This is a genomic window from Fundidesulfovibrio butyratiphilus (assembly GCF_054657235.1).
In genome coordinates this window covers 1-57,144 of record NZ_BAAHXA010000001.1, presented here as the reverse complement: position 1 = coordinate 57,144, position 57,144 = coordinate 1, and the positions used below count along the sequence as shown (strand labels likewise).

General features: G+C 62.5%; 49 protein-coding genes, 4 tRNA genes and 1 other RNA gene (1 of these 54 only partly in view). 24 read left to right on the top strand and 30 right to left on the bottom strand.

Annotated elements, in window-relative coordinates; all coding sequences use genetic code 11:
* The 3 genes in view from ACYQ01_RS00270 to ACYQ01_RS00260 are tightly spaced (at most 21 nt apart) and all read right to left on the bottom strand, a layout consistent with a single transcriptional unit that may run on beyond the window.
* On the bottom strand, window positions 1-63 hold the 5' portion of the coding sequence (locus ACYQ01_RS00270) for a transcriptional regulator (protein ID WP_459931838.1). The gene continues 225 nt to the left of window position 1, outside the view; only the first 63 of its 288 coding nucleotides appear in the window; the start codon lies at window positions 61-63; the stop codon falls past the left edge of the window.
* A 21-nt stretch (window positions 64-84) separates the two neighbouring features.
* Window positions 85-573 carry a 2-amino-4-hydroxy-6-hydroxymethyldihydropteridine diphosphokinase gene (folK, locus tag ACYQ01_RS00265; protein WP_459931837.1) on the bottom strand — a complete coding sequence of 163 codons (489 nt, stop codon included), beginning with the start codon at window positions 571-573 and terminating at the stop codon, window positions 85-87.
* 11 nt (window positions 574-584) lie between these two features.
* A complete protein-coding gene (locus ACYQ01_RS00260; protein WP_459931836.1) occupies window positions 585-1,760 on the bottom strand; it encodes an LL-diaminopimelate aminotransferase in 1,176 nt (391 codons plus the stop codon).
* Between the two features lie 77 nt (window positions 1,761-1,837).
* Between ACYQ01_RS00260 and xerD the strand changes: the two genes are divergently transcribed.
* A complete protein-coding gene (xerD, locus tag ACYQ01_RS00255) occupies window positions 1,838-2,770 on the top strand; it encodes a site-specific tyrosine recombinase XerD (RefSeq protein ID WP_459931835.1) in 933 nt (310 codons plus the stop codon).
* Complete coding sequence (locus tag ACYQ01_RS00250) at window positions 2,767-5,457, top strand: CBS domain-containing protein (protein ID WP_459931834.1); 2,691 nt, start codon at window positions 2,767-2,769, stop codon at window positions 5,455-5,457. Before xerD ends, ACYQ01_RS00250 begins: the two co-directional genes overlap by 4 nt.
* Before the next feature lie 149 nt (window positions 5,458-5,606).
* On the opposite strand, the gene ACYQ01_RS00245 is transcribed toward ACYQ01_RS00250, so the two are convergent.
* Complete coding sequence (locus ACYQ01_RS00245; protein WP_459931833.1) at window positions 5,607-6,908, bottom strand: MFS transporter; 1,302 nt, start codon at window positions 6,906-6,908, stop codon at window positions 5,607-5,609.
* A 162-nt stretch (window positions 6,909-7,070) separates the two neighbouring features.
* Between ACYQ01_RS00245 and hisD the strand changes: the two genes are divergently transcribed.
* The 8 genes from hisD to ACYQ01_RS00205 all read left to right on the top strand — a co-directional run bounded on the left by hisD (window position 7,071) and on the right by ACYQ01_RS00205 (window position 19,535).
* Complete coding sequence (hisD, locus tag ACYQ01_RS00240) at window positions 7,071-8,375, top strand: histidinol dehydrogenase (protein ID WP_459931832.1); 1,305 nt, start codon at window positions 7,071-7,073, stop codon at window positions 8,373-8,375.
* A gap of 25 nt (window positions 8,376-8,400) precedes the next feature.
* Window positions 8,401-9,297 (top strand): phosphoribosylaminoimidazolesuccinocarboxamide synthase, encoded by an 897-nt coding sequence (locus tag ACYQ01_RS00235; RefSeq protein WP_459931831.1) that lies wholly within the window; start codon window positions 8,401-8,403, stop codon window positions 9,295-9,297.
* A gap of 121 nt (window positions 9,298-9,418) precedes the next feature.
* Window positions 9,419-11,479: an acyl-CoA dehydrogenase family protein gene (locus ACYQ01_RS00230; RefSeq protein WP_459931830.1), complete on the top strand. Its 2,061-nt coding sequence runs from the start codon at window positions 9,419-9,421 to the stop codon at window positions 11,477-11,479.
* 78 nt (window positions 11,480-11,557) lie between these two features.
* The gene (locus ACYQ01_RS00225) at window positions 11,558-13,414 is read left to right on the top strand and encodes a 4Fe-4S ferredoxin (protein WP_459931829.1); all 1,857 of its coding nucleotides are present in this window, start codon (window positions 11,558-11,560) and stop codon (window positions 13,412-13,414) included.
* Between the two features lie 249 nt (window positions 13,415-13,663).
* Window positions 13,664-14,470: an electron transfer flavoprotein subunit beta/FixA family protein gene (locus ACYQ01_RS00220; RefSeq protein WP_459931828.1), complete on the top strand. Its 807-nt coding sequence runs from the start codon at window positions 13,664-13,666 to the stop codon at window positions 14,468-14,470.
* A gap of 220 nt (window positions 14,471-14,690) precedes the next feature.
* Window positions 14,691-15,716: an electron transfer flavoprotein subunit alpha/FixB family protein gene (locus ACYQ01_RS00215; protein ID WP_459931827.1), complete on the top strand. Its 1,026-nt coding sequence runs from the start codon at window positions 14,691-14,693 to the stop codon at window positions 15,714-15,716.
* Window positions 15,717-15,922: 206 nt separating this feature from the next.
* Window positions 15,923-17,749, top strand: a complete 1,827-nt coding sequence (locus tag ACYQ01_RS00210; protein WP_459931826.1) for a cation:proton antiporter — start codon at window positions 15,923-15,925, stop codon at window positions 17,747-17,749.
* 178 nt (window positions 17,750-17,927) lie between these two features.
* Window positions 17,928-19,535: an MBL fold metallo-hydrolase RNA specificity domain-containing protein gene (locus ACYQ01_RS00205; RefSeq protein WP_459931825.1), complete on the top strand. Its 1,608-nt coding sequence runs from the start codon at window positions 17,928-17,930 to the stop codon at window positions 19,533-19,535.
* Between the two features lie 251 nt (window positions 19,536-19,786).
* On the opposite strand, the gene infA is transcribed toward ACYQ01_RS00205, so the two are convergent.
* Entirely contained in the window at window positions 19,787-20,005 is a 219-nt protein-coding gene (gene infA, locus ACYQ01_RS00200; RefSeq protein WP_459931824.1) for a translation initiation factor IF-1, read from the bottom strand.
* 221 nt (window positions 20,006-20,226) lie between these two features.
* Between infA and ACYQ01_RS00195 the strand changes: the two genes are divergently transcribed.
* Window positions 20,227-21,426, top strand: a complete 1,200-nt coding sequence (locus ACYQ01_RS00195; protein ID WP_459931823.1) for an aminopeptidase — start codon at window positions 20,227-20,229, stop codon at window positions 21,424-21,426.
* A 137-nt stretch (window positions 21,427-21,563) separates the two neighbouring features.
* On the opposite strand, the gene ffs is transcribed toward ACYQ01_RS00195, so the two are convergent.
* The 3 genes from ffs to ACYQ01_RS00180 form a co-directional block, all read right to left on the bottom strand.
* Window positions 21,564-21,659: signal recognition particle sRNA small type (gene ffs, locus ACYQ01_RS00190), an RNA gene on the bottom strand.
* Window positions 21,660-21,685: 26 nt separating this feature from the next.
* Window positions 21,686-21,779 (bottom strand) — tRNA-Ser (locus tag ACYQ01_RS00185).
* Between the two features lie 223 nt (window positions 21,780-22,002).
* A complete protein-coding gene (locus ACYQ01_RS00180; RefSeq protein ID WP_459931822.1) occupies window positions 22,003-23,847 on the bottom strand; it encodes a methyl-accepting chemotaxis protein in 1,845 nt (614 codons plus the stop codon).
* A gap of 484 nt (window positions 23,848-24,331) precedes the next feature.
* On the opposite strand from ACYQ01_RS00180, the gene ACYQ01_RS00175 reads away from it, so the two are divergent.
* Window positions 24,332-24,574, top strand: coding sequence for a hypothetical protein (locus ACYQ01_RS00175; RefSeq protein ID WP_459931821.1), 243 nt, complete (start codon window positions 24,332-24,334; stop codon window positions 24,572-24,574).
* 108 nt (window positions 24,575-24,682) lie between these two features.
* Here ACYQ01_RS00175 and ACYQ01_RS00170 read toward each other — a convergent pair.
* Window positions 24,683-24,759 (bottom strand) — tRNA-Arg (locus ACYQ01_RS00170).
* A 177-nt stretch (window positions 24,760-24,936) separates the two neighbouring features.
* A complete protein-coding gene (locus tag ACYQ01_RS00165) occupies window positions 24,937-25,827 on the bottom strand; it encodes a LysR substrate-binding domain-containing protein (RefSeq protein WP_459931820.1) in 891 nt (296 codons plus the stop codon).
* 133 nt (window positions 25,828-25,960) lie between these two features.
* Here ACYQ01_RS00165 and ACYQ01_RS00160 point away from each other — a divergent pair, with 133 nt between their 5' ends.
* The 7 genes from ACYQ01_RS00160 to pth all read left to right on the top strand — a co-directional run bounded on the left by ACYQ01_RS00160 (window position 25,961) and on the right by pth (window position 31,726).
* A complete protein-coding gene (locus tag ACYQ01_RS00160) occupies window positions 25,961-26,743 on the top strand; it encodes a carboxymuconolactone decarboxylase family protein (RefSeq protein ID WP_459931819.1) in 783 nt (260 codons plus the stop codon).
* Window positions 26,744-27,007: 264 nt separating this feature from the next.
* Window positions 27,008-28,432, top strand: a complete 1,425-nt coding sequence (locus tag ACYQ01_RS00155) for a Do family serine endopeptidase (protein ID WP_459931818.1) — start codon at window positions 27,008-27,010, stop codon at window positions 28,430-28,432.
* Complete coding sequence (gene ispE, locus ACYQ01_RS00150) at window positions 28,429-29,310, top strand: 4-(cytidine 5'-diphospho)-2-C-methyl-D-erythritol kinase (RefSeq protein WP_459931817.1); 882 nt, start codon at window positions 28,429-28,431, stop codon at window positions 29,308-29,310. The genes ACYQ01_RS00155 and ispE overlap by 4 nt, the downstream gene beginning before the upstream one ends.
* 26 nt (window positions 29,311-29,336) lie before the next feature.
* Window positions 29,337-29,411 (top strand) — tRNA-Gln (locus ACYQ01_RS00145).
* A 27-nt stretch (window positions 29,412-29,438) separates the two neighbouring features.
* The gene (locus ACYQ01_RS00140; protein ID WP_459933869.1) at window positions 29,439-30,392 is read left to right on the top strand and encodes a ribose-phosphate diphosphokinase; all 954 of its coding nucleotides are present in this window, start codon (window positions 29,439-29,441) and stop codon (window positions 30,390-30,392) included.
* A gap of 34 nt (window positions 30,393-30,426) precedes the next feature.
* A complete protein-coding gene (locus tag ACYQ01_RS00135) occupies window positions 30,427-31,026 on the top strand; it encodes a 50S ribosomal protein L25/general stress protein Ctc (RefSeq protein WP_459931816.1) in 600 nt (199 codons plus the stop codon).
* Between the two features lie 70 nt (window positions 31,027-31,096).
* On the top strand, window positions 31,097-31,726 hold the full coding sequence (gene pth / locus ACYQ01_RS00130) for an aminoacyl-tRNA hydrolase (protein ID WP_459931815.1): 630 nt from the start codon (window positions 31,097-31,099) through the stop codon (window positions 31,724-31,726).
* A gap of 163 nt (window positions 31,727-31,889) precedes the next feature.
* On the opposite strand, the gene ACYQ01_RS00125 is transcribed toward pth, so the two are convergent.
* Window positions 31,890-32,249, bottom strand: coding sequence for a hypothetical protein (locus tag ACYQ01_RS00125; RefSeq protein WP_459931814.1), 360 nt, complete (start codon window positions 32,247-32,249; stop codon window positions 31,890-31,892).
* Window positions 32,250-32,266: 17 nt separating this feature from the next.
* Between ACYQ01_RS00125 and ACYQ01_RS00120 the strand changes: the two genes are divergently transcribed.
* Together ACYQ01_RS00120 and rho are read left to right on the top strand one after the other, a co-directional pair.
* Window positions 32,267-32,779: a CarD family transcriptional regulator gene (locus tag ACYQ01_RS00120; RefSeq protein WP_459931813.1), complete on the top strand. Its 513-nt coding sequence runs from the start codon at window positions 32,267-32,269 to the stop codon at window positions 32,777-32,779.
* Between the two features lie 437 nt (window positions 32,780-33,216).
* Window positions 33,217-34,464 carry a transcription termination factor Rho gene (gene rho, locus ACYQ01_RS00115; protein ID WP_459931812.1) on the top strand — a complete coding sequence of 416 codons (1,248 nt, stop codon included), beginning with the start codon at window positions 33,217-33,219 and terminating at the stop codon, window positions 34,462-34,464.
* Window positions 34,465-34,665: 201 nt separating this feature from the next.
* On the opposite strand, the gene ACYQ01_RS00110 is transcribed toward rho, so the two are convergent.
* The 7 genes from ACYQ01_RS00110 to ACYQ01_RS00080 form a co-directional block, all read right to left on the bottom strand.
* Window positions 34,666-36,681: a tetratricopeptide repeat protein gene (locus ACYQ01_RS00110; protein ID WP_459931811.1), complete on the bottom strand. Its 2,016-nt coding sequence runs from the start codon at window positions 36,679-36,681 to the stop codon at window positions 34,666-34,668.
* Between the two features lie 83 nt (window positions 36,682-36,764).
* On the bottom strand, window positions 36,765-37,487 hold the full coding sequence (thyX, locus tag ACYQ01_RS00105) for an FAD-dependent thymidylate synthase (RefSeq protein WP_459931810.1): 723 nt from the start codon (window positions 37,485-37,487) through the stop codon (window positions 36,765-36,767).
* 3 nt (window positions 37,488-37,490) lie between these two features.
* Window positions 37,491-38,453, bottom strand: coding sequence for a Holliday junction branch migration DNA helicase RuvB (ruvB, locus tag ACYQ01_RS00100; protein ID WP_459931809.1), 963 nt, complete (start codon window positions 38,451-38,453; stop codon window positions 37,491-37,493).
* A complete protein-coding gene (gene ruvA / locus ACYQ01_RS00095; protein ID WP_459931808.1) occupies window positions 38,450-39,061 on the bottom strand; it encodes a Holliday junction branch migration protein RuvA in 612 nt (203 codons plus the stop codon). Before ruvA ends, ruvB begins: the two co-directional genes overlap by 4 nt.
* A complete protein-coding gene (ruvC, locus tag ACYQ01_RS00090; protein ID WP_459931807.1) occupies window positions 39,058-39,567 on the bottom strand; it encodes a crossover junction endodeoxyribonuclease RuvC in 510 nt (169 codons plus the stop codon). The genes ruvA and ruvC overlap by 4 nt, the downstream gene beginning before the upstream one ends.
* A 12-nt stretch (window positions 39,568-39,579) precedes the next feature.
* Window positions 39,580-40,326 carry a YebC/PmpR family DNA-binding transcriptional regulator gene (locus ACYQ01_RS00085; RefSeq protein ID WP_459931806.1) on the bottom strand — a complete coding sequence of 249 codons (747 nt, stop codon included), beginning with the start codon at window positions 40,324-40,326 and terminating at the stop codon, window positions 39,580-39,582.
* A complete protein-coding gene (locus ACYQ01_RS00080; RefSeq protein ID WP_459931805.1) occupies window positions 40,327-40,941 on the bottom strand; it encodes an RlmE family RNA methyltransferase in 615 nt (204 codons plus the stop codon).
* Window positions 40,942-41,146: 205 nt separating this feature from the next.
* Between ACYQ01_RS00080 and ACYQ01_RS00075 the strand changes: the two genes are divergently transcribed.
* The 3 genes from ACYQ01_RS00075 to ACYQ01_RS00065 all read left to right on the top strand — a co-directional run bounded on the left by ACYQ01_RS00075 (window position 41,147) and on the right by ACYQ01_RS00065 (window position 42,934).
* Window positions 41,147-41,222: transfer RNA gene (locus ACYQ01_RS00075), tRNA-Ala, on the top strand.
* A gap of 332 nt (window positions 41,223-41,554) precedes the next feature.
* On the top strand, window positions 41,555-42,484 hold the full coding sequence (locus ACYQ01_RS00070) for an amidoligase family protein (protein ID WP_459931804.1): 930 nt from the start codon (window positions 41,555-41,557) through the stop codon (window positions 42,482-42,484).
* A gap of 9 nt (window positions 42,485-42,493) precedes the next feature.
* Window positions 42,494-42,934: a hypothetical protein gene (locus ACYQ01_RS00065; RefSeq protein WP_459931803.1), complete on the top strand. Its 441-nt coding sequence runs from the start codon at window positions 42,494-42,496 to the stop codon at window positions 42,932-42,934.
* Here ACYQ01_RS00065 and ACYQ01_RS00060 read toward each other — a convergent pair.
* From ACYQ01_RS00060 to ACYQ01_RS00005, 12 genes are all read right to left on the bottom strand, one after another.
* A complete protein-coding gene (locus ACYQ01_RS00060) occupies window positions 42,931-43,695 on the bottom strand; it encodes a DNA adenine methylase (RefSeq protein WP_459931802.1) in 765 nt (254 codons plus the stop codon). The genes ACYQ01_RS00065 and ACYQ01_RS00060 overlap by 4 nt on opposite strands.
* Before the next feature lie 213 nt (window positions 43,696-43,908).
* Window positions 43,909-44,832 (bottom strand): patatin-like phospholipase family protein, encoded by a 924-nt coding sequence (locus tag ACYQ01_RS00055; protein WP_459931801.1) that lies wholly within the window; start codon window positions 44,830-44,832, stop codon window positions 43,909-43,911.
* Window positions 44,833-44,834: 2 nt separating this feature from the next.
* Complete coding sequence (locus tag ACYQ01_RS00050; protein WP_459931800.1) at window positions 44,835-45,374, bottom strand: DUF4376 domain-containing protein; 540 nt, start codon at window positions 45,372-45,374, stop codon at window positions 44,835-44,837.
* An 11-nt stretch (window positions 45,375-45,385) separates the two neighbouring features.
* Complete coding sequence (locus ACYQ01_RS00045; RefSeq protein WP_459931799.1) at window positions 45,386-46,072, bottom strand: LamG domain-containing protein; 687 nt, start codon at window positions 46,070-46,072, stop codon at window positions 45,386-45,388.
* A 3-nt stretch (window positions 46,073-46,075) separates the two neighbouring features.
* Window positions 46,076-47,260, bottom strand: coding sequence for a hypothetical protein (locus ACYQ01_RS00040; RefSeq protein ID WP_459931798.1), 1,185 nt, complete (start codon window positions 47,258-47,260; stop codon window positions 46,076-46,078).
* A gap of 80 nt (window positions 47,261-47,340) precedes the next feature.
* Window positions 47,341-48,234, bottom strand: a complete 894-nt coding sequence (locus ACYQ01_RS00035) for a hypothetical protein (RefSeq protein ID WP_459931797.1) — start codon at window positions 48,232-48,234, stop codon at window positions 47,341-47,343.
* The gene (locus ACYQ01_RS00030; RefSeq protein WP_459931796.1) at window positions 48,231-53,849 is read right to left on the bottom strand and encodes a coiled-coil domain-containing protein; all 5,619 of its coding nucleotides are present in this window, start codon (window positions 53,847-53,849) and stop codon (window positions 48,231-48,233) included. The genes ACYQ01_RS00035 and ACYQ01_RS00030 overlap by 4 nt, the downstream gene beginning before the upstream one ends.
* A 234-nt stretch (window positions 53,850-54,083) precedes the next feature.
* Window positions 54,084-54,608 (bottom strand): hypothetical protein, encoded by a 525-nt coding sequence (locus ACYQ01_RS00025; protein WP_459931795.1) that lies wholly within the window; start codon window positions 54,606-54,608, stop codon window positions 54,084-54,086.
* 26 nt (window positions 54,609-54,634) lie between these two features.
* Window positions 54,635-55,783, bottom strand: a complete 1,149-nt coding sequence (locus tag ACYQ01_RS00020) for a phage tail tube protein (RefSeq protein ID WP_459931794.1) — start codon at window positions 55,781-55,783, stop codon at window positions 54,635-54,637.
* 12 nt (window positions 55,784-55,795) lie between these two features.
* Window positions 55,796-56,248: a phage protein Gp37 gene (locus tag ACYQ01_RS00015; protein WP_459931793.1), complete on the bottom strand. Its 453-nt coding sequence runs from the start codon at window positions 56,246-56,248 to the stop codon at window positions 55,796-55,798.
* Window positions 56,248-56,772 (bottom strand): phage virion morphogenesis protein, encoded by a 525-nt coding sequence (locus ACYQ01_RS00010; protein ID WP_459931792.1) that lies wholly within the window; start codon window positions 56,770-56,772, stop codon window positions 56,248-56,250. The genes ACYQ01_RS00015 and ACYQ01_RS00010 overlap by 1 nt, the downstream gene beginning before the upstream one ends.
* 11 nt (window positions 56,773-56,783) lie before the next feature.
* On the bottom strand, window positions 56,784-57,144 hold a 361-nt coding region (locus ACYQ01_RS00005), incomplete at its 5' end, for a phage protein Gp36 family protein (protein ID WP_459931791.1).

Here is a 57,144-nt window from a genome sequence, read left to right as displayed (position 1 = left end):
ATCGCCCGCGACCATTTTCCAAAGGACATACGCCGTCAGGGCGAACAGGATATATCTTCCCATGACAAGCCTCCCCTTGAGAGTTCAGCTTTGTATGATGATAGCCCCCTGGCGCACAAATGACAATCGAGCAAGCGCCCGGGACACGCCGAGACCGCCGGGCAGGGTCAGGTCCGGGGCGATTTCGGCCAGGGGAACGAGCACGAAGGCCCGTTCGGCCAGGCGGGGATGGGGCAGGGTCAGGCGCGCGCTGTCGAGGCGCGCCCGACCGAAGAGCAGCAGGTCAATGTCCGCCAAACGGGGGCCGAAGCGGCGCTCGAAGACTCGGTTGCGTCCCAGGTCGGCCTCCAGGACGCACAGGGCGTCGAAGAGCGCCCGGGGTGTCACCTGCGGGGGCACGTCCAGGGCGGCCACGGCGTTGGCGTACCAGGGTTGATCGGGCGGCCCCAGGGGGGCGGTGTGGTAGACCGACGAACAGGCCGCCAGACGCACGCCGGGCAAAAGCCCGTCCATGCCCCTGGCGGCCGCGCAAATCGTGTGGACGGGACGTCCCAGGTTGGACCCCAGCCCCACAAAGGCCTTGGTTAGAACTTGGCCAGCCGTGACAGGGCCTCCTCGATGCGCTCCTTGCCCACGGTCATGGCGATGCGGAAGTACCCTTCTCCCGCCTCGGGCAGGCCGAAGCCGTTGCCCGGAGTGACCACCACGCCCGTTTCCTGGAGAACCTTGGTCACGAAGGCCTGGGACGAGGCGTACCCTTGGGGAATCTTGCACCAGCAGTAGAAGGTGGCCTTGGGCTCCCGGCAGGAGATGCCGATCTTCTTGAGACCCGCCATGAGGAGGTCGCGGCGCTCCTTGTAGATCTGGCGATTTTTCTCGGCATGGGCGTCGCCATGCTCCAGGGCGGCCAGTCCGGCTTCCTGTACGGCCTGGAAAATGCCCGAATCGCAGTTTTCCTTGATCTTGCCCAGGCCCTTGACCAACGTTTCGTTGCCCACGGCCATGCCGATCCGCCATCCGGTCATATTATAGGTCTTGGACAGGGAGTGGAACTCGATGGCCACGTCCTTGGCGCCCTTGATCTCGAAGATGGAGGGGGGCTTGTCCGCCGGGTCGTAGTACATCTCGGTGTAGGCCGCGTCCGAAACCACGATGGTGTTCGTGTCGCGGGCCTTGGCCACCAGCTTCTCGTAGAAGCTCAAGGGGGCGCAGGCCGAGGTGGGGTTGTTGGGATAGTTGACGAAGATCATCTTGGCCTTTTCCCACTCGGCGTCGCTCACCGCGTCCAGATCGGGCAGAAAGTCGCGCTCGTCGGTGAGGGGAAGGAACTTGGTCACGCCCCCGGCGAAGCCCGTGGCCACGTTGTAGACCGGGTAGTTGGGCGTGCACACCAGGGCCAGGTCGCCCGGGTTGATGAAGGCCAAGGGGAAGTGGGCGATGCCCTCCTTGGAGCCTATGAGGCTCACGACCTCGTTGTCCGGGTCCAGATCCACGCCGAAACGGCGCTTGTACCAGGACGACACGGCGGCCCGGAAGGTGCGCAGGCCCACGTATGACGGATACTGGTGATTCTCGGGCTTCTGGGCGGCCTTGTACAGGGCTTCGATGATGAAGTCCGGAGTGGGCAGGTCCGGATCGCCGATGCCGAGGCTTATGATGTCCACGCCTCTGGCCTTGACTTCGTTTTTCACGCGGTCGATCTCCGCGAAGAGGTAGGGAGGCAGGGAGGCCAGGCGGTCGGCCATCTTGAAATCGGTCATGACGTGCTCCTTAAGCGATTGCGCCAGGGCGCGAGAAATGTAAAAACGAGCCCAGGTCATAAGAAGAGGCCCAAACGGTGTCAATCAAAACCAGAAAATCACCCGCTTACGCCCATCCCTGGATCGACGGCTACCTTGAACACCTGCTTGTGGTCAAAGGGCTTTCCGAAAACAGCCTGTCCGCCTATTCGCAGGATTTGGGGCATTTTCTGGTCTTTTTGTCGGAAAAAAAGGCCACTCTGGAAAAGGCTTCCGGACAGACCATTTTTCTCTACCTTATGCATCAGCGGCAAAAGGGTCTGACCAGCCGGTCGCTGGCCCGGCATCTTTCCTCGCTCCGGGGTTTTTTCGCCTACGCCGCCGCCGAGGGGCTCATCGAGTCCAGCCCGGCCGAACTCATCGAAACCCCCAAGCTGCCGAAACGCCTGCCCGGCGTGCTCACCCGCCAGGATATGGAGAACCTGCTTTCCGGGCCGAACATGCAAACCCCCCTGGGGTTTCGCGACAAGGCCATGCTCGAACTGCTCTACGCCGCCGGCCTGCGCGTGACCGAACTGGTCAGCCTCACCGCGCTCGACTTCGACGCCCAGACCGGAGTCCTCAAGGTGTTCGGCAAGGGGGCCAAGGAACGCCTCGTGCCCATCCACGACACGGCCCAGAACCTGCTCAGCCACTATTTGCGGCACGTGCGGCCCGGATTCAAGCCCAAGACCGACGTGCTCTTTCTCAACCGATCGGGCAAGGGACTCACCAGGCAAGGGGTGTGGAAGCTCATCAAGCGCTACGCTCTGGAGGCCGGCATCCGCAAGGAAATATCGCCCCACAGCCTGCGCCATTCCTTCGCCACCCACCTGCTCGAAGGCGGGGCCGACCTGCGCACCGTGCAGATTCTGCTCGGTCACGCAGACATCTCGGCCACGGAGATCTACACCCATGTGCAGGCCGAGCGCCTGACCCGCATTCACCGCAGTCACCATCCCCGCTCAGAGTCTTCCAGGAAGGAGTCATGAACCAACCCAAGGCGCCGGGCATCATCGCCCGGACCGTGATTACCGCCCACACCAACGCCGACTTCGACGCCCTGGCCGCCATGATCGCGGCCAGCAAGCTCTATCCCGCCGCGGTGCTCATTTTTCCCGGCAGCCAGGAAAAGAACCTGCGCAACTTTTTTATCCAAAGCGCCACGTATCTCTTCAACTTCAAGAACTTCAAGGACATCGACCAATCGTCCGTGGAGACCCTGGTGGTGGTGGACACCAGGCAACGCCTGCGTCTGCCCCACGTGGCCCCCCTGCTCGAACGCCAGGACCTCGTCATCCACCTCTACGACCACCACCCCGACTCCGACGACGACCTCAACGGCCAGGTGCGCGTGGTCAAGGACTACGGCTCCACCACGGCCATCCTGACCGAGTTCATCCGGGAACGCGGCCTCTCCCTGACCCCGGACGAGGCCACCTTCATGGGGCTGGGCATCTACGAGGACACGGGCTCCTTCACCTTCAACTCCACCACCGAGCACGACCTGGGAGCCGCGGCCTGGCTGCGCGCCCAGGGCATGGACGTCAACATCATCGCCGAACTTCTGGCCCGTGAGCTCTCCGCCGAACAGATCACCATCATGAGCGAGCTCATCGGCAGCGCCGAACGCTTCGACATCAACGGCGTGGAGGTGGTGGTGGCCCAGTGCGTCACCGACTCCTACGTCGGCGACTTCGCCCTGCTGGCCCACAAGCTCATGGACATGGAAAACATCAAGGTGCTCTTCTGTCTGGCCCTCATGAAGGACCGCGTGCACCTGGTGGCCCGCTCCCGCACCCCGGACGTGGACGTGGGACGCATCTGCTCCTCGCTCGGCGGCGGAGGCCACCCCTACGCGGCCTCGGCCTCCATGCGGGACAAGACCCTGGCCCAGGCCAAGGAGGACCTCTTCGCCCTGCTCTACTCCCAGGTGAACCCGCAAATTCTGGCGGCCACCATCATGAGCCGGCCGGCCGTGACCATAAACGCGGGCCACGCCCTCAAGGAAGCCTCCGAAATCATGACCCGCTTCGGCCTGAAGGCCCTGCCCGTGGTGGACCCGGCCGACAGGCGCTGCCTGGGCCTCCTGGAGCACGACATCGCGGAAAAGGCCGTCAAGCACGGCCTGGGCGAGGTGGACGTGACCGAATACATGATCCGCGACGCCCAAACCGTGAGCGAAGACACCGAACTCTACCACCTGATGGAAATCATCCTGGGGCAACGCCAGCGCATGGCGCCCGTGGTCCGGGACGGGCACGTGGAAGGCGTGGTCACCCGCACCGACCTCATCAACGTGCTGGTGCGGGAGCCCGCCCGCCTGGCGGACACCATGGCCGCCGAACGCAAAGGCGACCGCAACGTGAAGGGCCTTTTGCGCGAACGGATGCCGTCCAACCTTTTCGCGGTGGTGAAGGGAGCCGGAAGCCTGGCCAAATCCCTGGGGTACGAGCCCTACGTGGTGGGCGGCTTCGTGCGCGACCTGCTGCTTGGACGCCCGAACCTGGACATCGACCTGGTGGTGGAAGGCGACGGCATCGCCTTTGCCGAGGCCCTGGCCAAGGAGTACGGCGGCCGGGTGAAATCGCACCAGAAGTTCAAGACCGCCGTGGTCATCCTGCCCGACGGACAACGCATCGACGTGGCCACGGCCCGGCTCGAATACTACGAGTACCCGGCGGCCCTGCCCACGGTGGAACTCTCCTCCATCAAGATGGACCTCTACCGCCGCGATTTCACCATCAACTCCCTGGCCATCCACATCTCGCCCGACGACTTCGGCCGCCTGGTGGACTTCTTCGGCGCGCAAAAGGACATCAAGGCCAAGGCCATACGGGTGCTGCACTCGCTTTCGTTCGTGGAGGACCCCACGCGCATCCTGCGGGCCATCCGCTTCGAGCAACGCTTCAACTTTCGCATCGGGGTCCAGACCGAGCGGCTCATCAAGAGCGCCATCAATAGCCGGTTCGTGCACAAGCTCTCTGGATCGCGGATCTTTCACGAGATGCGCCACATCCTTGAAGACGACAATCCCGTGGCCTGCATCCAACGCATGCAGCAACTCAAGCTTCTGGCGGCCATCCATCCCAAACTGGCCCTGGATCCCCAAAAGGAAGCCGCGCTGGCGGAATCGGAACGGGTCATCGCCTGGTACGGCCTGCTCTACGTGGACCCAAAACCCATGGTCTGGCGCATCTACTTTCTGAGCCTGTGCGCGGGAATGGACGAGAAGGACGTGGCCGAAATCACCGAACGGCTGGGCTTTTCCAAACAGCACACCACGCAGTTCGCGGCGCTCCGCCACTCCATACGCGACACCGTGGGCAAAATCTTCGACTGGGAATACCGCCGGGCCAAGGTGAGCGAACTCTACTTCCTGTTGCGCGAACTGCCCTTGGACGGCCTGCTCTTTCTCATGGCCAGAAACCCCAGGGAGACCGTACGCAAGGCCATATCGATCTTCTTTACCACCCTGCGCGACCAGAAGCTCGACATCACCGGCGCGGACCTGCTGGCCATGGACATCCCTCCGGGACCCAACTACAGCCGCATTCTGCGCCAAGTCATGGCCGCCAAACTCGACGGCGAGGCCGTGAGCAAGACCGAACAACTCGACCTGGCCCGCTCCCTGGCCGGCCTGCCCCCCCTGCCGGCCGCCGGCTGCGCCGAGGCGTGAGGGAACAAGGCGCGCAGGGCCCCGGCCTATGGTAAGCCCGTCCTCGCGTGGCGTCCCTGAAAAACACACAGGTGTTTTTCAGGGACGAAAATAATAAATTCAACGTATTACCCACGAAATACGCATATACGTATTTCGTGGATGCGCCCCTAGTTTCCGTCCGTGCCTTCGGCGGAAACTCCGATGCGATACACCGGAATGGCGGCCAGGACCATGAGCCCGGCGATGAACACGAACGCCTGGGCGTAGCCGCCGGTGTGGGCCTTGACGAAGCCCATGACGTAGGGGCCGGCGAAGCCGCCCAGGTTGCCCAGGGAGTTGACGAGCGCAATGCCTGCCGCGGCGGCCGGTCCGGCGAGAACGGCGGTGGTCAGGCTCCAGAAGGGGCCGATGGCCCCCCAAATGCCCATGGCCGCGAGCGACGCGCCCAGAAGCACCCCGACCAACTCGTGCGAAACGGCCAGCACCACCATGCCCGCCAGGCACAGTCCCAACGATCCCAGCACATGCCAGCGCCGTTCGCCCAAGCGGTCGGAGCTGGCCCCGATCACCACCATGCCCACCATGGCGAAGAAATAGGCCACCATGACGTAGAGGCTGACGTGGAGGGCGGCGTTGACGCCCACGCCTTCGCCCAACACGCCGGCGATGATCTGGGGCAGCCACATGACCAGGCCGTACATGCCCACCACCACGCAGAAATAGATCCAGCCCGACATCCAGACCCCGGGGCTCAGCAGTCCGTCGCGCACGCGGCAGACGTGATGCTGGGCGACCAGACGGTTCTCGTCTTCCAGGGCCTGGACCAGGGCGGCCTTCTCCTCGGGCGTGAGCCACTCGGCCTCGCGCGGACCGGCCGGCAGGCGCAGAAACACCACCACGCCCAGCACCACGGCGGGCAGGCCTTCGAGCAGGAACAACCACTGCCAGCCCGACAGTCCAAACGCCTGGTGCAACTCCAGAATCCAACCCGAAAGCGGACTGCCGATCAGCCCCGCCGCCGGGGTGGCGGTCATGAAAAGCGCCACGGCCTTGGCCCGATGCGATTGCGGGAACCAGTAGGTCAGGTACAAGATGATGCCGGGAAAGAATCCGGCCTCGGCCACGCCCAGCACAAAGCGCAAGACCGTGAAACTGAGCGGCCCGGACGCCAACGCCAGGGCCATGGTGGCCAGCCCCCAACTGAACATGATGCGGGCGATCCAAATCCGGGGCCCCACCCGGTCCAAAATCAGGTTGCTTGGCACCTCGAAAAGCACGTAACCGAGAAAAAACACTCCGGCCCCGAAACCGTAAGCCGTCTGGGTCAGGCCCAGTTCCTGGTTCATGCCCAGCGCGGCGAAACTGACGTTGATACGGTCGAGATACGCAACAATGTAAAGCAGGACGAGAAAAGGCAGCAGACGAAGCTCCGCCTTTCGAACGGCCTTGGCGAGATGGTTGGCGGACACGGCTGCCTCCCTAAAAAGGGTTTTCGCAAGAGCGCGGGCCGGTCCCGCATGGCTGAAGTCCGCCTTCCATACCCGTGCAAAAGCCTCGCATCAAGGGCCGGGACTCGACAAAACCGAGACCATCATCTATCAACGCGCCAACGAAAAATTCCGGGAGCGCCCATGCCCGCCGTTTTATACCCCTGCGACACCCCTCAGGACTTTTCTCCCCTTCTGGCCAAACTGGCCGGACGCGAAAATCCCGACCAGGCCGTGGAAGCCCAAGTCCGGACCATACTGGACGATGTGGCCACGCGCGGCGACGACGCCCTGGTCGACTACACCAGACGCTTCGATTGCCCGGACTTCGCCGCCGACAGGCTTGCCGTGCCCCAGACCGAAATCGACCGGGCCAAGGAGTTGGTATCGGCCGAGGACCTGGCCATCATCGCCGAGGCGGCCCACAATATCCGCACCTTTCACGAGGATCAAAAACGCCAGTCCTGGTGGACCACCCGCCCGGGCGGCGTAATCCTGGGTCAGATGGTGCGCCCGGTGGACAGCGTCGGCCTGTACGTGCCCGGCGGTCGCGGCGGCGAAACCCCCCTGCTTTCCAGCCTGCTCATGAACGCCGTTCCGGCCCAGGTGGCCGGAGTGGACCGCATCGTGGCCGTGTCGCCCCCCAGGGCCGACGGAACGCTCAGCCCCTCCATCCTGGCGGCGGCCGGGCTTCTGGGCATCCGCGAGGTCTACAGGACGGGCAGCGCCTGGGCCATCGCCGCCCTGGCCTACGGGACCTCCTCCATCGCGCCCGTGGACGTTCTGGCCGGACCGGGCAACATCCATGTGGCCACGGCCAAGCGACTCCTGGTGGGCAAAGTGGGCATCGACATGATCGCCGGACCGTCGGAAATCGTGATCCTGGCCGACGCTTCGGCCCCGCCCGCCTGGCTGGCCGCGGACATGCTCTCCCAGGCCGAACACGACCCCCTGGCCGCCTCCATCCTGGTCACGGACAGCGCTGAATTGGCCAAAGCCGTGCTCGAAGAGCTCAAGCGTCAGTTGAATGTTTTGCCCAGGGCCGAAATCGCCCGCAAGTCCCTGGCGGACTACGGCGCGATCGTGGTGGTGCCGAGCCTGTCCCTGGGGATCGAAGCCGTGAACAAGCTGGCCCCCGAACACCTGGAGCTGGCCGTGACCGACCCCTTCGGCCTGGTGGGCGAAATTCGCCACGCCGGCGCCATCTTCCTGGGATCAAGCTGCCCCGAACCTGTGGGCGACTACTTCGCCGGACCCAACCACGTACTGCCCACCCTGGGCACGGCCCGGTTCTCGTCGGCCCTCTCTGTCGAGACCTTCATTAAGAAAACCAGCATTATCGCCACGCCGTCCGCCTACGTTCGCGAGCACGGGGCCAAGATCGCCCGGCTGGCCCGCCTGGAAGGCCTGGAAGCCCACGCCCGCAGTGTGGAAGTGCGCCAAAGCTAGTCATTCCCCAAGGAGGAATACCCCCATGCAAGTGGTCTCCACCACCAACCTGACCGAGTACCCGCTCGTCTCCCGGGGCAAGGTGCGCGACATCTACCAGGTGGCCGACGACGCCCTGCTCATCGTCACCACCGACCGCATCAGTGCCTTCGACGTCATCATGGGCGACCCGATTCCGTACAAGGGGGTCATCCTCAACAAGATCACCGTGTTCTGGATGAACAAGTTCGCCTCGCTGGTGAAGAATCATCTGTTGGCCGTGGACCCCGCGGACTTTCCCGCCCCGCTCAAGGCCCATGCCGACCTTCTGGAAGGCCGGGCCGTGCTCGTGCGCAAGGCAAAACCCCTTCCCATCGAATGCATCGTGCGCGGCTACATCACGGGCTCGGGCTGGAAAGACTACAAGGCCACGGGCATGGTCAGCGGACACAAATTGCCGGCCGCGCTGCGCGAATCCGACATGCTGGAAAATCCCCTCTTCACGCCTTCGACCAAGGCCGATTTGGGCCAGCACGACGAAAACATCACCACCGACCAGGCCCGCGACATGATCGGCCAGTCCCTGTTCGCGCAAGTGGAACGCACCGCCCTGGACCTCTACACCCAGGGCCGCGACTGGGCCGGCGCGCGCGGCATCCTGGTTGCGGACACCAAATTTGAATTCGGCCTGCTCGGCGACGAAATGATCCTCATCGACGAGGTGCTCACGCCCGACTCCTCGCGCTTCTGGCCCGCGTCCGACTACGCCCCGGGACGCGGACAACAAAGCTACGACAAACAATACCTGCGCGACTGGCTGGAAAGCGTGGGCTTCAACAAGAAGCCGCCCGCGCCCGCCCTGCCGGCCGAAGTGGTGGCCAATACCAAGGCCAAATATCTGGAGGCCTACGCAGCCCTGACCGGAGAAACCCTGTCCGTTTAAATCGTTGCGGGCCTTGATGAAGCCACGTGTCATTGACGGAAAATGAGCGATAGCTTATTCTGGCAGAATATAGTTCGTGCCGGAACAGCTTTCATAACACTTTAGAACGTTTAGGATACTCATGGAAACCTTACGCACGCTGCCGGGCGACGACGTTCGCCAGATCATGTGGCGTTACGCCGACCGCTACGACCTCCAGATGGCCATTCAATCCGCCCGCTCCCTGGCCAGGACGCTGGTGGCGCGATTGGTTGCCGAAGGCGCGAGGCACACCCACGAGTGGACCGACCACAAGGCCCAACTGCTCAAAGCCTTCGACGAGACCGGCCTGACCGCCCTGTTCATGGACATCCATCAGGGCGGATTCATCGACGGCCCCAAGAACCTTGCGCTCACGCTGGTGGCCTTCGAAATCGCCTGGGTCGACGCCGGCGCGGCCACCTGTTCCCTGGCCACCAACCTGGCCCTGGCCCCCATTCACGAACGCGGCACCACCGAACAGCGCGACCACTACATGAGCCGTTGCGTTCCGCCCCACGACGGTGAGGACAGGCAGCTTTTGCGCGGGGCCTTCGCCCTGACCGAACCCCTGCCCTACGTGGGCGTGGAGACCACCACCCTGCAGGGCAAGGTCAAAATCGCCGAATGGGTCGACGGACAGGAGCCCGTGCTGCAGGTCGACAAGCGCGGCCGGTTCATCACCGGCATGGACTTCGCCAATTTCGCCACCGTGGCCGTGGACACGGCCGATCCCCGCATCAAATCCAGCTGCATGATCATCATCGAAGAATCCGACCCGGGCCTGTTCGACCGGGGCGCGCCCACCATGAAGATGGTGCATCAGCTTTCCAGCACGCGCGACCCCGTCTTCAGCCTGCAGGTTCCGGCCAGCCGCATCATCGGCGGCTACACCGTGAAAGACGGCGTGATCGTGCCCAACTACACCCACACCGAAATCATCGCCGCCGTGTTCAGCCGCACCCGGGTGCCCGTGGCGCTCATGAGCACGGCCAAGCTGCTCTCCTCCATCGAGCCGGTGATCCGCTACCACCGCCAGCGTTTCCGCGGCGGCGAAGCCACCGAGCCCGGCACGCCCAAGTACGACCTGGGCATCCAGCAGAAGCCCGACTCGGTGCTGCGCCTGGCCGACATCTGGGCCATGGCCGAAGCCGGCGCCTCGCTTGGCATGGAGGCCGCCCGCATCTTCGACGCCCTGGACCCCTGCGAAAAGACCAAGGACAAGCTCTTCGCCGAACAGGGCGTCTCCGGGCTCAAGGCCCAGATGGTGGCCCTGCGCAAGGTGGAAAAACGGGCCATTGACTATCTTGCCCTCAAGTCCAAGCCCGAGGGAGAGCGCGACCAGGCCCAACTCGACGCCCTGGAAGCCGATCCCCTGGTGCAGTATGTGCTGTTCGAATCCCAGGCGGACGTGCTCTGTCCGGCCTGCAAGCTCTGGAACACCGGCCAGGGCGCGAACATGATGCGCGAAGTGCTGGCGCTCATGGGCGGCTACGGCATCACCGAAGACTGCCCCGGCTTTCTTTTCAACAAATGGACCGACGCCCAACTCGAAGCCACCTACGAAGGCCCCGAGGTGGTGCAGCGCCGCCAGCTTTCCATCGCCATGCCCAACGCGGTTTTCAAGACCTGGATGCGCATCTGGATCACCGATCTGGAAGCCCTGGCCAAGGACCGTCCGAACATGGGCGCGGCCACCACGGCCAAGACCCTGGACCTGTGGCTCTGGACGCTCGATTTCCTCTTGCGCGCCAAGGACCCGTCCGGGGCCAAACTCTACCACAATCGCCGCCAGAGCGTGACCTTCCCCATGGCCGACGCCCTGTGCTGGGGCCTGGCCTCGCGTCTGCAGATCGCCGACGTGGTGGAACTCATCGAAAAGGGACCGGAAAACCCCATCGTGGCCGAAGGCCTGGAAGGCACCGCGAACTTCTTCTCGGACCTGTGCATGGTCCAGGCGGCCAAGGCCGCCGGCGAAGTGGGCCGGCTCTGCGCCAGCATGGTCTACGGCTTCGGCCCCCAGGCCGAGGAAGACTTGGCCGCCTTCGAGGCCAAGCGGGCCGAACTCGACCGCTCGCTTTTCGGAGCCGCCCTGGCCAAGGACCGGGCCGGGCAAGGCCTGACCCAGGTCATGATCCCCGAAGCGCTTGACTATCCCCTGTAAATTCCGGCCCTCGGCCGATCCCTTCACACACCCGCGCCCGGGGCGGCCTGGCCGCCCCGGCGTTCTGGAGCTTCTTCCATGAGCGACGACCTGCGTCAAAGCATGGAAGCCGACATCGTCTGTGTCGGCTTCGGACCGGCCATGGGCGGCTTTCTCACCACCCTGGCCAAAGGACTCGTCGGCGAGGACGGTTCGCCGATCGCTGAAAGCCGGGTCATGCCCGGCATGCCCCCCCAGGTCATTTGCTACGAGCGGGCCGACGACATCGGTTTCGGCGTCTCGGGCGTGGTCACCAAGGGCCGGGCCATCACCGCCTCCCTGCCGGACTTCGACCCCGCCCAGTTCCCCATGGCCGCCAAGGTGAGCGGCGAGAAGGTGGCCTACCTGCTCGACCCCCACGGGGCCAGCCGCCGCCAGACGGCGTTGCGCCTGGCCGACAAGGCCGTGCGCGCCCTGGGCAAGCATCTGCCCGGCCATGGCGACCACGCCGTGGAATTGCCCTTTCTGCCCGACTTTCTCAAGAAAGAGCCCGGCTACGTCTTTTCCCTGGGCCAGTTCAACCAGTTCATCGGGTCCCAGATCATGGGCTCGGGCCTGGCTCAGATCTGGCCGGGAATGCCCGTGTCCCAGGCCCTGCTCGAAGGCGACAAGGTGGTGGGCGTGCGTCTGGCCGACCAGGGAGTGGACAAGACCGGCGCACCGGACGCGGGCTTCATGCCCGGCATGGACATCCTGGCCGACCTCACCGTGGTGGGCGACGGGCCGGTCGGCGCGGTGGGACGCGGACTGGACAAGGCCCTGGGCCTGCCCGACGGCAACGCCCAAAACGATTGGGCCCTGGGCATGAAGATGGTGGTGGACCTCCCGGAACACTGCACCCTGCCCGAAGGCTTTGTGCTGCACACCTTCGGCTATCCCGAACCGGACATTTTCGGCTTTCTCTACGTCCTGCCCGAACGCGTAGCTTCGCTGGGCATTTTCGTGCCCTCCTGGCTGGATATCCCGGTGCGCAGCGCCTACCGCTACCTGCAACACTGGATGACCCATCCCTACCTCTGGAAGCACATCCAGGGCGGACAGATGCGCTCCTGGGGCGCCAAATCGCTCCAGGAATCCGGCCGCCGCGGCGAACCCCGCCTGGCCGGCAACGGCTTCGCCCGCATCGGCGAGGGGTCCGGCTCCACCAACGTGCTCACCGGATCCGGCGTGGACGAAGCCTGGACCACGGGCGTGATGCTGGCCGAAGGCGTGCTCGAACTCTTGAAAACCGGCAAGCCCTTCACCAGGGCCAACCTGGAAGCGGCCTACGTGGTCCGGCGGCGCGATTCCTCCCTGGACGAGGAATCGAAGCTGGCCGAAAAGTCGCGCGACGGATTCGGCAAGGGTTTTCTCCAGGGCCTGATCGGCATGGCCCTGACCGGTTTTTCCAAGGGCCGGATCAACATGCCCGGCGACCACCGCGCGCCCTTCAACCGCGTGCCCTCGCTGGAGACGTTCCTGGCCGGCAAGGTGGACGCCGCCAAGCTCGAAGACATTCGCCGCACATGCACGGCCAACGGCCAGTCCCTGCACGACGCGCTCATGGATCTGGCCGGCTGGCCCGCCATCGCCTACGACGGACAACTGCTCGTCTCGCACCAGGACGCCCTGCTCCTGGGCGGCAAGGTGCAGGCCCCCGGCGGCTACGCCGATCACGTCACGTTCAGCGATCCGGGCACCTGCGCCCGCTGCAAGGAAAAAATCTGCGTGGAGATGTGCTCCGGGCAGGCCATCACCGTAAACCCGGAAGGCGGCGCGCCGCTGTTCGACCGGGAAAAGTGCGTGCACTGCGGGGCCTGTATCTGGAACTGCTCCAAACCCAACCCGACCGACCCCAGGCGCTCCAACGTGGAGTTCGCCGCCGGCGCAGGCGGGTTGCATTCGGCTGAGAATTGAAGATAAAGAACGCCTCCGTTCAGGCGCGCCAGGGGCGACCTGGATGGTTGCATTCGGTTGAGCACTGAAGATAAGAAATGCCTCCGGCGGCCAAAGGGGGTCACCCCCTTTGGAATCCCCAGGGGGCCTTCGGCGGGTTGCTTCGTCAGTTCAGCCTGATCCCCCTCGGGTAGTATCCGGATTGCGGGGGTCCGGGGCGAGCTTCGCCTCCGGCGGCATCTTTTTTTTCGACCTTCCTAGGAGAATCGTATGAGCACAGGGTATCACATTGTCGTCTGCGGGGGGATCGTGCCGGATCCGCTCCAGACCTTGGAGCCGGTCAAGGGTCCGACCGGATGGGGTCTCAAGAACGAGCTGATGTTGCCGGCCATACTCGATCCCTGGGCGGGACACGCCCTGTTCGAGGCGGCCAACCTGGCCAAAAACGTCCCGGGCAGCAAGGTGTGGCTGGTGAGCATGAGCCCCAAAGCCAAATTGCAGCAGGTCATGATGACCATGGCCCAAAAAGTGCCTTTCGAGCTGGTGGCCCTGGACGGCCCGTCTAGCGGATTTGTTGAGGCCTCGCAGGCTGGCCAGGCCCTTGCGGAAGCCATCGCGGGCATCGCCGGACTGGACACGTCCCGCCTGCTGCTCTTCGGCGGTTGGCAGTCGGCCTCGCGCGGGGCCGGGGCCACGTTGCAGATCGTGGGCGAACGCCTGGGCGTTACCGAACAGTTTCAGGGCGTGGACAAACTCGAAGTCCTGGACGGCGGCCTCTTGCGGGTGCTCGAACGCGTGGAGGGCGGCAGCTACCAGGAATCCGAACTCGCCGGGCCTCCGGCCGTATTCGGCTGGGCCACGGGCGAACTCCCCGAACCGCCCAACAACCCCCAGGTGGGCATGCAGAACATGCGTTTGGTCATGCCGGCCTTGCAAAAAGCCAAGCCGGTCAAGCTGGAGAGCGCCGCCGGGCTGTCCACGGTGGAGTTGCCCAAGCAGAAGCGTGAAACCCGCGTTGTGAAGGACACTCCGGTGGACGAGATCGCCAAGGAGATTGTGGCCTGGCTCAAGGCTTAGCCGCCCGTTGAAAAAGTCGATTCTTACAGCCTGTTCAAAAAACGTGCTGGCAAGGCGCGAGAAAAAGTCAAGCTCGAAGTGGAGTTGGCATCCGTTGAGGGGTTGAGTTTTTCGCAGCAACGCAGCCAGCAAGGATTTTTCAACAGGCTGCTAGCCGCACCGGCAACCAAGAGAAAGACCGCACGCGTCCCCCGCCGGGCGGACGCCGGAGGCATAGACGATGGAAACCATACTTTTCGCGGCCCAGACCGAAGCGGACCAGTCCCTTTCCAAGGCCAGCCTGGAAGCCCTGAGCGCGGCCAAATCCCTGGCCGAGGCGTTGGGAGCCAAGTTCGTGGTGGGCCTGGTCGGACAGGACTGCCAGTCGGCGGCCAACGCCCTGGCCGGATGCGGGGCCGAAGCCTTTTACGCGGTAAGCGGCTCCGATTTCGCCCAAGGCCGCTACGCCACGGACTCCGCCGCCCTGGAAGCCCTGGCCAAGGCCGCCGGCGCAACCTTGGTTGTGGGCGCGGCCACATCCCGCATGAGCCGTGTGCTGCCTGGCGTTGCCGAACGCCTGGGCGGCCGGTCCGACACCACGGTCACGGCGCTCGAAGCCAAGGGCGGCGCGGTGAGCGTCACCCGGTGGTTCTACCGCCAGCGCATGTTCGCGGAACTGAGCCGTTCCGAGCGCCCCTGGTTCGTAAGCGTGGCCCCCGGGTGCTTCTCCCCCTGGTCCGGGTCGTCCGGCACGGCCTCGGTCACGGCCGTGACCGCCCCCCTGCCCCAGGCCGGCGTGCGCACCACGGTGCGCCAGATTCTGTCCCCTTCGGGCCAGCAGCAGACCATCCGTCCCGAGGCGGAGCTGCTCTTCGTGGCCGGCGCGGGCTGGACCAAGAAACAGTCCGACGGCGCGCCCCATGTGGACCATGCCGAAGAAATCATCCTGGGCTTCCTGGACAAGGCCAAGGCTTCGCTGGGAACGTCGAAATCCCTGGTGGACTTGAGCGGCGAAGGCCAGCAGGTCATGTCCTTTCTGTCGCACATGCACCAAGTGGGACAGACCGGCTCCACGCCTCGCCACCCCAAGGGATTGGCCACCTGTTGCCACGGCGAAGAACCCCACGTGGTGGGTTGGCGCTTCATCGGCGAACGTCGGGCCGTCAACCTGGACCCGGCCTGCGGCTGGGCCCAGGGAAAAGCCGACGTGCTCTACGTGGCCGACGCCTTCGAGGTGATGCGCAAGGTCATCGCCCTGTTGGACTGACGCTCGCCCCCTCCTCCCTCAAGAGAGCCGAGGCCTCTTCGCGTGCGCGAAGAGGCCTTTTCCGTTGGCGGACCGCTTCGCCACCGAATCGCCCCGACTCCCGGAACGCCACGCCCGCCGGCGCGCCCCGGCTCGCCGACAAGACGAACCCGGCCCGCGCGTGATAGACAAGGCGCGCAACAACGCGTGTGACAAGGTGAATCACCATGCAGGAACATATCATGCTTTCCCTGACGGGCATCCTGCTCATGGGAATGGCCTGCCAATGGCTGGCCTGGCGGGTCAAACTTCCGGCCATCCTGTTTCTGTTGCCCTGCGGCATCCTGGCCGGACCGGTTCTGGGGTGGCTGCATCCGGCCGAACTCTTCGGCGACCTGCTGTTTCCCTTTATCTCCCTGGCCGTGGCGGTCATCCTGTTCGAAGGCAGCCTGACCTTGCAATTTTCCAAAATCAAAGGACTGGGCAGGGTCATACGCAACCTGATCAGCCTCGGGGTAGGTATCACCTGGGCCATCACCACGGTGGCCACGCGGTTCTTCCTCGGTTTTCCCTGGGAATTGGCCCTGCTGTTCGGAGCCATCATGGTCGTCACCGGCCCCACGGTCATCATGCCCATGCTGCGCACCATCCGGCCCAAGGAGAATATCGCCAACGTCTTGAAGTGGGAAGGCATCCTTATCGATCCCCTGGGGGCCTGCCTGGCGGTCATGGCCTTCGAACTCATCCTGGCCAAGGGACAGGGAGGACATCTCGCTTCCGGCTTGATCGTCTTCTGCAAATTCCTCCTGGTGGGGTTCGGCCTGGGCAGCCTGGCGGGCTACGGGTTCGGCGCCCTGCTCAAACGCTACCTGTTCCCGCAGTTTCTCTTCAATATCGCCACGCTGGCCACGGTGTGCGGGGTCTTCACCCTCTCCAACATGCTGGAGCCCGAATCCGGTCTGCTCACGGTCACGGTCATGGGCATCTGGCTGGGCAACTCGGACATCGTGGAGCTCGACGACATCCTGGCCTTCAAGGAAAGCCTGAGCCTGTTGTTCATCTCCTGCCTGTTCATCGTGCTCCCGGCCCGCATGAAACCCGGCGCTTTCCTGGACCTGGGCTGGGGCGCCCTCGGGGTTTTCGCGGCCATTCAATTCCTTTCCCGACCCATCTCGGCCCAATTGTGCGCCCTTGGGTCGAAGCTGACTTCCGGCGAACGCCACTTGCTGGCCTGGATCGCCCCCCGGGGCATCGTCTCGGCCGCCATGGCCGCCCTGTTCGCCTTCAAGCTCGAAGCCTTGGGATATGCCCAGGCCTCGCAAATGGTTCCCTTGGCTTTTCTCGTCATCGTGGGCACCATCCTCCTGCAAAGCGCCACGGCCGGACCGCTGGCCAGAAAACTCGGAGCGGCCGAGCCGGAACCCACGGGCGCCCTGATCATCGGAGCCCAGCCCCTGAGCCAGGCCCTGGCCCTGGAGCTGCAAAAAAACGGCTTCCCCACTCTGCTGGCCGACCAGGATTGGACGGCCATACGAGAAGCCGTCATGAAAGGCCTGCCCACCTACTGGGGCAATCCCGTTTCGGAACACGCGGACCGCAACCTCAACCTGTCGGGATTCAAGTATCTTCTGGCTGTCTCGCCCATCCGGGAACTCAACCAGTTGGCCACGCACTACTATCGCCCCCAATTCCATCCGGAAAACGTCTTCACCATCCGCACGCGCAACCAGAGCCCGGTCGAGGAAAAAAACAGATCGAAATACGCTGGACGCTACCTGTTCGGCGGCGTTTTCACGTACGAAGACGTGCTGAGAAAACTGCGGGAGGGCGCTTCCCTGAAGACGACGCTGCTCACCGAGGGTTTTTCCTACGAGGAGTATCTGCTCCAGGCCGGGGAAAGCAGGCTGCCCGTTTTCATCATCGATCCGGGAGGACGCCTGCGGATCGCCTCGCAGGGCGCGAAAACCACGCCCAAGGCCGGATGGAAAGTGCTGGCCCTGGTGCGTGGGGACACGGGCGACGACCTTGACAAGAAGTCGGACCCGAAACGCTAGAACGCGTTTCGGACACGGGCGCAACCCGTGCCGCTTCCCGGGGAGTTCCTCCGTTTTCCAAGCCGTGCTCTCGCGAGGCGGGGTTTTCTTTTTGCCTTTTCCTTCCAGTCGGTTTGGTATATAATTGTTGATTATACCATGAAATACCGGCCAGACCGCGCCGGACAGTGAGGCAGGCATGAAGATCAAGTTCCTTGGGGCGGCCAAGACGGTCACGGGTTCGTGTTACATGTTGCAAACCGCCGGGGCGCGCTTCGCCGTGGACTGCGGCATGCATCAGGGCAACCGCGAAATTGAAGCCCGAAACCTGGATTACACCGTCTACCAGCCCGCGGACATCAACTTCGTGCTGGTCACCCACGCCCACATCGACCACTCCGGTCTCTTGCCGCGCATGTGCCGACACGGCTTCAACGGCAAAGTCTACTGCACGCCGCCCACCAAGGACCTGCTCGAAATCATGCTCCAGGACAGCGCCCACATCCAGGAGATGGAAGCCGAATGGGCCAACCGCAAGAACGCCCGGCGCGCCGGCAAGCTGGCCGCCCCGCTCTACACCCAGGCCGACGCCCAGGCGGTCAACAACCTCATGACCCCGGTGGAGTACAACAAGCCCTTCGAGCCCACTCCCGGCGTGAAGGTGACCTACCACGACGCCGGCCACATTCTGGGCTCGGCCTTCATCGAAGTGGAGCTCACCGAGAACGGCAAGCCGCTCAAGCTGGTGTTCTCAGGCGACCTGGGACGCCCCGACCAGCTCATCATCAACGATCCCACCTTTGTCGAAACGGCTGACTACCTGTTTCTCGAATCCACCTACGGCGACCGCAACCACAAGAGCCAGGACACCAGCCGCCAGGAACTGGCCGAAGCCATCAGCTACAGCTACGCCCACGGCGAAAAGGTCATCATTCCGGCCTTTGCGGTGGAACGCACCCAGGAAGTGATCTTTACCCTGCACATGCTGGCCAAGGAAGGCAAACTGCCCCGCGACATGCCCGTCTACGTGGACAGTCCCCTGGCCATTCGGGCCACGGAAATCTTCCGCCGACACCCCGAATACATGGATCTGGAAGTCCACACCGACCTCAAGAACGGCGAAGATCCCTTCAGCCTGCCCAACCTGAAGTTCACCCTCACGGCCGACGAATCGCGCACCATCAACGTCATGACCGGACCGGCCGTGGTCATTTCGGCCAGCGGCATGTGCAACGCCGGTCGCATCAAGCACCATTTGCGTCACAACCTCTGGCGCAAGGGGGCGTCGGTGGTGTTCGTGGGCTACCAGGGCCTGGGCACTCCGGGCCGCAAGATCGTGGACGGCGAAAAGACCATACGCATCCTGGGGGAAGACGTGGCCGTGGCCGCCAAGATCTTCACCATCGGCGGGTTTTCGGCCCACGCCGGCCAAAGCCAGATTCTCGACTGGCTGGGACACTTCAAGCCGGGCACCATGGAAGTGTTCCTCGTGCACGGCGAGGCCAAGGCCATCGACACCCTGGCCGGGCTCATCCGCCAGCGTTTCGGATTTTCCGTGCACGTGCCCCAATATCTGGAAGAATGCACCCTCAAGCCGGGCCTCACTCCCTCCATCGTGCAGGACGCCATCAAGGGATCGCCCCACATCGACTGGGAGTTCCTGTTGGGCGACACCGAGAGCAAGTTTAACCTGCTCAAGCAACGCCTGACCAAGGTTTCCGACCATTCCTGGGAGACCCAGACCGAGTTGCGCGACCGGGTGCTCGATATCAACAAGGATCTCATGGACCTCATTTCGCGAATGTAGCGTCGCGTCCTTGACGGCACGAGACATTTCCCCCCGGTGTCCACGCCAGGGGGGATCCTCGCGCGTTGTGGACGTCACAAGCGGAAAGTCGAGAACCACCGGGGGCGGGGACGCCCGCCCCTGGGACTGAAAAGGACCGCGCGGGCACACCGCGGACAGGGGTGTCCCCAACCGGCGCGAAGTGAAGTGGAAAGAAGCGCGTGTCTTGCGCGCGCAAGGCGGATGCGCGCGCAGGCGGGCGAAAAGCCGGATTACTTCATGCGGTAGGTGATGCGGCCGCGAGTGAGATCATAGGGGGAAAGTTCGACCTTCACCTTGTCGCCGGGAAGAATGCGGATGTAAAATTTTCTCATCTTGCCGGAAATGTGAGCCAATACTTCGTGTCCGTTCTCCAACTCCACGCGAAACATGGCGTTGGGCAGGGCTTCCTGCACGGTGCCGTCAACCTCGATGGCGTCTTCTTTGGGCATGAGCCTCGTTCCTCCTGATTTTGTCGAGCTAGAGTGGATAGCCTAGATTTTCCAGTCTTTCAAGGGGGCCTGTCGGCCCAGCCTCCCCCGCCCGGTCCTTTTTCCGGCCGATCCGCGCCATACAGGCCGCGCGGGCGGCGCGCGCCCTTTACACCTGGACGGGATTTGGGCATGTCCAGGAATCCGGCCGCGCCGGATCAACCTCAACGTGGAGACTTGCCGTGTTAACCGCCAGACAGTTGGACAAATACGCAGACGTACTGCTGTGGGGGCTGCAGACCGCCAGGCCCACCCCCTACGCTTCCGGCGACACCGTGATCGTGCAATTCGATCTGGCCGGCCTCAAGCTGGCCGAAATCCTTTTCCGCAAACTCATTGAATGCGGCGTGAACGTGGTCAATCGGCTCAACCTCACCTCGCGCATGGAGCTCGACTTCTACACCCACGCCGCCGAGAGCCAGCTTTCCTTTGTGGCCCCGGGCACCCGGGAGCTCAACAGCACGCTCAACGGCGCCATCTATATCATCGCCCCGGACTCGCTGACCCACCTGGCCGGAGTGGACCCCAAACGCATCACCCAAACCGCCCTGGCCCGAAAACCCTTCCGCGACCTGCTGGTCAAGCGCGAGGAGACCGGACAATTCGGCTGGACCCTGTGCGTGTTTCCCACCGCCGAATACGCCCGTTGCGCCGGGCTAACCAAGAAGGCCTTCACCGACCAGATCGTCAAGGCCTGCTTTCTCGGATCGACCAACCCCGTCAAACAGTGGGAGCGCATTCACGCCGAGGCGGGCGAAATAAAAAAATGGCTGAACTCCCTGAATGCCGTGGCCTACCATGTGGAATCGGCCAATGTGGATCTCCTCGTCACTCCGGGCGAACAGCGCCGTTTCGTGGGCATTTCGGGCCACAACATTCCCAGCTTTGAACTCTTCATCTCACCGGACTGGCGCGGCACCACGGGCCGCTATTTCGCCGACCAGCCCTCCTACCGCAACGGCAACCTGGTGCGCGGCGTGCGCCTGGAATTCGAGGCCGGGGAGGTCACGGGCGTCCAGGCCGAAGAAGGCGAGGAATTCGTGCGCAAGCAAGTGGCCATGGACCAGGGGGCCAAGCGCCTGGGCGAGTTCTCCCTGACCGACCGTCGCTTCTCGAAGATCGACACCTTTATGGCCAACACCCTCTTCGATGAAAACTTCGGCGGCGAGCACGGCAATTGCCACGTGGCGCTGGGCAGCTCCTACTCCGACACCTATGACGGCGATCCGGCCGCCCTGACCGAAGAACGCAAGACGGAACTGGGCTTCAACGACTCGGCCCTGCATTGGGACCTGGTGAACACCGAGTCCAAGCGGGTCACGGCCACCCTGGCGGGAGGCGGTAAAAAAGTGATCTACGAAAACGGACAGTTCGCCGTCTAGCCGACGCCTTTCCCTCTGTGATTCTTACCGGCCGAAACGACGCCCTGGCGTTGTTTCGGCCGTTTGCATTGCCTTTCATGGTGGGAGGACGGCGCAACGGCGCAAAAGACAAAAGGCGCGGTTCTTTCGAACCGCGCCTTTGAAGGAAGCCAGGCACCCGAAAACGACTGTTACCGTTGCTTCCTTTCGGACCTGGCGGGGTTGGCAGCGTTTCCGCCGCCTGGCTTCCTTGAGGCGCTGGGCAGCGCCTGGAAATTTATGGCGGAGAGGGAGGGATTCGAACCCTCGGTAACGGTTTTGCCGCTACACACGATTTCCAATCGTGCTCCTTCGGCCAGCTCGGACACCTCTCCGCAAGAGCCGTTTTTACTATTCCCACTCGTCAGGAATGGCAAGGAAAAAATTCGCCTTTTCCCCGAACAAAACACTGCGCGCAAAACCGATACCATGTGGCGCCACCGCTCCATCCATCGCGGTCACAACGGGGACCTCCCGCAAGAGGTCCCCGCCATGGTCGTATCGCAGGGGCTTGCGCCATCCCAGGCCATGTGCGCCTGCCTGGGGGGAACGTTGATGCTACGACCTCCTCCCGGGCAAGGCCCTTGGTCCCGCTCCTATGGCCTTTGCCGAGCCACCGATCTGTTGTCCTTCGGACTGCATTTCCCGAATGAGGTTGCGCAAGATCGTCGACTGGTCGGCCAACTCCACCACGGCCTGGGCGGACTGGCGCATGGCGCTGGAAGTCTCCATGCTGATGCGGTTCACCTCGTCAATGGACCGGCTGATTTCCTCGCTCGCCGCGGACTGCTCCTCGCTCGCGGTGGCTATGGAGCGCACCTGGTCGGTCACCGTCTCGACAAGGTTGACGATTTCCGTAAGCGCCTTCCCGGACTCGCTGGCCAGGGCCGTGGCTTCGTCAATGGTCTTGGCCGTGGTCTCCATGCTCACGATGTTGTCTTGCGTCCCCTGCTGGATGCCCTGGATGGCGTCGCCCACTTCCTTGGTGGCGGCCATGGTCTTTTCGGCCAGCTTGCGCACCTCGTCGGCCACCACGGCAAAGCCGCGTCCGGCCTCCCCGGCCCGGGCCGCCTCGATGGCGGCGTTCAAGGCCAGCAGGTTGGTCTGGTCCGCGATGTCGGAAATCACCGTCATCACCTGGCCAATGTCCTTGGCTCTTTCGCCCAGGGCGGACATGCCCTCCTTCATGGACAAGGCCTGGCGTTGCACCTCGCCGATCCCCTTGACTGCCTGGCCGACCACGCTCGCGCCACTTTCGGCCCGCCCCCTGGCCGTGTTCGCCGTTTCGGCCGCCTGGGAGGCGTTGCGGGCCACCTCGAGCACGGTGGCGTTCATTTCTTCCATAGCGGTGGCCGTCTCGCCGATGCGCTGGGCCTGTTCCTCCGCGCCCTTGCTGGACTGTTCGACCTGGGCGGACAACTCCTCGGAGGCGGAGGTGACGACTTCCACCACACCTTCGATCTTGTTGGCGGCAAGGATCATGCCCTCGGACTTGGCCCGTTCCGCCTCTTCCTTGGCCGCATGGGCTTCTTCGGTCGCAAGGCGCGCCTTTTCGGATTCCACCTCGGCAAGACGCGTTTTTTCGGTCGCTTCCAGGATCATGCTTTGCAAGTTCTTCACCATGGCCCGCAAGCTGTCGGACACCTGCCCCAACTCGTCTTTCTGGTTGACATCAAGGATTTCCTCGAGCCGCCCGGATGCGACTTCATCAGAAAAACGCACCACCTTGCGCAAGGGGACGACAATAGACCTGGTCAAAATCAACCCGAGGATCAAAGCCAGAACCGGGGCCAAACCGGCGACCACGGCGATGATAATGCTGTTCGTATTCACCATGGACTCTGCCGCGAGCTTCTCGCGCTCAGACTCATTCTTGTTCAGCTCGATGATCGTTCCAAGCTGCGCAAACATCTTCCGATTGACTTCCACCCCGGAAAGAACATGGGAAAGCACAGCCTTGTACTTTTCCATATTCCCCATATCGCGCTCCCACTCGCTGAGGAGATCGAAGGCTTTGCTGTTCACTTCGAGAGATTGCTGGTTAAGGTGCTTCAGCTCGTCCCACTGCTTTTTCCGTTCGGAGTCTTTTGGAATTCTATCATACTGCTCCATGGCGGCACGATACAATTTCCTTGCTTTTTCAATGTTCGCATGCTGCAACTCGCGCTCCGATTGCGGAATTCCTGGAATCAGCAAGGTGCGCTGCGCAACAATAACGTTACGAAAGTTGTAACGAAGGTTTGCGAGCGCTTCGATTCCAACAAGATAGACATTGGTGATCTTCGTCAGTGACTGATTCGTCTGGCTCAGTCCTTTATACCCGACAAGGCCGACGAGGCCAGACAATAACGCAACGACTACAAATGAAACCAGTAACTTAACACCGATCCGAACATCCTTCATGAAATACTTCCTTGATAGACAAGATGCAGTTAATTCCAACGACTTTGCGCAGTTACTAAAAATTTCCACTGGCCGCGTATTTATGGAAAGAACACTTAGTCCACATGCATATATGCGGTCGTAATACATATGGCAAGACACCGCACAATGCCTCTTTTTTCTGAAAATCACCAGAATAATTCTGACTTTGACGACTTACCCGCTTTTTTTTTCATATATTATATATCATACGACACAAAATTATTTAACCTCTGGACACGCAAGGATTGGCACTACGGATCATACAGTGGAAATAAATTATTCCCAGCGCGAATAATTTGAAAAGCTATAAAACAACATTTTCCTAACTTTTTCTTTGCTCCTGGTTTGCCCACCACCTACGCCTTCGCAAAGCTGGTTGTTATTCTTTGACAATCCGTCCACCGTGGTTATTGAGATACCAATTGCACCGCACAACACCCTTTCACTCTTGCAGGAGGCTGGGATGATCCCGCGTGAACTGCCCACGACAGCCATGATTGACGGAAGATGTTATCAACTCGATTGGACCGTGAGCGACAACAGCGACGGTTTTATTGCCATTGTCAGCCTGAACAACCCCATCGACGAAAACACGGATCTCTCCGGCGTCAGTGTCGAAAAGGCCATATCGTGCGGGCCAATAGAAGGGATCGACTCCATCAGCGCGCATGAAGACGGTGAAGTGGTCCTCTATGTCCGCGCGTAAACGGTCGAACGCTTTTTCCGAGTGGGCAGGCCCGTTTGGCTGTCCACCCGGAGAGGGTGAAGGTCCGCCCTGTTCCTGGCTGGCTTGATGAGAAGAGAAGAAAAGGAGTGGTGACCCCGGCAGGAATCGAACCTGCGACACCCAGATTAGGAATCTGGCGCTCTATCCTACTGAGCTACGGGGCCACACGAATCGCGAGAGACACTCTACAGACCTGCGGATGAAACCGCCCGCTCTCGCGCGAACGTCCTGCGCGCGCGAACCACACGCATCACTTCGCGGAAAGCTCGCCTTCGCGAGGCGAACTCATTTCGTATAATTCCTTCGAGATCCCGTCAAGGCGAAAGAGGACCGGCGACCGCTCAGGCCGGTTGAGCCACCTCCAGAAGTGTGGACACGAAATTTCCGGTCAACGGCGCGATCTGCCCGTCCGGCCAAACACATCCGATTTCCACGAAGGGCAAGCCCGCGCCCAAGGTCCTGAAAACGACCCCTTCCCTGCCGGAACGCCGTGAGGATTCGGGAACGAACGCCACTCCCAACCCGGCGGCCACCAGGGCCAACATGGTTTGTTTTGCGGCCGCCTCCTGCACGATATGCGGCGTGAAGCCCGCCCTCCGACAGTGGTCGAGCATGCTGTCGTGCAGCGCAGGCCCCAGGTCGCGAGGCATCCAGATCATGGGGAGCCCGGCCAGGGCGGCCAAGGGAACGCATGGCGTCTCGGCCAGGGGATGCCCCAAGGGCACGGCCAACACGTACGGCTCCCTGACCAGCAGTTTGCCCCGCATTCCGTCCGGCACGGGGCCGAAGAGTCGCACCACCCCCACTTGCAGACGACCGGCAGCCAAGGCTTCGAGCTGATCCCGGGTCCCCATTTCCGCCAGTTGCAGGACCACATGGGGATAGCGTTCCCGAAAGGCGCGGATGGCCAAGGGCAACGGCCCGTCCAGGGCCGGACGAACCATCCCCACGCGCAAGGTCCCTCCCGCGCCTTGCACGGCGCGACGGACGGCCTCTTCCAGACGCGCGTCGGCTTCCAGCACCCGGCGCGCTTCCGCCTCCAGGACCCGGCCGGCCTCGGTCAAGCGCACGTTGCGATTGTCGCGTTCGAAAAGCCTGCCGCCAAGATCGTCTTCCATGGACCGGATCAACTGGCTGAGCGGTGGTTGGGTCATGTTGAGCCGTTTGGCCGCGCGTCCGAAATGCAGCTCTCCGGCCACGGCCAGGAAGGCCCGGAGTTTTCGCAATTCCATGATTCAGACATACTCCGAATCAAAAACACTTGAAAGATATATTGTACATATAAAAAGCCCCGAAGTACTCCGCATCGCATAGCGCGCCGATCGGCCCACCCCGGACCACGCGACGCCAACAAGGAGAACACGCATGACCGAGAATCGCCGCCATGCCAAAGGCGCGGCCCTTCTGGCCGCACTGGACCCCAACGCCCTGGCCGATGTGGAGCGCGCCGTGGGGGGCCTGGCCCCGGACCTGGTGCGGACCATGGTGGAGTTTGCCTACGGGGACATCCTCTCCCGACCGGACCTTGACGTCCGATCGCGGCAGATCGCCACGGTGGCCGCCCTGGCCGGACTGGGCAACGCGCCGTCCCAACTGCGCTTCCACATCGGCGGGAGCCTGAACGTGGGCGTGACGCCCGAAGAGATCGTGGAGGTGATGTACCTGACGGCCGTGTTCGCGGGCTTTCCCGCCGCGCTCAACGGACTGTTCGCCGCGCGGGAGGCCTTTGCCGCCAAAGGAGTCACGCCCGGCCGGCAACAGCCCCCTTCGTCCGACACCGGGGAACGCCGCCGACGTGGCCAGGCGGCCCTGCAGGCCACTAGCGGCCAAGCCGGCGTCGACGTGCTGGAGAGCCTGCGCGCACTGGCCCCGGACATGCCGGATTTCCTGCTCGAATTTTCCTACGGCGACGTGATCGCCCGCCAGATTCTCTCCCCCCGCCACAAGGAAATCGCCATGATCGCCGTGTGCGCCGCCAGAGGCACCATGCGCCCGCAGTTGATCGTCCACCTCAAGGCCGGTCTGGCCGTGGGCCTGAGCCGATCGGAGAGTGTCGAAGTCCTCATGCAAATGGCGGTCTACGCCGGATTTCCCGCGGCCCTGAACGCCCTGGACGCGGCGCGTGAGGTTTTCGCCGAGAACGATTGAAAGACGACGCGCCATGGCGTGTAAACGCGTCGTCCCCATCCCCTCGCGAAGCCGCGGGCTCCCGGCATGGCCATGCCTCCGGGAGCCCGCGGGCCCTGCCCCGCCCCAGGGAAGCCCCGCCAACACCTGTCTCTACGTGATGGATTTTCCCCCCCCGAACGACCCGGCCCGCGCTCCAGGGCCTCCCGTGCGCCTGTTTACTTTCCGACGACCGCCTGTATACAAAGGAGATCAAACGCGCTCGCGCGCTCCCAGGAGCCCTTGATGTTTCGGTCTCTCGTCGCCTTGTGGTCCGTCTGCTTCGTCCTGGCGTCCTCCCCCGCATGGTCGCGCGTCAACCTGCCCGACTTTTCCGAACTGGCTGAAACGGCCGGATCGGCTGTGGTGAACCTTTCCACCGTGCGCACCGCCAAGACGCAAAACAGCGTACGCGAATTGCTGAAAAAGCATCCGCTCGGCGGCTCCGTGGACGACTTTCTCGACCAGTTTCAGCGTTTCTTCAAGGAGGACGACGAGTCCAAACGACAGCGCTCCATGGGGTCGGGTTTTCTCATCTCCAAGGATGGCTACATTGTCACCAACAACCACGTGGTGGAGGACGCCCAGGAGATCAAGGTCAGCCTGCGCGGAACGGAGAAGCCCCTTGAGGCGAAACTGGTGGGCCGCGACCCCGAGTTGGACTTGGCGCTGGTCAAGATAGACGACGGCTCCGACTTGCCGTTTCTGGAATTCGGCGATTCCGCCGCCCTCAAGGTAGGGGCCTGGGTGGTGGCCATCGGCAACCCCTTCGGGCTGCAAAATACGGTCACCGCCGGCATCGTGAGCGCCAAGGGCCGGGTGATCGGGGCCGGCCCCTTCGACGACTTTCTCCAGACCGACGCGTCCATCAACCCAGGCAACTCGGGAGGGCCGCTTTTGGACCTGGACGGCAAGGTGGTGGGCATCAACAGCGCCGTCGTGGCCTCGGCCCAGGGCATCGGGTTCGCCATTCCCGCGGACATGGCCAAACAGGCCGTGGCCGACCTCATGGCCCGCAAGGAAATCAAACGCGGCTGGCTTGGCGTCACCATCCAAAACGTGGACGAGGCCTCGGCCAAGGCCCTGGGCATGCCCGAGGCGCGCGGCGCGCTGGTTTCCTCGGTTATGGAGGGGGAACCCGCCGCCAAGGCCGGCGTGCGCGTGGGCGACGTGATCCTGGCCATGGGTGGGCGCCCCGTTCGGGACGCGGCCGGCCTCCTGCGCGCCGTGGCCGGGCTCAAGCCCGGAGGCGAGGCCGAATTGACGGTGTGGCGCAAGGGTGTCGAAGAAAAGCTCACCGCCACTCTGGGGCAACGCGAAATGTCCAGGAAGAGCAAGGACCCCGAAGAGCGGCCCGCCAAACCCGAGACGCACCCCAACGTTCTGGGCCTTTCCCTGCGCTCCCCGAGCGCCGACGAATCCGAGGACGCCGGCATCCCGGCCGGCAAGGGATTGCTGGTCGCGGGAATCGATCCGGACGGACCGGCCTCGGACTCCGCCGTGCGGGTCGGCGACATCGTGCTTGAAGTCAATCAGGTCCCGGTGGGATCACTCAGGGAGTTCGAAACCGAGGTGCGAAAACAAAGCAAGGAAAAGGGCGCGGTCATGCTCTACATCCGGCGCGCCAAGCGCAACCTTTTCGCCACACTGCTCGTGGAGCCGACGAAATGACACAAGCCCCCGCGCCTCCCGTGATTTTGCGCACGCGCTGCAAGATCAACCTCTTTTTGAAGATTGTCGGCGTCCGACCTGACGGCTACCATGAGTTGGTCACGCTTTTTCATCCGGTGAGTGAACCGCACGACATTCTGAAGGTGCGCCCCGAGCAATCCGGCCGCGGCCTGGTCCTCACCTGCTCCGAGCCGGACCTGGCCGGGCCGGACAATCTCGTGGCCAAGGCTTACCGGGCTTTTGCCGCGCGCACCGGATCGGCCCCGGACCTGGGCATAGAACTCATCAAGGGCGCGCCCTCCGGGGCCGGCCTGGGCGGAGGCAGCGCCGACGCGGCCGCCGTGCTCCGCTACCTGAACGACACCGCCGAAGACTTCGCGCTGTCCGAGCCCGAACTTCGCGCCCTGGCCGCCCGCCTGGGAGCGGACGTGCCGTTTTTCCTGGGCGAGGGACCGGCCTGGGCCACGGGCGTCGGCGAACGGCTTCGGCCCGTGGACAACATGCTGCGCGGTTTTTTCGTGGTGATCGCCAAGGGAGACGAAGGCGTCTCCACGGCCTGGGCCTACCGGGAATGGGACACCCTGGCGGAGTCCCGGACGGGGCGAAATCCCCTCTTGACAACGCCCCCTGGCCCGTCTACAGAGCCGTTTTGCGTTTCGGGAATGAGAGTCGCCAACAGCTTCGAGGCCGTGATTTTCCCGGCCCGACCCAAGGTACGGACCCTCAAAGAACGCCTGCTCGCCCTCGGAGCCTCGGCCGCCGCCATGAGCGGCTCGGGCGCGGCGGTCTTTGGGCTCTTCAGAAGTCGGGACCGGGCCGAACAGGCCGCGCAGGCCCTTGAGGCCCAAAGCTTTGACGTCTGGACGAGCGCACTGTGATTCCCGTCGATGCGGACTTTGCGAATTGGGGTGTCGCCAAGTGGTAAGGCACGGGGTTTTGGTCCCCGCATTCGAGGGTTCGAATCCTTCCACCCCAGCCAATATTTTCTTAAGCGAAGGGCATGCCAATGGGCGCCAACGGCGATTTGAAAATCATAAGCGGCAACGCCAACCGCGAACTGGCCGCAGCCATCTGCGATCACCTGGGTTGCATGCTGCTGCCCTCCATGGTGGACAAGTTCAGCGACGGCGAGATTCGGGTGGAAATCGGGGCGAACGTGCGCGGTTCCGACGTGTTCGTGGTGCAACCGACCTGTAACCCGGTCAACTTTCACCTCATGGAACTGTGCCTGATCCTCGACGCGCTCAAACGGGCCAGCGCTTCGCGCGTCACCGCCGTCGTGCCCTACTACGGCTACGCCCGTCAGGACCGCAAGGTCGTGCCCCGCGCTCCCATCAGCGCCAAGCTGGTGGCCGACTTTCTCCAGGTGGCGGGCATGCACCGCATGCTGACCATCGACCTGCACGCCGGGCAGATCCAGGGATTTTTCAACCTTCCCGTGGACAACCTCTACGCCATCGACATCCTGGCCGACTACGTGCGGCCCCTGGGATCGGACCTGCTGGTTGTCTCGCCCGACGCCGGCGGCGTGGAACGGGCCAGGGCTTTCGCCAAGCGCCTGAATACCGGGTTGGCCATCATCGACAAGCGTCGCGACGCGCCCAACCAGGCCCAGGCCATGCACGTCATCGGCAATGTCGAGGGCAAGAGCTGCGTGGTCTGCGACGACATGATCGACACCGCCGGCACCATGGTGCAGGCCGCCACCGTGCTCATGGAAAAGGGCGCCAAGGAAGTGCTGGCCGCGGTGACCCACCCCGTGCTTTCGGGGCCGGCCATCGACAGGCTGTGCGAGTCGCCCTTCACCCAGGTGGTGGTCACCAACACCATCCCGCTGTCGCCCGCCGCCAAGGAGTGCCCCAAGATCCACGTGCTCTCGGTGGCCGGACTGCTGGCCAAGGCCATCCACAACATCCACACCGAATCCTCGGTGAGCGTGCTTTTCAACCGGACTTCGTAGGTTCGCCGCCAGGCGCGAAAAGGAGATACGAGACATGAAAGAACAACTGAGCCTCACCGTCCAGGCCCGCGCCGAAAGGGGCAAAGGGGCCAATCGTCGCCTGCGCGAAAGCAAAATGGTTCCCGGAGTCTACTACGACGACAAAGGGACCAATATCGCCGTCATGGTGGCGGACATGCCCTTCCGCAAACTGTTCAAGAAAGTCGGGGCCTCGCGCGTTTTCGACCTGATCATCCAGAATGGACAGGAAACCACCACCCACCCCAGCCTGGTCTGGGTTCTGAAGCAGCATCCCTTCAAGAATCAGGTGGAACATGTGGATTTCTACGGCGTCGATCCCAACAAAGAGGTCCGCGTCGACGTGGCCGTGGTGATCAAGGGCAAGGCCAAGGGCGTGGCCGTGGGCGGCAAGCTCGAAATCTACCGCGAAGCCATTGAATTGACCTGCCTCCCGGCCGCCATTCCCGACGAAGTGACCGTCGACGTGAGCGGGTTGGACATCAACCAGCACGTGAGCGTCAAGGATATCGTCTTGCCCGAGGGCGTGCGCGCGATCTTCGACCAGAACTTCGCCGTGGTCGGCGTTGTGGCTCCCGAAGCCGAAGCCGAAGAGGAAACCGCCGCCGAGGCCTAGAAGCGACATCACCGCACGAACTTTTCCGTGTCCGGGGTTTTTACGGCCCCGGACACGTTTTTTTCTCGCCATGCCCCCCAAATTTCTCATCACCGGTCTGGGCAATCCCGGCCCCAAGTACGCCCGCACCCGCCACAACCTGGGGTTTATGGTGGCGGATGCCCTGCTTTCCAAGGGGCGGACCCAGGCAAAATCGTTCGGCAAGGATTGTGAGCTGGCCACCCTGCGCCTGCCAGGCCTGGCGGAGGAAGTGTTCGTGCTCAAGCCCCAGACGTACATGAACCTTTCGGGGCACGCCGTGGCCAGGGTGCTGGGCTACTTCAAGCTGGACCCGGCCAATCTGGTGGTGCTGCATGACGAGCTGGATCTGCCCTTCGGCCGCATGAAACTCAAACGCGGCGGGGGTACCGCCGGGCACAACGGTCTGAAATCGATCGTCGCCGACATCGGACGCGAAGACTTCGTGCGCCTGCGCCTGGGCATCGGCCGCCCTCCGGGACGCATGGAAGTGGTTTCCTACGTGTTGCAGGACTTCGGCCCCAGGGAGCACGAGCACCTGCCCGAAGTGGTGGACGAAGCCGTGGAGGCCGTGCGGCTGTTTTGCATGCAAGGGCTGGAGGCGGGCATGCGTCGGGCCGGCGGCTTTCGCTTGAAGCTCGACGAGGACGAAACTCCCCCGCCCCGCTCCCCCCGGGAGTAAAACTTTTCCGGCGCATGGGCGCCCGTCGTTCGGTCACGTTACGCTACGCCTGGCCTTGGCGAGCCCTGCTTCCGGCAATTTCGCCGGGACCTGCCGCCTTTTCGGGGCTTCCCCTCCCTGGGCGATCCATGCGGCTGGCGCCGCCTACGGCTAGCAGCCCGCCCTAAAAGTCGATTCTTGCAGCCTGTTCAAAAAACTTGCTGGCAAGGCGCGAGAAAAAGTCAAGCCCGAAGCGTAGTTGGCATCCGTTGCGGGTTTGAGTTTCTCGCAGTAACGCAGCCAGCAAGGATTTTTCAACAGGCTGCCACGGAGTCCGTTCGGAACCGCCAAGGGAAAAGTCACTTTCACGGCGCTCGTTTGTCCGAGAGGGATGGACTCTTTTTCTCCTTTGCTGTAAATAGTCGTGGAAGCCGAGGTGTGTCCCTTCCGTTTCGGGCGCAACCCAATCGCCACAGGTTGACCGCCGCTCTTGGGCGCGGAGTTTTTTTAAACCGCGCAGGTTCTTTCTCTGTATCGCGGCCACGTAAGGAGTGTTCTAGGGTGTTTTCACTGGACGAACTGGTGGTATATCCAGCACAGGGTGTGGGAAAAGTCGAGCGCATCGAAACCCAGACCGTGGGTGGACAGGACGTGTCTTTTTACATCGTCCGCATACTCACCAACAACGTCACGCTCATGGTCCCCGTCAAGAATGCCCATAACGTGGGCCTGCGGCAGGTCTGCGGCCGCGAAGAGGCCGAAGCCATACTCGAATCGCTCAAGGACCGCTCCACCTTCACCGGCTACACCGGCCAAAACTGGAACCGCCGCTACCGCGAGTATTCCGAAAAACTCAAGAGCGGCAACCTGGCCGACGTGGCCTACGTGCTCAAAGAGCTTCTGCTCATCGGCGGAGGGAAGGAACTCTCCTTCGGCGAACGCCGCCTGCTGGAACAAGCCACGGGACTGCTCACTCTTGAAATCGCCTACGCCCTGAACATCCCCCAGGACGACGTGAAAAATACCATAAACACCCTCTTCGAGGACGTCATCAAGCCGAAATTGCCCGAATAACGTGGCATCAGATACTTTTTTCACGAGCCAATGGAAAGCCCCTTGACACTCTCATGAAATGAGCTATGGAGCGTTTGGGCAAGCCATCTTGCATTCCCAACCACGCACCGGCTACTGTAACGACAAAGCGAATACATCCAACACGCGTAGCGGAACATTCGTAAACCTTCTGTCAGGATTTGGTGTTGCCTGTCGGAATGGTTTGCATGGATAACGATACGTTCGTCAGCTTGAAAACCGGTTATGTCTTCCGGTCCTGTTTTAACCAGTAGAGCAGGTCCCCGCTTCGTCACATCAACGATGCGTCCGGATTCCAGCACAGAGCGGACACTCTCCATCATCCGGGAACCATACCCGGCGGCTCTCTACAGCACCATCATACGACCTTGGGCTGGCGACGCTCAAGGCATGCCCTCAACACTCTAGCGGAGTCCCTGATGAATCTCTCCGACCTCAAACTCAAAAGCATGTCCGAACTCATGGAGCTGGCCGGCCAGTTCAACGTGGAAAACCCCAGCGGCATGCGCAAGCAGGAACTCATCTTCGCCATTTTGCAGAACTGCGCGTCGCAAAACGGGTCCATTTTCGGCGAAGGCGTTCTCGAGATCCTGCCCGACGGCTTCGGTTTTCTGCGCTCACCCATGTACAGCTACATGCCGGGGCCTGACGACATCTACGTTTCGCCCTCCCAAATCAGACGATTCGGACTGCGCAAGGGCGACGTGGTCTCGGGGCAGATCCGCCCGCCCAAAGAGGGGGAACGCTACTTCGCCCTGCTGCGGGTCTCGGAAATCGGATTCCAACCCCCGGACGCCTCCAAACACATCGTACTCTTCGACAACCTCACCCCGCTCTATCCCAACAAACGCATCGACATGGAAAACGGCGACAAGAATTACTCCTCGCGGGTAATCGACCTGCTCGCCCCCATCGGTTTCGGACAACGCGGTCTTCTGGTCGCCCCGCCCCGAACCGGCAAAACCATGCTGCTGCAAACCATCGCCAACTCCATAAACGCCAACAGCCCAGACGCCTATCTCATCGTCCTGCTCATCGACGAACGCCCCGAAGAAGTCACCGACATGGAACGCACCGTGCGCGCCGAAGTGGTCAGCTCCACCTTCGACGAGCCGCCCCAGCGTCACGTGCAGGTGGCCGAAATGGTCATGGAGAAGGCCAAGCGCCTGGTGGAGCGCAAGCGGGATGTGGTCATCCTGCTCGACTCCATCACCCGCCTGGGCCGCGCCTACAACGCGGTGACCCCCTCTTCGGGCCGAGTGCTTTCCGGCGGCCTGGACGCCAACGCCCTGCAACGGCCCAAGCGCTTCTTCGGCGCGGCCCGCAATCTCGAAGAAGGCGGTTCGCTCACCATCATCGCCACGGCGCTTATCGACACCGGCTCGCGCATGGATGAAGTGATCTTCGAAGAGTTCAAAGGCACCGGCAACATGGAAATCTACCTGGATCGCCATCTTTCGGAAAAACGCGTGTTCCCGGCCATCGACATCAACCGGTCCGGCACCCGCAAGGAAGAACTGCTGCTTGCGCCGGAACAGCTCAACCGCGTGTGGATTCTGCGCAAGTTTCTTGCGCCCATGAGCCCCATCGATTCCATGGAATTTCTGCTCGACAAGATGCGCGGCACCAAAAGCAACGCCGAATTCTTGAACATGATGAACCGCTGATCCGTTTCATCCGTCGACTCCGCACGGGGAGGCCGCAAGGCCTCCCTTTTTTTTGCTGGATCAGAAATTTTCAGGGGAAAGCCCGGACACGGAAAGAAAGGCCCGTCCGGTCAACCGCCCGCGGCGGCCAGGTAGCGAACTCACGCCGCGGTCACGAACGCCGTGTAGCAGTACGAATTCGTGTGTCATCTGAACACGACATCACGCGGGAGGGACGCGAAGAGCCAAAAACGAGGACCGATACTTCGCGGAAAACATGTGATCCATGGAATAGAAGCACACGGTTTCCGCTCCTGTCGCCAACGCCAGCTTCAGGATCTCAGCGTAGTCGGAAAGGTCCAGAGCCGAAGCCAAAACGATGCAGGAGTCATAAGCGGCTATTTCAATCGTTTCGCGCAAGGCCGAAAAATCGCGGGTATGGATGTATCGAGACGACGGAAAGGCGATAGGGTTGTCAACCAGGGTGTAGTCAGACGCCCTGCCGCTATCGAAATTGCTCACCAGGTCAAAGCGCTCCTGCGAAGTGGACAAGCACTTGCGGTAGAGGGAATCAAACACCATATCAGGCCCGCTTTTAATCACCAAACACTTGCCAAGACTGAGTTGGTCAAAGGACAAGGAGTCGTTTGCCCGGTATAGTTCTTCAATAAGACTATCCTTGTAATGCATGGCGCTCTTCTCACAAAGCTCCAGCGCACGCTCCTTTTGGCCCTTTTCGTAATGGTAGACAGCAATTTCCCTTGCCAGGGCCGCACCAAAGCACGACCCCTGGTAGCTCTCGACAAGTATCTCGAACTTTTCGATATCCAGAGCAAACTCTCGTGAAAGCCTCTCCGAGACAATGAGCATGGAGATGGCGGGAAGATACAAGGGCGTCTGGCTCAATATCTTTTCGAACAACAGCTTCGCCTGAGCGACGTTGTTCATTCTGAAGTAGGCAAGAGCCAGCATGTAATATATTCGCACATTATTTACATCAATATCGTCCGCATAGGACTTACAAATATCGACTACGTCCTCATGCGCTCCAACATCATTCAAGCAGCACAGAAGCATTTCAAGCAAATGCTTCTCTCCCCGATACTCCACTGCGGCCTGCCGAACAAAACCCTTCATCTTGTCTGTGTCGACCCCGGAATACGCCTTGATCAACAAGCACAAATTCTCGAAATAAAAACCGTACATTCGTGAATCCGAGGGGAGCATGGCATGGCTGGAAAAAACAGCCCAGTTTTCTTCAGCCAGCACGACGGCCTCATCGAGCCTCCCCATGCGCAAGAGAAGATCGACATACGTATGCACGTTTCGAAACGGCGCGATGGAATGTAATTTCTTCAAAAGCTCTAGAGCTTCTTCAAGCCCTCCCAACCGTTGCGCCAAACTTTGCAGCGAGTATGCTGAACCTTCAAAATCGTCAGCGGCCTTTATTGCCAGAACCTTGCTATACTTTTTATACACGTTGTTATCAATGTCACAATCCACATATGAATATAACTCATGATGCTTGACAACCTTCTTTTGCCTGTTCCCCCCACCCGTCCGTTCATTCTGATCCAGTCGAGAAAAAAACTCTTTTGTTGCGACCTCGTAGAGAAGAAAATCCTGAGCATTGGCGTCCATAAAATACTCAAGCGTTTTCTTTTTCATCTCTCCATACGTTTTATAACTCGCCTTGTTTATTTCATAGACAGGAGAAGTGTTATTTGTTTGCAAAACATTTGCGATATGGTCAAGCGATGTTTCAAAATACTCGGCGATACCAAAGCAACAGTATGTTTCAAGCAGTCTTTCTTTTGCCTTTTTGAAATCGCCATTCCCAAGCCAACGAACAAGATAGTTCGGTTGGATGTTCAATATGAATGAATCAATATCTTCATACGGCTCTACAAGACATTTCTCAACATAGTACACATAATTTGAGACAACCCTTTTCAACGGATTCCGTATCATGGTAACATATGCCGAGCGAAATTCATCAGGAAGGATGCTATGGGCTCCGTAGGCTTCATGTCCACAGACCAACCTTCCGTCAGACGTGGTATAGCTCGACAGCTTCAAAAAACCGTCGCGAGAATAGGAGCACAAGGGAGCCGATGAAAGCTCATCGCACAGCCATGTAAACAGGCTGCTTCCGGCGCATTTGATGATATGGTCAAAGATTATGATGGTTTTATCGTCAATGCTTTCCCGATGTGCTCTGGTGATGAGCCCGCTCATTTCCAGCCTCCAAAGATACAGTAACGGTCATCGCTCGACGCCATCGCGTTGCACGACGTTAAAGACATTCACCGCCCGTTTTTCTACCTCGGCTTATAGCGTCCGCAGCAGAACTTCTCGCTTTCGGGACAATAGCCCAACCGCTCGCACTTGGCCCCGGCCGTGTCGAACACTTCGGGCAGCGCCTGGCGGCAGAGCGCGAGCATGCGTTCGGCCATGGCCCGGATCTCCCACTGGGCGCGATTGCAGCAACGCAGTTCAAAAAAATTGAGAAGCGACCGGCAATTCATGGTCACCACCACCCGGGTCTGCGCGGCCTGGGGCAGCACGAACCGGGCGTCCTCCTTGGCCTGATGGCCTCGGCCGTCCGCTTCGAGCAAGGCCTTGAGGTCCCGATAGGCCGCCCCCACTTCGTCCATGAAGGCCTCGAACCGGGCTCTGGCCTCGGGATTTGCCGCAATGGCGGGGGGCATGACGTAATCGAAGTTCGAGGCGTCCACATAGCGTTGGGACTGCTGCGAATACGAGGCGATGCGGTGGCGCACCAATTGGTGACTAAGCGCCCGGGACACGCCCTCCACGGCGAAGGTGAAGCTCACATGCTCTATGGGGCTCACGTGGCCCGAGGCGATCACTTCGGCGACAAAATCCGCCTGCCGGGTCCGGTCTATTTCGCCGGCCAGCAGTCTGGGCCACATGTCCCCCACAAAGCCGGCGTGGTAACACTGGCGAAAAGCCGCATAGATCACGGCCAGAGGTTCCGGGGTGTGGGCCAGCAGACGCACGTCGAGTTCGGCTTGGGGCATGGTTCAACTCAGGGGTTGGCGTTTCAGGTGCTGATAGGCCCGGGCGGTGGCCACCCGGCCGCGCGGAGTGCGCTTGATCAGTCCGCACTGAATGAGAAACGGTTCGTAGATGTCTTCCAGGGTGCGCACTTCCTCGCTGCAAGCCACGGCCAGGGTCTTGACCCCCACCGGGCCGCCGCCAAACTGTTCGATCAGGCACGAAAGGATCTTGCGGTCCATCTGATCCAGGCCATGGGGGTCCACATCCATGCGGGAAAGGGCCTGCCGGGCCAGCTCGGCTTCGATGATCTCGGCCGCGTTGACCACGGCGAAGTCGCGCACCCGGCGCAAGAGACGACCGGCGATGCGCGGTGTGCCTCGGGACCGCTTGCCGATTTCCATCGCGGCTTCCTCGCTCAGGCGTACGCCCAGGATGGACGCGGCGCGCGTGACGATGCGTTGCAACTCTTCGGGAGAATAAAAGTCCAGGCGGAAAATGACCCCGAAACGGTCCCGAAGCGGAGAAGTCAGCAGGCCGATGCGGGTTGTCGCCCCCACCAGGGTGAAGGGTTCGAGTTCGATCTTCACGGTGCGCGCGCCCGGCCCCTGTCCAATGATCAGGTCAAGCTTGTAGTCTTCCATGGCCGGATAGAGAATCTCTTCCACGGCCGGGGGCATGCGATGGATCTCGTCGATGAACAAGATATCGTGGCGGCCCAGGTTGGTGAGAATGGCCGCCAGATCGCCGCCGCGTTCAAGCACCGGCCCGGTGGTGGTCACCAGGTTGACTCCCAGTTCCGAGGCCATGATCTGGGCCAAGGTGGTCTTGCCCAGGCCCGGCGGACCGTAAAACAGGGTGTGGTCCAAGGCCTTGCCCCGCTCGGCGGCCGAGTGCAGATAGACCTTGAGGTTGGAGCGCAAATCTTCCTGGCCGATGAAATCGTCCAGCCGACTGGGGCGGATGGTGTCCGATGCGGATTTGGTCATGACTTGGCCTGGGCCAGACGTTTCAGGCACAGCCGAAGCGCCTGGGCCACGTCGATGTCGGGTTCCTCGGTGAAAATATCCCGCAGAATCGGTCCGGCCTGGGCTTCGGCGTAGCCCAGGTTGGTGAGGCCGGCCAGGGCGTCCCGAAAGACCTGCCCGGCCGGGGTTTCTCGCTCGGGCGCGGCGCGGGCCGGCAGGCCCAGGCCGTCCAGGGCGTACTTGAGCTCAAGGATCATGCGCTGGGCGCTCTTCTTGCCGATGCCCGGAACCGTGGCCAGGGCGGCCACATCTTCTCGGGCCGCCACCTGGGCCAGTTGCTCCACGGAAAAGTTCGAAAGCATGGCCATGGCCGTCTTGGGGCCGAGCTTGGGCACGCCGATCAGGGCCCGAAAGGCCTCCCGCTCAAGCCGATCGGGAAAGCCGAAAAGCTCGGAGCCGTCCTCCCGGGTCTGCACATGGACGTAGAGCGAAACCTCCTCGCCGATCAGGGGCAGTCCGGCGGCGGCCGGGGCGGTCAGGGACAGCTCGTACCCCACGCCGCCGCCCGTGAGCACCAGGCAACTCCGGGCGGATTTTTCCCGCAAGACCCCGTGCAGGTAGGCGATCATAAGACCCCGCTCAAACGTTTGAAGCGCCGTTGATTCAAGTGGCACACGGCCACGGCCAGGGCGTCGGAAGCGTCCGCGGCCACGTGGATGCGACATCCCAGCACCTGGTTGACCATGAAGGCCACTTGGGTTTTCTCGGCTCGCCCCACGCCGCACAGGCTTTTTTTCACCAGGGAGGGCGCATAGGCGTGCACCGGAAGTCCGGCCACGGCGCAAGCCGAAATGGCCGCCCCCCTCGCCTGCCCCAGCTTCAGGGCCGAGGCCGCGTTGCGCGCCACAAAGACGTCTTCCACGGCCGCCTCAGCCGGGCCGTGCAGGGCGATCAGCCGTCCGACCTCGGAAAAGATGGCCCCGAGCCTGGCGGCCACGTCGCCCAATCGCTCCACCCGGATCACGCCGGCGCCGACCAGGCTCAGCACGCCCGAACGCTCGCTCACCACGCCCCAGCCCGTGTTGCGCGAGCCGGGGTCCAGCCCCAGGACCACCAGAGGGTCGTTGTGCTCCATGCCCGCGCGGTCCTAGCCCAGTTCGGCCAGAAGCTCCTCGGGCAACTCGAAGTTGGCGTAGACTCTCTGCACGTCGTCGTTGTCGTCCAGGGCGTCCATCAGGCGCATGAGCTTGCGGCCGGTTTCGGCGTCCACGTCCACGGTGGTCTTGGGCACCATGGACACCTCGGCCGATTCCACGGCCACGCCAGCGCTTTCGAAAGCCTGGCGCACGGCTTCAAAATCCTCGGGAGGACAACTCACTTCCCAGCTGTCGTCCTGGTCGGTAACGTCTTCCCCGCCGGCCTCCAGGGCGGCCTCCATGGCCTGGTCCTCGTCGTATTTGTCGCGGGGCAGATTGATCAGGCCCTTTTTTTCGAACATCCAGGCCACGCAGCCGGATTCGCCCAGGGATCCGCCGCCCTTGGAGAGAATGTGGCGAATTTCGGCCACGGTACGGTTGCGGTTGTCCGTGGCGGCTTCCACCAAAATGGCCACGCCGGAGGGTCCGTAGCCTTCGTAGACGATCTCTTCAAAGGCCGCTCCGCCCAGTTCGCCCGAGCCCTTCTTGATGGCCTGGTCGATCTTGTCCTTGGGAAGGTTCACGGCCTTGGCCGCCGCGATGGCCGAACGCAGCCGGGCGTTGATGTTCACGTCGGAACCGCCCGCCTTGGCCGCCAGCATGAGCTCTTTGGTGACCTTGGTGAAGACCTTGCCCTTCTTGGCGTCCTGGGCGGTTTTCCGTACCTGAATGTTCTTCCATTTGCTGTGTCCTGCCACTTACGATCCTCCGATTGGGCGAGTTTGGCCGGTGAAACCCAGGCCGACGATGAATATTTCGAAGCTTTCCGATCTGGAGCTTTTCGGTTTCGCGGTTTTTACCTTGGCGAAGTCGGGGCGCATGGCATCCAAAAAGGGTTTGACATCCGGCCCCTGAAAGACCTTGGCGACGAAGTGGCCGCCGTGTACCAGGCAAGACCGGGCCAAGGCAAGGGCCTGCTCCACAAGTTCCAGGGAGCGGGCCTGGTCCGTGATGCGCGAGCCCGTGGTTTTCGGGGCCATATCGCTTATCACCAGGTGAAAAGGTTGGGTGGCTTCGATCAGGGCCATGCGCTCGGGGTCCGGCTGCAGGGCGTCGCCAACGAGAAAGGTGACGTTGGGAGCGAAGGCCGTATCCGTGGCCTTCAGATCGAGCGCGATGACCCGGCCGGAAGGCCCGACCTTCTGGGAGGCGTACAGTGTCCAGGAACCGGGCGCGGCACCCAGGTCAAGCACCTTGAGGCCAGGAGCAAACAATTTGAAGGCCTTGTCCATCTCCTTGAGTTTGTAGACGGACCGGGCCGGATAGTTTTCCTGCTTGGCTTTTTTGAAGTAATGATCATGGAGTTTTTTCATTGTTCCTCAGGGAAATAGTCTATCAAAAGAGCGTGCCTTCGCCAAGCCGTCCCGCTGTCCGAAGACCTCGCCCGCGCACGGGCCACGCTTTTTTCCGCAATCGACGGGGCCGGCGCATGTCCGCAACGTTTTTCCACGGATTGCCCAGAGACGGCGTTTGGCGCTTGACCCGGACCGGTAAAACGCCTACAAATCCTCTTCCTTCGGGGGCGTAGCTCAGCTGGGAGAGCACAGCGTTCGCAACGCTGGGGTCGAGGGTTCAAATCCCTTCGCCTCCACCAAAGATGTCGGCCACTTAGATGCAAAATCTGGGTGGCCGTTTTCTTTGGGCATACAGACCGGGCATACAAGCACCCTGTCACGGGACGGTACTGTAAGGCGGCGCGCGATTCGGCACTGATTGTAGCGCGACATTTAGTTTTGCATTTCGCGACATTTAGTTTTGACGCCGCCGGCAGGGGGGCCGGCGGCGTTGGCATTTGGCTTGCTACGCGCGTGCGCGAGACCCCATGTTTTTCGTCCGAAATAAATTAACCATTGGTTAATTTATGTTGACTCTTCCCCGCACCAGAGCGAAGGTCTTTTCAACGCAACGCGGGAAGGAGAAAACGAGATGGAACGGCGCTTTGGGGTTGAAATTGAGATCGCGGGAATTGCGCAGGAACGGGTCGAACGGGTGCTCACCCTGGTGGGGATAACCGTAACCCGCGAAGCCTACAACCACACGGCGCGCTCCCATTGGAAGATCGTGTCCGATTCTTCGGTCCGCGACGGTTTCGAGGTGGTCAGCCCGGTTTTGGAGGGAGAGGCGGGTATTGAAGAGCTTCGGACGGTCATAACCGCCCTGGACGACGCCGGGGCCACCATCAACAAGACCTGCGGCCTACACATCCACTTCGACGCCAGCGGGTTCACCTCCGACCACCTCAAGAACCTCGTTCTGCGTTACGCCATGTTCGAGGCTGAGATAGACGCCTTCATGCCCCCCAGCCGTCGGGGAGCCTCCAACCATTATTGCAATACGCTTGCAGACCTGGTCGCCTCCCCTTCCTTCCGCCAGGCCACCACGATTTCCGGGTTGGTCGCCGCCCAAGGCTCCCGGTACTACAAGGTGAACTTGCAGAGCTACCAGCGCCACGGCACGGTGGAATTTCGCCAGCACAGCGGCACGGTGAACGCCCCCAAGGCCATCAATTGGGTCCGGTTCTTGGACGCCTTTGTGGAAGCCTCGGCCTCGGAACTCCTTGAGGCAATCCAGCCCGCTCGCCTGACCGGATCGCAACGCCTGCTTTGGGAATTGATTCAGGCCGGATCTACGGTCGCCGAGATCCAGGCCGCCACGGGTTGGCAACCTCACACCCTGCGGGCCGCCGTTACCCGGTTGCGCCAGGCCGGGGTTCGGATCGAGCTTACCCGGCAAGGAACCGAGAAGCGCTACCGCGCAATCCCCACGGCCGGCGCTGCCGACGACCACGTTTACCGGGGAGTTGACCCGGCCGTTGAACGCTTTTACCGCAACCGGGCGGCCGTTCTGGCCGCCTAGGAGGACCCGATGCAGTTTGTGACCCTGGACGGCAAGCGGTTTCGGGCCGGTTCCCTGGAGGAGCTTGCCCACCAGCTCTGGCAATCCTCGTTTTTACCTGAACCCACGCTGGACGCCTGGATGACAGCCAGCGCCCAGAGAGCGCTCACCTACAACGGGGCCATCGTCCGGACGGATGATGTGGCCGGGCATGTGCGCGATCTTATTGCCGGCGGTTACGTGGCCCTGGCTTTCGCTGACGACTTGCGCAGCCTCGGCCTGCGCCATGTGGACCTCTGCCGGATTGTGACACACCTGACCGGGGCGAAGGTTTCCCCGGTGTCCGTTACACGTTGGGCCACCGGCGTGCGACCGGCCCCGGCCCTGCTTGAGACCGTGGTGGAGTTGCTCAAGCGCCTGCCCCCTGACGGGGTGCAGGCGCTCCGCGACGCCGCGCGTGAGGCCGGCTAGTAGTTGCTGATCAGCACCTCCCGCACGGTTTTGGCCTCGGTCCTGGCGCAACTATATTTCGTGGCCAGGGTGCCGATCGAAAACGCGCCGAACGTTTCGCGCACTCCGGGCGTGTCATTGAGCGACAGAAGGAACTTCCCCTGCAGGCCGGCAAGTTGCTGCGCCAGGCGCGCAAAATCGTCCCGGCCAAACAACCCCTTGCCATAGTAGTTCTCGACGCCCCAATAGGGAGGATCAAGGTAGAAAAGTGTCTCAGGCCGGTCGTGGCGCGCGATGAACTCGCCGTAGGGCAGGTTCTCGATGCGAACGTGCGTCAGACGGACATGCACGTCCGACAGCTCCTCCTCCAGGCGCAGCAGATTGATGCGCGGCCCCTGAGTCGGTCCGCCGCCAAACGTCCGGCCATACACCTTCCCTCCGAATCCCAGCCGCTGCACATAGTAGAACCGGGCCGCGCGCTGGATGTCAGTGAGGCCGCCGACCTTGAGCTGTTCGGTCCAGTCGTCCCACCAGCCCCGGCTGACCAGGCACCAGCGGAACTGGCGCACGAACTCTTCCAGGTGGTTCTGCAACACCTGGAACAGAGAGACCAGGTCGCGGTTTGCGTCGTTGATGATTTCCACTTTCGAGGGCTCTTTGCGGAACAGCACATGAGCGCCGCCAGCAAAAGCCTCGCAATATGTCACATGCTCTGGGAACCGGGCGACGATCTGTTTCGCCAGGCGAAACTTGCCGCCGATCCAACATAATGGTCCTTTCAACTCAAAACCCTTTCTTTACATGGCTTGCCGCAGCCTGCTACCTCGTTTACCGCCCGCGCGCGATTGGGCGGGAGGAGCGGCTACGGCCGTGGTCCGGCGTTTGCCCGCCGGGTCGGTGGGGTGTTGGTAGCACCCCGCCTCCTCCACTTCCTTTCCATCCCATCCTAAAGGCCGCCGGGGCGGCCGTTGTCAAAGAAGCTCGGTAAACGCCGGTCAGTCGGCGTTTACTACTCCCAAAACCGCGAGGGCCTTGGCGAAATCGTCGCTTTCGGTGATGCGCAGGGCCTGAGCCTCCAACAGGGCCAGGCTGTCCGAGTCCGTGGCGTCCATGGCCATGGGGCGGGGCAAAATGGCTTGCAGCCGGTGATAGCGGTCGGCCAGGACGGTGCGGCACTGGTAGTCCACGATGTCCGTGGGACCGGCCATGAGCAGATCGAGTACCGGCCGGGCCGCGCGGATCAGGCCCCAGCTCTTGGCCTCGCTGGGCGCGACGCCGCAGGGCTGCGCCCCCGTGCCCAGCGAGAGCAGGGCCACGTCGGCGTGCGGAGCGAGTTTGTAGGCCTCGATCAGGGCCACCATGGCTGGGTTGTTGGCGCAAACCCCGCCGTCGACCAGGGTGCGCATGACGCCATCCGCCGATTTGACGACCGCCGGCTCGAAATAGGTGGGGGCGGCGCTGGTGGCCCGGCAGACAGAGCGCAGCAGGTAGTCCCGGCCCTTGTCGGTCTGGGCCTTGGTCGACTTGAACAGGACGGCTGCCCCCATCCCGAGGTCCCAGCTGGTGACGAGCGTGGGGATTGTGCAGTCACGCAGGCGCTTGTCGCCAAAGATGCCCTGGAGGCAGTCCTCCAGGGCATCGGCCGGGTATTGCTCGTCCACCAGACCGCCCAGGGAGGCAATACGGTGCGCCAGGGGCCGCGCGAAGATGGAGCGGGCGTGGTAGAGATAGAGGCTGGCCACCGTGGCCATGGGGATGCCCGCGCCCACAGCGGCCGCGATGATGCCACCTGTGCTTGTTCCGGCGACCAGGTCGACTAGCTGGTGCATGGGTTTGCCGGCCAGTCGCTCGATACAGGCCAGGACAAGGGCTGGGATGAGGCCCCTGATGCCTCCGCCGTCTATGGAGAGGATGCGCACGCTCAGGCCTCCGGCCAGCCTGTCGAAATGTCATATGCCAATACCTCTTCGGACGAGGCCAGGGCGTCCAGGGCCGAGCAGTGGATCTTTTCGGCGTCGAAACAGGCCTGGACGAAATCGCCGACGGCGACTCCCAGGGCCTGGACGGCGACCAGATCCAGGACGATCCATGTCGTTCCGCCCTTGGCCCGCCAGTTGACGGTCGCGCCCGCAGGCTTCTTTGCCAGATAGCTTTCGGCCCCCTGGAGGGTGGCCCGATCGTCGTCATCCGTACCGATGAGCGCCCCCTGGTACAGGACTCCTCCGTCCACTTTCTGCCGACGCAGGGCAGCCACATCTTCCTTGCGCGTCGAACGCGCGTCAGGAAGGCTCAGCGGCTCCGGCACCACGTACGCCACCTCCTCGGCCACGCCCCCAGCCGCCAGCCAGGCCAGATAGGTAGGGTGAGCCGCAGCCACGATGCGCGTCAGGCCGTCCGCGCGGACCTCCTGCACGAGGTACGTCCCGTCCATCTGTATTAGATGCTGATATGTACGATCCATAGCTCCCCCCTCTAGTACGCCCGTTGTGGCGGCGTGAAATCGTGCGTCCAGCGGGCGATGCCCTTGGAGATGCGCAGGTTAGCGATTTGGCCCGGAAAATAATACGAGCTAACAGTCCAGTAGCCTATGTGATACACGGCAGAATCAGACACTGAAAACGGCTCACTCCCGGCGAGTGTATCGGCGCTGAACGTAATGGCCACCCCATCTTTATATATACGCATCGCGCCGTCAGATCGCACCCATGCCAGATGCGACCACGTATTCGCTGCCAGAGCGGCGCAAGATCCTTGTGCATAATACTGCGACCCGCCGACTTCATGCTGACATCTAAGAAAATTCCCTCCAAGGATCATGAAGTCAACCCGATTGCTGTTATCAAGGTATTGCTGTAATATTGAATAGTTGTTTGGCAGAGAGTTGTACGGACATACCCATGCGTCAAGGGTAAAGTCGCCAGATCCGAAGTTGAAGTCGTCGGAATACGGAATTGCCAGCTTCGCGCTGCTTCCGTTGAAATACAGCGACTTGGCTACACCGGCCGGCTTGTCCGTTCCGGTGGCGTCCATCACGGTGACGCCGTTGTTGGTCAGGGTCCGGCCCGACAGGGACGCGTCTGCCACGGCGTCGCCGGTCAGGAGCAACTTGGTGTAGGGATCGCGCCCGCGTTGACTGGGAGGCGAAACGATCACACCCATAATCTACTCCAACACCAGGTTGACGATTACGGTGAGGTCGCGCGCGTCGTCGTTGGTCCCGGCCGCGTCGATAACCACTTCGAGCGGCTGACCAAATCCAATCGCCGCGTTGGCCGCGGAGATGTCCGTGGTGGTGGCTGTCCAGGCCGCATCGCTCACGGCCAGGCCGGCACCCGCGTTGGCCGTCCCGACCAGCGCGCCGTTGCACGAGACGTTGACGTGGGGCTGGTCTGCGCCGGAATCGTCCACCAGCGGGCGCACCCGGAAGCCCACGCAATGCGCCGCGCCGCGCGTCCAGACGTACCGGAGCAAAAGCATATCCTGGATGGCCTGGGTGGTGGCCACGGCCGCGAAGCGTCCGGCAAAGGCGACAGTTTCCTGTACCAGGCGGGCCATGTCGCCGGAGTGCATCTCGCGCCCCGAATCGGCTCCGATAGTGGACGTGTAGGGCGCTCCGGCGATGGTTACCACGCCCGCGTTGTAGGCCGTGACCAGGGCGTAGACCCAGGACGTGGTGTCGTTTTGCCGAAACCGGATCGGGCGCCCGGGCGCGAAAATCGCCTGGTTCGCGGCGATGTCCGCCACCGCGAACGTGGCGTCGTTCGTGCGCGTGGGAAGGGCCTCGAAGGTCGTCCAGGCTCCGGCGTTGGTCACGCCGGACGAACCCCCTCCACTCAACAGCATGAATGAGTCCGTGGCGACCATATATCCGACGAGCACGAGCTGGCCGGAGACAATAGCTCCGGCTGCGAGAGCGGCCCCGGACGAGTCCGTAATATATTTGGCCCCGAGAGCATTGACATTGAGCGTGCTCGCTCCGGTATTGGCGTGGGCCGCACGAAACATGTAAAGTCTAGCAGGATCAAGGGAGCCTAGCGTCGGGGTTGGAGTCATGACGTAGGCGTTGGCAGCGCCGGAGTCGGCGGCATGAATGATTGACGTAGCCCCGGCGACGCGGCCTTTTTTGGTCCATACCCCGGCCGACCGATAATAGATGTCGCCGAACGTGTCCGGGGCCGTGTCCCAGTAGAAGTTTCCGTCCTGGCCCGCGTCGGCGTCCGGCGGGCCGGAGCCCTCAATGATGAGGTTGGAGAGCGAGCCGAGTTGCAACGAGAAGGCGTCCATGCCGGACGCCGTGGCGTTGATCTCGTCAGCCAGGGTATCGAAATTCGTCAGCGCGGCGGCCATGGCAGTCTCGAAGTTGTCGCTGCCTCTGCTGGGAGCATCTACACGCGTTGATGTCTTTGGTATGGTCGTCATTGACTCTCCTATATGATACAAATGACTGTAAATTCAACGGTCGACAGTATAGGGCCTGGTATTGTAATACTGAATTCGTTAAAGAATCCGTACGTTATCAGCGCTTCCGGCTCGAATCCGTTCTCATTATGCGCGACGTAGAGAGCGGCTATTCCGTCAAGAGAACTAAGAGTTCCGTTCACATAACTTATCATCGATGATTCAATTTCCGCCGTGAACTTGACTGTGTTGCTATTCGCCCCTTTTTTCAGGGATGTACGTCCGAATGTGTCCGTGTTCTTTTTGCTGTAGGAAAGGAAACCGATTTCAACTCCCCATTCTGTGTCCCCAAGAGATGCGGACAGCACAGGAACAATATTCCCCAACTTTGCCGTGCCATCAACGCCTGCGTTAACGCGTATGCGCAACGTGGATTGAGCCCTCACGAGCAAGGGGACAAAATAGTTCCGGGTGAATCGTGCGTCGCTAAAGAAATAATCTGTAACAGTATAAACCGGTTGAAGCACTTGATATGTCCGCGAGAATATCACCGTCTCCCCGACAGCCAGGTCCAGCGTAAGCGTACGTCCCTCGACACCAAAAAGCGCCAGGGCGTCGCACCGCGAGGCGTCGATGGTTATGTCGATCAGCTCGGGATGCACAGTCTGTGTGCCGACGAACTCGTCCACGCACGCGCGGGCGTTGGTCGCGCTCAAATCAGACCAGGCCGGATCGTCATCAGCCAGGTTGTCGGGCGGATACTCGCCGGCCGTGGTGCGCAGGGCCTGGTAGAGGCGATGCGTGGCCAAAACCATGACAATGGCGTCCGTGGCGTACTCGATGGCCTCGTCATAGGGGGGCGCATCGTCCTCCGGCACGTTGGTGGAGAGGAGTGTCACCGGGCGGGGGGCTCCGACTCTCATGCCTCGGCCTCTACACGCGTGGTGATCACGCCCTCATCGCCGCCGCACCGGCGGAGCAGCGACACAACGTCGCGTGTGTTGGAGCTGATCGCGGCGTTGCCCTGGCCCACCTTGTCGGTAAGTCGCGCGACGGCGGCTTCCAGGGAGCGGATCGCGGCCACCACGGCCGCGTTGGAGCCGCCGAGCAGCTGCACCGGCACCCGGCCGCTGGGCATTGGGATGACGGCCTCGGTGCCGGCCTCGCCGATCATGGCCAGCTCCGGACCGCTGGTAATGGTTCCTGTGGCATACCCCCGCACGGACTTGAGGTTGTCCAGGGCGTCGAGGGCGGCCTGGTAGAGGTCGCCGGTGCCAGCCGGAGTGATGCCGCGCGAGATCAGGCCGCTCAGGATCGACCAGGCGTCGTACTGCCCATCGCCGGATATGCCGTACGACTGTTGCCACCACGACAGGTAGTTGGTCCTCTGGTCAGGGTGCGAGCGCAGGTAGGCGTCCCACGTGGGAGAGCCGTCCGGGGTATTTGTATCGCCGAGGTGGTAGGCGGCCTCGGCTCCCGCCCCGGTGTAGGCCAGGGCCTGGGTGATCTGGCCCTCCAGCGAGGCGGCAAATACCTGACTCGCCTGCTGCACGGCCTGCTGATAGGTGGCCTCGGCCTCGGCGATGGTGTCCGCCTGCTGTTGGCCAAGGAGGGCCTCGGCCAGCAAGCCAAGGGCGGACGTTATCTCATTAAAAACTTTTGTGTATTCCGCAGGATCGGTGGTGGCGTCCATCTTGGCGGACAGCACCGACGTGGCCAGGGATTGCGCCTCGCTGATGGCGTCCCGGTCGCCGGTCAGGCCCTTGGCCAGGTCCGCGTCGAATTGCGACCGCAGGATGGCGTATTTTTGGTCCGGCAACAGCGGCGACTGATCCCCGCCCCGCAATTCTACTACGGTCTTGTGGATGGCGTCGGCCGCGTCTTGGAGATCGTCAACTAAATCATCCCAATATTTGGTCAACTCCTGGCGTTGCACGTCCAGGACGGTGGAGAGGTCGATGGCTCCCAGGCCCGAGGCCACGGCGGACTGAAACTCCTGCGCCTGCTGGGCGAGCAGTTTGACCGCGCCGGCCTCGTGGTCGCGGCCTTCCAGGACCAATTTGCGGGCCTGTATATCGTAGCGAAAGCTCTCTTCGGCCAGCCGTTTGGATTCGGCCATGGCCGCCAATTTCGCATTGATTTCGGCATTGTAGGCATCGTTGGACAGAGCGGCGATTTCCTCGCCATATTCGCGCTCCAGCGCGACGTAATCCTGATACCGCGAGGCCACCATGGCGTAGATCTCGTACATGGTGTCGCCCGTGGCGGAGGCGATGCGCGAGAGCAGACTGGAGCGAGTGGAGTCGACCTCCTCCTGGTGTTGGCGGATGGCGGCCGCCGTCTCCAGGGCCTGCACCTCGGCGATCCTGGCCATGGTGGCGGCGTCGTAGCCCGCCTGGCGGGCCTGAGCCAGCTCAGCTTCCTGCTGGGCCAGGAGCGAGACCTGCGAGGCCTGCCAGTCCAGACCGTGGGCGGTCAGGGCGCGAGCCTCCAGGCTCAGGCCCAATTGCCGCATGGACGTGGCCGTCTGGTCCGCCTGGGCCTCGACCTGCTGGAGCGAGTCCGCCAGCGTGTCAATGGCATCCACCTGCGTGGCGGCCTCGGACCAAGCCGCAAAAATATCTGGGTCGAGGGGGCCATTTGTCGTAGCCGCCTGCATGGCGGACCAAAATCCCTCGACATCGGTGCCCAGTTGAGCCAGGGCCGGACCCACCTGCATGGTGGACTGGTCAATACGGGCCTGGAGCAGGCCGGCGTCGTCGGTGGTGTGCTTTGTCAGTAACCCCAGCGCGGTCTGTACCGCGTCCATAGATCCCAGAGCATCGGAGAGCTGCGACACGTAGTCGGCGGCCTGGATTTTGGTCAGACCCTGCGTCAGTCCGTCGAAATCGTACCCCGTCGCCCTGGCGATAGCGTCCATGGACGTCATGGCGGAACTAAGGCGGCTTAGAGTATCAATCCAGGCCTCATCGGGAGCGGCGACGGCCTGCACCTGATCCAGCAATCCAAGCGAGGTCAGGCTATACTGCGACATGGCGTTGGCCAAATTTCTGTAGACCTCAGCTTCGTGTCCTTCGGGGATGGCCGTAACGTCCCACGAAAAACCCTTTTGTGAGGCTTTCAGGGCGTCCTCTGACAGCCCTAAAGCGTCGGCGAAGTCGGTAAGCCCAGCTGTGGCCTTTTCCCAAGCCTCTGCCTCCGCAGTGGCCATAGTCGCGTCAGCTGGCGAATAGATCGTCGAGTGGCGGGTGGAGCTGTCCCCAAACATCTCCCGGGACGTGGTCGTTATAGTCCCGTAGCTGGATGGCACCAACTCGCCATCCACAAACATCAGCGCCTGCTTGCTGGCCGCCGGAATGACCCACTTGCTGGTCTCGGTATTGGGTGTGAGCGCCCCGGCCAACAGGGCCGCCGGGATGGCCACCAACGCGCCTACGCCCGTGGCCGCCAAACCCGCGCCGATGCCGAGCGCGCCGCCGATGGTCGCTCCGAGCCCTGTGGCAGACGCCACACCGCCGGCGAGCAGGCCCGTCCCGGCTCCGACGTAGCTGGCGGTCGGGTTGTCCGGCCGGATGAATCCGCCGGCGGCATAGCCTATTCCCCCACTGGCCAGGGCGGGACCGGCCACACTCATGATGTTGGAGAGAGTGGACGTGGAGGACGCCTGCCCGAGGTTCATGGCCGACTGCCAAGCTGCGGCCGGCTCCTTGCCGGCCGCCACCAGGGTCTCGTACATTTCGGCCTGGCCAGTGTTGAGGGTCCACGTGCCCCCGGTGTTGACCATGTCGTAAGTGGTCTTGGCGGACCCGCCATTTTTGAACAGGTCCGACAACGAGAAACCACTCCCGGACGTCTGCCCCTGATCCGCCGAGGCGGACAGGCCGGTCAGGCCTTGCAGTGCGCTTGTATCCGTGCCCACCACCTTGGCCACGATGGGCATGAGCAGGGCGTTTTTCGCCAGCGTCGCGGCGAGGCTTGTGACGTAGCGGATGGTGTCGCGCACGAGGTTGGTCCACATGTTGGCCCAACTTTCGCGGGCCTTCTGCGCGTTGCCTTCCCAGAGGTTGGTCAAGGTGTCGGCGATGCCTGTTTGCACGTCGCCGCCGACCTGGCGGATGTAGTCCGCCGTGGACTTGGCCATGTCCTGCCACATGGCCCGCTTGCGAGCGGTTTCGTCCTGGTAGGCTTTGAATTCGAGGGCGAGGTAGTCGCGGAGGTACCCCAGAAAGTCATCTTCGTAGCCGAGGCGGGCCTCCAGCTCCTTGCGGCGCAGTTCGGAGCGCTGCTGGCTGGCGTACACCTGGAAGGCATTTTCGTCGCTGACGTGCTTCTTGACCTGATCAAGATGGGCGTCCAGGCGGCGGCCCTCGGCGTCCCAATACTCGTCAGACAGCTTGCCGCCTTCGCCCAGGCGACGCACATCTTCGTCAAGCATGAATTGTTCGTGCGCCCGCCAGCGCTCCTCGGCGGTGGCGATCTTCTGGGGATCGGCCAGATCCGTCCCGTAGCCACCTTGCTGCAACTCCTGGAGGTACTGCTTGTACCCTTGCAGCCAGTCAGCCTTGAGCTGCGAACCCTGAGCGCCGTAGGTGTCGCGGTATAGCGAAGATTCGTGCTTGGCGGCGTCGTCGAGCTGACGGCTGTACTCGGCCAGCTCGGCGGCCTTGATCTTGAGGGCCTTCAGGTCGCCGAGACGAGCTTCGGCCTGGTGCAACGCCTCGACGCCGCCCTTGGCCCCCACCAGATCCGCTTGAATGCGCGTGAGCGCCTGGTTGTGCTCCCGCTCGATTTTGGCGATGGCCGCGCCCAGCCGGTCGCCCCCCAGCGACTGTTCGTAGGCGGCGATCTCGTCTTCGATCTTCTGGAGGACGCCGGAGGCCTTGATGTCGGCCCGCGCGCCCGCCGTGGCGGCAGAGGCCCCCTTGCGGGTATCCCGGTCGAGGATCTCTTGCCGGCGATTGGCCCTCAAGGAATTAGATTTACCGACCCAGGTCCAATACTCATTTTCAGTGAGCAGACCGCCTTTATAATCCTTCCAGGTCTGCTCCCATTCGCTGACGATCTGCTTGTCCACGGAGGCCAAGCGCTTTTCCACTGTAGAGGCCGCCGACGCCACGCCCAGCCTGGCCAGCGCGGTCTGGCGGTCTTTGGATATGCCGTCGGGGTAAACTTGGGGCTTGTTGGTAACAACAGGCTGCGCATCGCCGACGCCCAAACGCCTGCGATCCTCCTCCTCTGTCCTGGCCGCGTTCTCTTGCTCAAGGCGTTTTTTCAGGTTGGGGCCGCCTGGCCACTGGTCAAAGCCCGGGGTTAATATTTGCAAGAAATTTCGCGGCAGGGCCTGCCATGCGTCCTTGAAGGCGGCATAGGTGCGCGCGATGGCCGAGCCGATTAGCCTTTTGTTTTCCGCGAGCAGCCGGTTTATGGTCGTGATGGTGCCGGCGACGTCCTGCCACATTTCCTTAAACCCGGACCGTTTGATTTGGTCCATGGTTGTGGACATGGTGGACATTTGGGAGTTGATGGTATTGCCCACGTCCTCCTGGGCGGCCGCGAGCCCGCCAAACTGCTCGCGCAAAAACTCGAGCGTCCGGCCCTGCTCCCTGGCGTCGTTTAGCTGCTTTTCCCATTCAGGCCCCAGACGGTCCCTGAGCAGCATCGCGAGCTGGTCGCCGGCTCGGGCCTGTCCGGTGATTACCGAGCGCAGTTCCTGGGCGATCTGGAGGGAGGAGGATTGCCCTTGCGTCATCAACTTGATCTTGTCGATAATGACGCCAAGGTTCTCGATGTCGCGATCGTTGGTGAGGGTGATCCCCTTGTTGGTGAGGATTTGCCAGCCTTCTATGATCTCCCTGCCGCTGGCGAAATGTTTGGCCGCTTCGGCTTCGACTTTGGCGTAGGTTTCCTCGGCGTAACGCAGGTTCTGGGCGTAAATTTGGCGCAGTTCCGCGTCAGTGCCCCGGTTCATGTCGGTCAAATTCGCGGCGATGGAGATGGTGGCCACGCGGTAGTCGTCAACAGCCTGGATGGCGTCGCGGATGGCTGATACGAATTCACGGAATGCTTTGGCGAGCTCCAGGGCGACCAGCACGTCTCGCAAAACGTCAACAGAGGAAGTCAACTCCCCCATTTCGGACTTTGCCTGCCTTGAGGCCTGTCCCAAATCCTTGACGCTCGCCGACGCCTTGTCCACGCCCCCGGCCTGCTCTCCGACCGTTTTGGTCTGCTGCCCCAGGCCGGTAATCGCCTCCCGCGCGCTGCCGGCGGCCGCGCCCAGCTCTTTGACGCTCGCCGCCGCGCCGCCAAAGCTGGCCGCCTGTTGCCCGGCGGTCTGCAACTGCTGGCCGAGAGACGCCAGCAGCTCCCGCACTTGGGTGGCGGCCCGGGCCATCTCCAACAGCGCGCCCGTGGCGACTTTGGCTCCGGTGTCGCCCTTGCCGCCGACGTTTACTAACTGTTGACCGAGATCCACCAACGCCTGATTGGCGTTGGTGGGATCTACGGTCACAGTGAGCTTGATGACGTTGTCGCCGGCCACGGGGAGGGTCCTCTCAAAACAGGCTGACGCGCTGGGCGGCAGCCATGTGGTTGTCGATCATTTCCTTGACCATGCCGAGATCCGCCCACATCCACAGGGGCAGATCGTCAGGCTCCAGGGCCAGGCCGCCCAGCTGGTACTGGCGCAGGGCGAGCAGCCAGCCCAGGTATTGCGACGGCTTGGCCCCGGAGCGTTTTGGGCATTTAGCGCAGGCGGCGGCTAGCCAGTCGCCGTTTAGGCGTTCACAGTCGCGTCGGTCTGCGGGGGTGCATCGTTCGAGCTGGCCTCGGAGCTGCTCGACAAAGGGGCGTCGGTCTCTTCGGTCGCCTCCTCGGCGTCGGCGTCGGCCTCGCCTTCGGCCCCGGCCAGGAGGTCGATTTCGTCTTCGTCGCCCGCCGAGACCTGGGACGGGCGCAGGGCCGCGCGGGCGACGGCGGCCAGATCCGACGGACGGGCCGCAGCCAAGAGGTCTTTCCAGTTGGCGCGGTAGTGCGCCTCGGACGGGTTCGAGCTGATAAAATCGTCGCCGTCCATGAAGTAGCTTTCGCTGAAGCCAGTGACGAGCTTCTTTCCCAGGGCCGCCTCTTCGGCGAAGATGTTGCTCTTTATAACGGTTTTTTTGCCACTCTTCGTGTAAAGCGAGGCGCTGAACGCCATCCTCTGGGGGTTGGTGGGCAGGCGGTAGTAGAGCTTGTACTCTTCGCCGGCCAAGTCGATCATTTCCAGCACCTGACGATCGGCGGTCAAATTGCAGGGCATGTGCGTCTCCTGATTTCGGATTTGGGTTAGGCGAAATAGAGGCGAAATTCGTCGTCTCCGGCCACGTCGCGCGTGGCCTCGAAGGGCAGATCGTAGGCCCCCAGGCCGCTGCGCTCGCGCTCGCTGATGCTGGTCACGCGCAGCTTGGGCACTGCCACGATCAGGCGGTTGCCGGCGGTCTGGCCGATGCGGGCCACCAAACCGCTGGGGGTCGAGCTGGACCACAGGGCGTAGGGGTTGAAGTTGGACAGATCGTCCATTTCCGGGTCGAGCGACCCGGTAGGGTTGCGGCCGGAGATGTAGTATTCCGAGATGCCGCTCACCGCGTTGGCGTTCTTGCGGGGGTTGACCTCGTTGGCCAAATCGAGCTTGAGCTGGGTAAACGCAGGCGTAAACGCGCCGAGCGTGGCGTGGGCGTCGGTGAAGACAGCCGGAACGATGTCCGGGAGTGTGGGGTTGGGCAGGGGCTGGTCGGCCGGGTCGAGCCAGGCGGCCTGGAAGGTAAACGTGAACTTGGCGATCTGGCCCGAGGGGCAATCCAGGCTCCACGATCCCCGCGCGTCGCGCAGCCTCTTTCGCACGCCGTCGCGGTGGAAAAAGTACGTCATGCACTTCTGCTGGGCGATGGTCTGGGTCACCGGGGTGTATTCCAAGGTCTTGGCCGCTTCCACCACCGTGGCCGTGGCCGCGCTGGTTCCGCCGGTGAGGGCGTCGGCGGCCGCGAACTCCCCGGCTCCGGCCTCAAGCACCAAAAGATCGCCGCAGGCGAAGCGCACCACGCCGGTGACAACGGGGTCGCCACCGGAAATGGTCTCGCCCACGGTCCAGGTCCCGACCTGGTCGGAGAGCGTGAGCAAAAGCAGGCCGTCGGCCCGGGCCATGCCGCAGGCCTGCAACGGGCCGTCGTAATATGGCGGCAGGGGCGCGCCGGTCCCGTCCAGGCCGGCCCCGCAGGCCTCGTGCTTGATCGTGAACTTCTGGGACTTGGCCCCGATGCGCGAACCCTCCTTGCTGAAGGTCCGCGACACAATGTTGCGTTCGATTTTTTCGCCGTCCGGGGCGCACTCCACGTCCGCGTCGACCCGCAGGGCGTCCGTGGCCAGGGGAGTGACCTCCTCGCCCGGATTGTGGAGCTTGCCCAGCACCACCATGATTTTGAACTGTTGCGCGCCCATGTGGCGTCTCCTCTATTTGAAGTAGGGTTGAGGGATGCGGTATTGGTCCGCATGGACCGCCACGCCCCCGGCCTGCAAAAGCGACCAGTCGCCCAGGCTCTCGGCCGGCAACAGCTCGGGCAGGAGTTGTTTGCCCTCCAGGGCCTGGCGCACGGCGTCCAGCAGCCGGTACACGCCCGGCGTGGTGGCGTCGCCGCGCCGGGCCTTGACCAGGTCGCCCTGGTATTTGTCACCGATGACTATGGTCCAGGTCATGCTGGCCTCACTGCGCGAGCCGTGGCTTTCCGTGGTCGACCCGGCGTAGATCACCAGCAGAGCGGGGAACGTGGCCATGGCCTGAGCGATCTGATCCGGCTCCAACTCGCCGCCGTAGGGCGCGACCAGGCGCACGCCCAAGGCCGCCTTGAGCGGCGAAAGCGCGGCCAGGATGGCGTCTTCGACTTCGTGCAGGCTGCGTTTGGCCATCAGGCTCCCTCCGCCAGGTAATCTCCCAGGATGTCGGACACGGCCCGCAGCCAGGCCGGCGGCAGATCGCCGTCAGCCCCGAACAGGTAGGGCCGGGCCGGGATCTTCGAGCCCGGATGGTTGACCTGGCGCACCGGATGCTTTCCGCCGGCCCAGGCCAGGGCCTTCTTGTTTTTGGCCCTGATCACGTGCGCCTTTGTGGTCCCGCCGAACTGGTGGATGGCGGCGTACGAAATGCCCGGCCCGCCCACGCTCACGCTCACGCTTGTGGGAGTGGCCTGGTAGTTTACGCTTCTCAGCAGGGCCTGTGTCCGTTGCAGGAGCTTCCCCGACAGAGGGGCGAACGAGGTCAAAGGAGCCCACTTCCCGCCGCCCGGCGCTTCCTCAAATTCAAACGAGCGATGCACCCGAAGGAGCAAGGCCGAGCCGATGTCGTCAAAGGCCTGGGACATGTCGCCTAGGCGCTGGCTCACATTGGCGAGCAGCGCCTTGACCGCCATGTCATCAACCGTGATTTCGATCACGCCGGCCACCGCTAGAACCCTCCCATGTCGGTAAACATGCGGGACGGGCCTTCAAACAACACCACCGTGTCTTCGCTGGCGGCCGGGGCCGAAACGCCGGCCGCTTGCAACTTGATTCGCCCGGCGGCCAGGTCGCGCAGCTGCGCCAGGGCGCGGTCGTAGTCCTTGACCAAGCTATCGGACGGCTGGCGGCCACGGTGCAGCAGGTAGAATGCGATGTCCGCCTGCCATTGCGGCACGGGGTCCGGAGCCGGGGAGCCGAAAGGCACCTCGTAGCCGGCGGACCGGGCGTAGCCGTGGATCAGCGAGGCCGCGTCGGCCAGGGCCTTGTCCAGCACGGCCTGGACAACAGCCCCCGTGGGGGGGCTGGCC

What these genes read in the sequence shown, in the direction of transcription:
- ACYQ01_RS00260 (WP_459931836.1), bottom strand. Translation starts at nt 1,760, where the DNA reads ATGACCGATTTCAAGATGGCCGACCGCCTGGCCTCCCTGCCTCCCTAC.
- ACYQ01_RS00050 (WP_459931800.1), bottom strand. Translation starts at nt 45,374, where the DNA reads ATGGATCGTACATATCAGCATCTAATACAGATGGACGGGACGTACCTC.
- ACYQ01_RS00250 (WP_459931834.1), top strand. Translation starts at nt 2,767, where the DNA reads ATGAACCAACCCAAGGCGCCGGGCATCATCGCCCGGACCGTGATTACC.
- ACYQ01_RS00070 (WP_459931804.1), top strand. Translation starts at nt 41,555, where the DNA reads ATGGAACGGCGCTTTGGGGTTGAAATTGAGATCGCGGGAATTGCGCAG.
- hisD (WP_459931832.1), top strand. Translation starts at nt 7,071, where the DNA reads ATGCCCGCCGTTTTATACCCCTGCGACACCCCTCAGGACTTTTCTCCC.
- ACYQ01_RS00235 (WP_459931831.1), top strand. Translation starts at nt 8,401, where the DNA reads ATGCAAGTGGTCTCCACCACCAACCTGACCGAGTACCCGCTCGTCTCC.
- pth (WP_459931815.1), top strand. Translation starts at nt 31,097, where the DNA reads ATGCCCCCCAAATTTCTCATCACCGGTCTGGGCAATCCCGGCCCCAAG.
- ACYQ01_RS00230 (WP_459931830.1), top strand. Translation starts at nt 9,419, where the DNA reads ATGGAAACCTTACGCACGCTGCCGGGCGACGACGTTCGCCAGATCATG.
- ACYQ01_RS00165 (WP_459931820.1), bottom strand. Translation starts at nt 25,827, where the DNA reads ATGGAATTGCGAAAACTCCGGGCCTTCCTGGCCGTGGCCGGAGAGCTG.
- ACYQ01_RS00210 (WP_459931826.1), top strand. Translation starts at nt 15,923, where the DNA reads ATGCAGGAACATATCATGCTTTCCCTGACGGGCATCCTGCTCATGGGA.
- ruvC (WP_459931807.1), bottom strand. Translation starts at nt 39,567, where the DNA reads ATGGAGCACAACGACCCTCTGGTGGTCCTGGGGCTGGACCCCGGCTCG.
- rho (WP_459931812.1), top strand. Translation starts at nt 33,217, where the DNA reads ATGAATCTCTCCGACCTCAAACTCAAAAGCATGTCCGAACTCATGGAG.
- ACYQ01_RS00160 (WP_459931819.1), top strand. Translation starts at nt 25,961, where the DNA reads ATGACCGAGAATCGCCGCCATGCCAAAGGCGCGGCCCTTCTGGCCGCA.
- thyX (WP_459931810.1), bottom strand. Translation starts at nt 37,487, where the DNA reads ATGCCCCAAGCCGAACTCGACGTGCGTCTGCTGGCCCACACCCCGGAA.
- ACYQ01_RS00205 (WP_459931825.1), top strand. Translation starts at nt 17,928, where the DNA reads ATGAAGATCAAGTTCCTTGGGGCGGCCAAGACGGTCACGGGTTCGTGT.
- ACYQ01_RS00135 (WP_459931816.1), top strand. Translation starts at nt 30,427, where the DNA reads ATGAAAGAACAACTGAGCCTCACCGTCCAGGCCCGCGCCGAAAGGGGC.
- ACYQ01_RS00220 (WP_459931828.1), top strand. Translation starts at nt 13,664, where the DNA reads ATGAGCACAGGGTATCACATTGTCGTCTGCGGGGGGATCGTGCCGGAT.
- ruvA (WP_459931808.1), bottom strand. Translation starts at nt 39,061, where the DNA reads ATGATCGCCTACCTGCACGGGGTCTTGCGGGAAAAATCCGCCCGGAGT.
- ACYQ01_RS00025 (WP_459931795.1), bottom strand. Translation starts at nt 54,608, where the DNA reads ATGCCCTGCAATTTGACCGCCGATCGTCAGGTGCTGGAAATGATCGAC.
- ispE (WP_459931817.1), top strand. Translation starts at nt 28,429, where the DNA reads ATGACACAAGCCCCCGCGCCTCCCGTGATTTTGCGCACGCGCTGCAAG.
- ruvB (WP_459931809.1), bottom strand. Translation starts at nt 38,453, where the DNA reads ATGACCAAATCCGCATCGGACACCATCCGCCCCAGTCGGCTGGACGAT.
- ACYQ01_RS00080 (WP_459931805.1), bottom strand. Translation starts at nt 40,941, where the DNA reads ATGAAAAAACTCCATGATCATTACTTCAAAAAAGCCAAGCAGGAAAAC.
- ACYQ01_RS00045 (WP_459931799.1), bottom strand. Translation starts at nt 46,072, where the DNA reads ATGGGTGTGATCGTTTCGCCTCCCAGTCAACGCGGGCGCGATCCCTAC.
- ACYQ01_RS00020 (WP_459931794.1), bottom strand. Translation starts at nt 55,783, where the DNA reads ATGGGCGCGCAACAGTTCAAAATCATGGTGGTGCTGGGCAAGCTCCAC.
- ACYQ01_RS00015 (WP_459931793.1), bottom strand. Translation starts at nt 56,248, where the DNA reads ATGGCCAAACGCAGCCTGCACGAAGTCGAAGACGCCATCCTGGCCGCG.
- ACYQ01_RS00140 (WP_459933869.1), top strand. Translation starts at nt 29,439, where the DNA reads ATGGGCGCCAACGGCGATTTGAAAATCATAAGCGGCAACGCCAACCGC.
- ACYQ01_RS00175 (WP_459931821.1), top strand. Translation starts at nt 24,332, where the DNA reads ATGATCCCGCGTGAACTGCCCACGACAGCCATGATTGACGGAAGATGT.
- ACYQ01_RS00035 (WP_459931797.1), bottom strand. Translation starts at nt 48,234, where the DNA reads ATGAGAGTCGGAGCCCCCCGCCCGGTGACACTCCTCTCCACCAACGTG.
- ACYQ01_RS00180 (WP_459931822.1), bottom strand. Translation starts at nt 23,847, where the DNA reads ATGAAGGATGTTCGGATCGGTGTTAAGTTACTGGTTTCATTTGTAGTC.
- ACYQ01_RS00065 (WP_459931803.1), top strand. Translation starts at nt 42,494, where the DNA reads ATGCAGTTTGTGACCCTGGACGGCAAGCGGTTTCGGGCCGGTTCCCTG.
- ACYQ01_RS00215 (WP_459931827.1), top strand. Translation starts at nt 14,691, where the DNA reads ATGGAAACCATACTTTTCGCGGCCCAGACCGAAGCGGACCAGTCCCTT.
- ACYQ01_RS00040 (WP_459931798.1), bottom strand. Translation starts at nt 47,260, where the DNA reads ATGGCCGCCGCGCTGACGAATTTCGATACCCTGGCTGACGAGATCAAC.
- ACYQ01_RS00155 (WP_459931818.1), top strand. Translation starts at nt 27,008, where the DNA reads ATGTTTCGGTCTCTCGTCGCCTTGTGGTCCGTCTGCTTCGTCCTGGCG.
- ACYQ01_RS00225 (WP_459931829.1), top strand. Translation starts at nt 11,558, where the DNA reads ATGAGCGACGACCTGCGTCAAAGCATGGAAGCCGACATCGTCTGTGTC.
- infA (WP_459931824.1), bottom strand. Translation starts at nt 20,005, where the DNA reads ATGCCCAAAGAAGACGCCATCGAGGTTGACGGCACCGTGCAGGAAGCC.
- ACYQ01_RS00110 (WP_459931811.1), bottom strand. Translation starts at nt 36,681, where the DNA reads ATGAGCGGGCTCATCACCAGAGCACATCGGGAAAGCATTGACGATAAA.